General features: G+C 61.1%; 48 protein-coding genes. 26 read left to right on the top strand and 22 right to left on the bottom strand.

Features of this window, described 5'->3' with window-relative positions:
* Positions 1–253: 253 nt before the first annotated feature.
* From CXQ93_RS17795 to CXQ93_RS17780, 4 genes are all read right to left on the bottom strand, one after another.
* Positions 254–889 (bottom strand): LUD domain-containing protein, encoded by a 636-nt coding sequence (locus CXQ93_RS17795; RefSeq protein ID WP_104111744.1) that lies wholly within the window; start codon positions 887–889, stop codon positions 254–256.
* Positions 886–2,436, bottom strand: coding sequence for a LutB/LldF family L-lactate oxidation iron-sulfur protein (locus tag CXQ93_RS17790; RefSeq protein WP_104111743.1), 1,551 nt, complete (start codon positions 2,434–2,436; stop codon positions 886–888). The genes CXQ93_RS17795 and CXQ93_RS17790 overlap by 4 nt, the downstream gene beginning before the upstream one ends.
* A complete protein-coding gene (locus CXQ93_RS17785) occupies positions 2,433–3,230 on the bottom strand; it encodes a (Fe-S)-binding protein (protein ID WP_104111759.1) in 798 nt (265 codons plus the stop codon). The genes CXQ93_RS17790 and CXQ93_RS17785 overlap by 4 nt, the downstream gene beginning before the upstream one ends.
* A 68-nt stretch (positions 3,231–3,298) precedes the next feature.
* Entirely contained in the window at positions 3,299–3,754 is a 456-nt protein-coding gene (locus tag CXQ93_RS17780) for an Lrp/AsnC family transcriptional regulator (RefSeq protein ID WP_181036206.1), read from the bottom strand.
* 124 nt (positions 3,755–3,878) lie between these two features.
* Between CXQ93_RS17780 and CXQ93_RS17775 the strand changes: the two genes are divergently transcribed.
* A complete protein-coding gene (locus CXQ93_RS17775; RefSeq protein WP_104111741.1) occupies positions 3,879–4,616 on the top strand; it encodes a LysE family translocator in 738 nt (245 codons plus the stop codon).
* Between the two features lie 93 nt (positions 4,617–4,709).
* On the opposite strand, the gene CXQ93_RS17770 is transcribed toward CXQ93_RS17775, so the two are convergent.
* Together CXQ93_RS17770 and CXQ93_RS17765 are read right to left on the bottom strand one after the other, a co-directional pair.
* A complete protein-coding gene (locus tag CXQ93_RS17770) occupies positions 4,710–5,744 on the bottom strand; it encodes an adenosine deaminase (RefSeq protein WP_104111740.1) in 1,035 nt (344 codons plus the stop codon).
* Positions 5,745–5,787: 43 nt separating this feature from the next.
* Positions 5,788–6,906 carry a type I restriction enzyme HsdR N-terminal domain-containing protein gene (locus CXQ93_RS17765; RefSeq protein WP_104111739.1) on the bottom strand — a complete coding sequence of 373 codons (1,119 nt, stop codon included), beginning with the start codon at positions 6,904–6,906 and terminating at the stop codon, positions 5,788–5,790.
* A 676-nt stretch (positions 6,907–7,582) separates the two neighbouring features.
* Here CXQ93_RS17765 and CXQ93_RS17760 point away from each other — a divergent pair.
* The 14 genes from CXQ93_RS17760 (at position 7,583) to CXQ93_RS17690 (ending at position 20,719) form a co-directional block, all read left to right on the top strand.
* Positions 7,583–8,695, top strand: a complete 1,113-nt coding sequence (locus CXQ93_RS17760) for a DUF475 domain-containing protein (protein WP_104111738.1) — start codon at positions 7,583–7,585, stop codon at positions 8,693–8,695.
* Between the two features lie 48 nt (positions 8,696–8,743).
* Positions 8,744–9,337 (top strand): TerD family protein, encoded by a 594-nt coding sequence (locus tag CXQ93_RS17755; protein ID WP_104111737.1) that lies wholly within the window; start codon positions 8,744–8,746, stop codon positions 9,335–9,337.
* 70 nt (positions 9,338–9,407) lie between these two features.
* Complete coding sequence (locus tag CXQ93_RS17750; RefSeq protein WP_104111736.1) at positions 9,408–9,989, top strand: TerD family protein; 582 nt, start codon at positions 9,408–9,410, stop codon at positions 9,987–9,989.
* 99 nt (positions 9,990–10,088) lie between these two features.
* The gene (locus CXQ93_RS17745; RefSeq protein ID WP_062286221.1) at positions 10,089–10,670 is read left to right on the top strand and encodes a TerD family protein; all 582 of its coding nucleotides are present in this window, start codon (positions 10,089–10,091) and stop codon (positions 10,668–10,670) included.
* Positions 10,671–10,825: 155 nt separating this feature from the next.
* On the top strand, positions 10,826–12,019 hold the full coding sequence (locus CXQ93_RS17740) for a toxic anion resistance protein (RefSeq protein WP_104111758.1): 1,194 nt from the start codon (positions 10,826–10,828) through the stop codon (positions 12,017–12,019).
* 35 nt (positions 12,020–12,054) lie between these two features.
* Entirely contained in the window at positions 12,055–12,612 is a 558-nt protein-coding gene (locus CXQ93_RS17735) for a hypothetical protein (protein WP_104111735.1), read from the top strand.
* Positions 12,600–13,151, top strand: a complete 552-nt coding sequence (locus CXQ93_RS17730; protein ID WP_219817383.1) for a TerD family protein — start codon at positions 12,600–12,602, stop codon at positions 13,149–13,151. The genes CXQ93_RS17735 and CXQ93_RS17730 overlap by 13 nt, the downstream gene beginning before the upstream one ends.
* A gap of 9 nt (positions 13,152–13,160) precedes the next feature.
* Entirely contained in the window at positions 13,161–14,114 is a 954-nt protein-coding gene (locus CXQ93_RS20440) for a hypothetical protein (RefSeq protein WP_146073252.1), read from the top strand.
* A gap of 113 nt (positions 14,115–14,227) precedes the next feature.
* Positions 14,228–15,352 (top strand): HpcH/HpaI aldolase/citrate lyase family protein, encoded by a 1,125-nt coding sequence (locus CXQ93_RS17715; protein WP_258069096.1) that lies wholly within the window; start codon positions 14,228–14,230, stop codon positions 15,350–15,352.
* Positions 15,349–16,932 (top strand): phosphoribosyltransferase domain-containing protein, encoded by a 1,584-nt coding sequence (locus CXQ93_RS17710; RefSeq protein ID WP_104111730.1) that lies wholly within the window; start codon positions 15,349–15,351, stop codon positions 16,930–16,932. The genes CXQ93_RS17715 and CXQ93_RS17710 overlap by 4 nt, the downstream gene beginning before the upstream one ends.
* Positions 16,929–18,098 (top strand): cysteine protease StiP family protein, encoded by a 1,170-nt coding sequence (locus CXQ93_RS17705; protein ID WP_104111729.1) that lies wholly within the window; start codon positions 16,929–16,931, stop codon positions 18,096–18,098. The genes CXQ93_RS17710 and CXQ93_RS17705 overlap by 4 nt, the downstream gene beginning before the upstream one ends.
* A complete protein-coding gene (locus tag CXQ93_RS17700) occupies positions 18,095–18,910 on the top strand; it encodes an HAD family hydrolase (protein ID WP_104111728.1) in 816 nt (271 codons plus the stop codon). The genes CXQ93_RS17705 and CXQ93_RS17700 overlap by 4 nt, the downstream gene beginning before the upstream one ends.
* Positions 18,911–19,097: 187 nt before the next feature.
* Positions 19,098–20,234: a DUF1524 domain-containing protein gene (locus tag CXQ93_RS17695; protein ID WP_256939490.1), complete on the top strand. Its 1,137-nt coding sequence runs from the start codon at positions 19,098–19,100 to the stop codon at positions 20,232–20,234.
* 77 nt (positions 20,235–20,311) lie between these two features.
* Positions 20,312–20,719, top strand: a complete 408-nt coding sequence (locus CXQ93_RS17690; protein ID WP_104111726.1) for a hypothetical protein — start codon at positions 20,312–20,314, stop codon at positions 20,717–20,719.
* Here CXQ93_RS17690 and CXQ93_RS17685 read toward each other — a convergent pair.
* Positions 20,716–21,345 (bottom strand): LysE/ArgO family amino acid transporter, encoded by a 630-nt coding sequence (locus CXQ93_RS17685; RefSeq protein ID WP_374953423.1) that lies wholly within the window; start codon positions 21,343–21,345, stop codon positions 20,716–20,718. The genes CXQ93_RS17690 and CXQ93_RS17685 overlap by 4 nt on opposite strands.
* 70 nt (positions 21,346–21,415) lie before the next feature.
* Here CXQ93_RS17685 and CXQ93_RS17680 point away from each other — a divergent pair, with 70 nt between their 5' ends.
* From CXQ93_RS17680 to CXQ93_RS17670, 3 genes are read left to right on the top strand one after another with little or no spacing between them, the layout of a single operon-like run.
* On the top strand, positions 21,416–22,303 hold the full coding sequence (locus CXQ93_RS17680; protein ID WP_218711968.1) for an ArgP/LysG family DNA-binding transcriptional regulator: 888 nt from the start codon (positions 21,416–21,418) through the stop codon (positions 22,301–22,303).
* Positions 22,304–22,312: 9 nt separating this feature from the next.
* Positions 22,313–23,632 carry an MFS transporter gene (locus tag CXQ93_RS17675; RefSeq protein WP_104111725.1) on the top strand — a complete coding sequence of 440 codons (1,320 nt, stop codon included), beginning with the start codon at positions 22,313–22,315 and terminating at the stop codon, positions 23,630–23,632.
* 22 nt (positions 23,633–23,654) lie between these two features.
* On the top strand, positions 23,655–24,353 hold the full coding sequence (locus CXQ93_RS17670; protein ID WP_104111724.1) for a hypothetical protein: 699 nt from the start codon (positions 23,655–23,657) through the stop codon (positions 24,351–24,353).
* 114 nt (positions 24,354–24,467) lie between these two features.
* Here the strand turns inward: CXQ93_RS17670 and CXQ93_RS17665 are convergent, their stop codons facing one another.
* A complete protein-coding gene (locus CXQ93_RS17665) occupies positions 24,468–25,940 on the bottom strand; it encodes a TIGR01777 family oxidoreductase (RefSeq protein ID WP_104111723.1) in 1,473 nt (490 codons plus the stop codon).
* Between the two features lie 176 nt (positions 25,941–26,116).
* On the opposite strand from CXQ93_RS17665, the gene CXQ93_RS17660 reads away from it, so the two are divergent.
* Positions 26,117–29,833 (top strand): bifunctional RecB family nuclease/DEAD/DEAH box helicase, encoded by a 3,717-nt coding sequence (locus CXQ93_RS17660; RefSeq protein ID WP_104111722.1) that lies wholly within the window; start codon positions 26,117–26,119, stop codon positions 29,831–29,833.
* 22 nt (positions 29,834–29,855) lie between these two features.
* Entirely contained in the window at positions 29,856–30,506 is a 651-nt protein-coding gene (locus CXQ93_RS17655) for a DUF1345 domain-containing protein (RefSeq protein ID WP_256939491.1), read from the top strand.
* Between the two features lie 70 nt (positions 30,507–30,576).
* On the opposite strand, the gene CXQ93_RS17650 is transcribed toward CXQ93_RS17655, so the two are convergent.
* The 5 genes from CXQ93_RS17650 to CXQ93_RS17630 are packed head-to-tail and all read right to left on the bottom strand — an operon-like array spanning position 30,577 to position 35,842.
* Positions 30,577–31,851, bottom strand: coding sequence for a M18 family aminopeptidase (locus tag CXQ93_RS17650; RefSeq protein WP_104111721.1), 1,275 nt, complete (start codon positions 31,849–31,851; stop codon positions 30,577–30,579).
* Positions 31,852–31,911: 60 nt separating this feature from the next.
* Complete coding sequence (locus CXQ93_RS17645) at positions 31,912–32,631, bottom strand: response regulator transcription factor (protein WP_104111754.1); 720 nt, start codon at positions 32,629–32,631, stop codon at positions 31,912–31,914.
* A gap of 22 nt (positions 32,632–32,653) precedes the next feature.
* The gene (locus CXQ93_RS17640) at positions 32,654–33,952 is read right to left on the bottom strand and encodes a sensor histidine kinase (RefSeq protein WP_258069095.1); all 1,299 of its coding nucleotides are present in this window, start codon (positions 33,950–33,952) and stop codon (positions 32,654–32,656) included.
* A 49-nt stretch (positions 33,953–34,001) separates the two neighbouring features.
* Entirely contained in the window at positions 34,002–34,892 is an 891-nt protein-coding gene (locus CXQ93_RS17635; protein WP_104111720.1) for an ABC transporter permease, read from the bottom strand.
* Between the two features lie 2 nt (positions 34,893–34,894).
* Entirely contained in the window at positions 34,895–35,842 is a 948-nt protein-coding gene (locus tag CXQ93_RS17630; RefSeq protein WP_104111719.1) for an ABC transporter ATP-binding protein, read from the bottom strand.
* A 192-nt stretch (positions 35,843–36,034) separates the two neighbouring features.
* Here CXQ93_RS17630 and CXQ93_RS17625 point away from each other — a divergent pair, with 192 nt between their 5' ends.
* On the top strand, positions 36,035–36,721 hold the full coding sequence (locus tag CXQ93_RS17625) for a phosphatase PAP2 family protein (protein ID WP_104111718.1): 687 nt from the start codon (positions 36,035–36,037) through the stop codon (positions 36,719–36,721).
* Here the strand turns inward: CXQ93_RS17625 and CXQ93_RS17620 are convergent.
* Together CXQ93_RS17620 and CXQ93_RS17615 are read right to left on the bottom strand one after the other, a co-directional pair.
* Positions 36,718–37,917, bottom strand: a complete 1,200-nt coding sequence (locus CXQ93_RS17620; RefSeq protein ID WP_104111717.1) for an MFS transporter — start codon at positions 37,915–37,917, stop codon at positions 36,718–36,720. The two genes, CXQ93_RS17625 and CXQ93_RS17620, sit on opposite strands and share 4 nt — an antisense overlap.
* Before the next feature lie 188 nt (positions 37,918–38,105).
* Positions 38,106–39,788, bottom strand: a complete 1,683-nt coding sequence (locus tag CXQ93_RS17615) for an ABC-F family ATP-binding cassette domain-containing protein (RefSeq protein ID WP_104111716.1) — start codon at positions 39,786–39,788, stop codon at positions 38,106–38,108.
* A 144-nt stretch (positions 39,789–39,932) separates the two neighbouring features.
* On the opposite strand from CXQ93_RS17615, the gene CXQ93_RS17610 reads away from it, so the two are divergent.
* Both CXQ93_RS17610 and CXQ93_RS17605 read left to right on the top strand, forming a co-directional pair.
* The gene (locus CXQ93_RS17610; protein WP_104111715.1) at positions 39,933–41,243 is read left to right on the top strand and encodes a sensor domain-containing protein; all 1,311 of its coding nucleotides are present in this window, start codon (positions 39,933–39,935) and stop codon (positions 41,241–41,243) included.
* Positions 41,244–41,328: 85 nt separating this feature from the next.
* Complete coding sequence (locus CXQ93_RS17605) at positions 41,329–42,000, top strand: response regulator transcription factor (protein ID WP_104111752.1); 672 nt, start codon at positions 41,329–41,331, stop codon at positions 41,998–42,000.
* Between the two features lie 9 nt (positions 42,001–42,009).
* Here the strand turns inward: CXQ93_RS17605 and CXQ93_RS17600 are convergent, their stop codons facing one another.
* The 5 genes from CXQ93_RS17600 to CXQ93_RS17585 form a co-directional block, all read right to left on the bottom strand.
* Positions 42,010–42,564 (bottom strand): hypothetical protein, encoded by a 555-nt coding sequence (locus tag CXQ93_RS17600; protein WP_146073251.1) that lies wholly within the window; start codon positions 42,562–42,564, stop codon positions 42,010–42,012.
* 138 nt (positions 42,565–42,702) lie between these two features.
* Complete coding sequence (locus CXQ93_RS21370; RefSeq protein ID WP_146073255.1) at positions 42,703–42,783, bottom strand: PEP-CTERM sorting domain-containing protein; 81 nt, start codon at positions 42,781–42,783, stop codon at positions 42,703–42,705.
* A 49-nt stretch (positions 42,784–42,832) separates the two neighbouring features.
* Positions 42,833–44,014 (bottom strand): NlpC/P60 family protein, encoded by a 1,182-nt coding sequence (locus CXQ93_RS20890; protein WP_258069094.1) that lies wholly within the window; start codon positions 44,012–44,014, stop codon positions 42,833–42,835.
* Between the two features lie 302 nt (positions 44,015–44,316).
* Positions 44,317–44,967, bottom strand: coding sequence for a response regulator transcription factor (locus CXQ93_RS17590; RefSeq protein WP_104111713.1), 651 nt, complete (start codon positions 44,965–44,967; stop codon positions 44,317–44,319).
* Entirely contained in the window at positions 44,960–46,249 is a 1,290-nt protein-coding gene (locus tag CXQ93_RS17585) for a sensor histidine kinase (RefSeq protein ID WP_104111751.1), read from the bottom strand. Before CXQ93_RS17585 ends, CXQ93_RS17590 begins: the two co-directional genes overlap by 8 nt.
* A gap of 187 nt (positions 46,250–46,436) precedes the next feature.
* Here CXQ93_RS17585 and CXQ93_RS17580 point away from each other — a divergent pair, with 187 nt between their 5' ends.
* The 3 genes from CXQ93_RS17580 (at position 46,437) to CXQ93_RS17570 (ending at position 49,035) form a co-directional block, all read left to right on the top strand.
* Positions 46,437–47,573 (top strand): FtsX-like permease family protein, encoded by a 1,137-nt coding sequence (locus CXQ93_RS17580; RefSeq protein WP_104111750.1) that lies wholly within the window; start codon positions 46,437–46,439, stop codon positions 47,571–47,573.
* Between the two features lie 235 nt (positions 47,574–47,808).
* Positions 47,809–48,513 (top strand): ABC transporter ATP-binding protein, encoded by a 705-nt coding sequence (locus tag CXQ93_RS17575; RefSeq protein ID WP_104111712.1) that lies wholly within the window; start codon positions 47,809–47,811, stop codon positions 48,511–48,513.
* Positions 48,514–48,645: 132 nt separating this feature from the next.
* Complete coding sequence (locus tag CXQ93_RS17570; protein WP_104111711.1) at positions 48,646–49,035, top strand: META domain-containing protein; 390 nt, start codon at positions 48,646–48,648, stop codon at positions 49,033–49,035.
* A 69-nt stretch (positions 49,036–49,104) separates the two neighbouring features.
* Here the strand turns inward: CXQ93_RS17570 and CXQ93_RS17565 are convergent, their stop codons facing one another.
* On the bottom strand, positions 49,105–50,559 hold the full coding sequence (locus CXQ93_RS17565; protein WP_104111710.1) for an NAD(P)/FAD-dependent oxidoreductase: 1,455 nt from the start codon (positions 50,557–50,559) through the stop codon (positions 49,105–49,107).
* Positions 50,560–50,561: 2 nt separating this feature from the next.
* Positions 50,562–52,019 carry a glycosyltransferase family 87 protein gene (locus CXQ93_RS17560; RefSeq protein ID WP_104111709.1) on the bottom strand — a complete coding sequence of 486 codons (1,458 nt, stop codon included), beginning with the start codon at positions 52,017–52,019 and terminating at the stop codon, positions 50,562–50,564.
* Positions 52,020–52,034 lie beyond the last annotated feature (15 nt).

Raw genomic sequence — 52,034 nt, 5'->3', positions numbered from 1 at the left:
CGCCTGCTGAACGCGCTCCACGCCCCGGACAACACGACCACAATCGCGGCTTGACAGATATAGAAGATTCGGATCATTGGATAGACAGGGGCAAGACACCATGCCGAGATTGGTCGGCCGACAATCCCTATGATCCTCTTTCTAGGGACTATCAAAAAGATAACGGGCTTGGTCGCGGAGCGAGGATGGATTTTTCAGCGAGGTCACGAGCGAAAAATCTTACTGCGAGCGATGGAAGCCGGCCACCCGGCCGTTACGTCAGGATGATGACGTCGAGGGTTCGTGGTCCGTGAACGCCTTCGACGCGCTCTAGTTCGATGTCGCTGGTGGCGCTGGGGCCGCTGATCCAGGTTTGGGGGCGGGTTGCTTCGAGGCGGGCGATGGCTTCGGGGAGGACTTCCACGATGTCTGCTGCTTGGAGGATGCAGATGTGCCGATCCGGAACGAGGGAGATGATGCGTCGGCCTTGATCGTAGCTGCCGTCGAGCATGATGGTTCCGGTTTCGGACACGGCCGTCGCAGCAGCGGTGACCACGGCGTCCACAGCATCCAGTTCCGTCACGGTGAGGCGGTTCTCCGGCGAGTCAACATGCACAGAAAGCGTCCCGGCGTCGTCCTTCAGTCCCGCAAGCCACTCCTGGTCCAGGCCATGCGGAACCACAATCGAGGCACTGCCGGCGAGCAATTCGGCCAGCCGCGCCGCAACGTCCGCAGCGGGTGTGAGGAACACGTTTGCTTTGTAATCGATGAGCCTGTCCACGAGCTGCTCAAGGCGCTGCGCCGCGGTCATGTCCGAGGCGCGGCGGTATTCCCGCGGCACCACCGGGGTCACGGGCTGATCCCTCAGGGCTGTTGTGATGCGGTTCATGATGTCCTCGCGGGCGCTCATGCCTGCTCCCCTTCCGGGCTGTTGTCAGTGCTGTAGTTTCCTGCAAGGCCAGGTACTGCGGTGGTTTCTGGCGTGTGGTCTTTAGCCCACCATTGACGGAACGACTGGCTAGGTGGTGCGGGGATATCCCTACTTTCAGTCCATCCCGCGGCGATCCCGGGGAGTTTCTTGATGACTTTGGCACGCCCGGCAGCGAGCTTGCCTAGGGGCAATCCCTTTTCCAGTAGGGCCAGGTGTGAGCCTTTGGAGAACGCCCACTCAGCGCCCTTCATCATGAGGTCCATCTGGGTGGGGACCTTGATCTTGGCGCGCTTTGAATCAACGTCTTCGCCACGCAAATGGACCAAGATTTCCGGGATGTTGATCTTCACAGGGCAGGCGTCAAAGCAGGCGCCGCACAGTGAGGAGGCGTAGGGTAGGGAGTTATTTTCCTCGCTCTTAATACCCGTCATCAGGGGTGAAAGGATCGCACCGATCGGCCCCGGGTACGTAGAACCATAGGCGTGCCCGCCCGTGCGTTCATACACGGGACACACATTCATGCACGCGGAGCAGCGGATACAGTTCAACGCGGTCCGCCCGTATTCATCAGCCAGGGCTGCGGTACGGCCATTGTCTAGCATGACCAAGTGCACGTTTTGCGGGCCGTCGCCAGGAGTAACACCGGTCCACAGCGAGGTGTACGGGTTCATTCGCTCCCCCGTGGAAGACCTGGGCAGCAACTGCATGAACACTTCAAGATCGGACCACGACGGGAGCAACTTCTCAATACCCATGACCGTGATGAGCGTTTCCGGCAGGGTCAAACACATCCGCCCGTTACCCTCGGACTCCACCACGGTCAAGGTCCCGGTGTCGGCCAATCCAAAGTTCGCACCAGAAACCGCGACCTTCGCGGAGAGGAACTTCTTGCGCAAATGCGTGCGGGCAGCCTCAGCCAGGCGTGCCGGATCGTCCGTCAGGAGAGGGTCCACCACAGGCATCTCCCGCAGGAAGATCTCACGGACCTGACTGCGGTTCTTGTGAATCGCCGGGACCAGGATGTGGCTGGGCTTGTCATGATCCAGCTGGACGATTAGCTCGGCTAGATCGGTCTCGTAGGCAGCGATGCCCTGCTCTTCCAAGTACTCATTGAGACCAATTTCTTGCGTGGCCATGGACTTGACCTTGACCACTTCGGTTTCGCCGGTCGCTCGGATCAGGGAAGTGACAATCTCATTGGCTTCCTGAGCATCCCGGGCCCAGTGAATGATGCCGCCACGGGCGGTAAAGTTCGCCTCGAACTGCTCCAACAGGGCTGGCAGATTCGCCATGGTGGCGTCCTTGATGGCGCTGCCGGCGTTGCGCATCTCTTCCCAATCGGGAAGCTCCGCCACGACCTTCAAACGCTTGTCGCGAATGGTGTGGGTTGCGTGGCCCAGGTTGGCCCGCAATTGCTCATTACCCAGCTCGCGGTGTGCGGCCTTCGGGAAAGGCTCGGTGGCGTTGAGGTTGCCGTGACCAAAAACAGGCAGTGTGGGCATACCCAAAAACGTGTTGTTGCTCATCGCTTGCTCCCTGCCAATTTCACGTCACCCGTGACTGTTACCGGGTTTTCTAGGGTGCTCGCCAGAATCTCGGCAAAGTGCAGCGTCCCTACCTCACGACCCTGACGGGAGAGCCCACCACCAATGTGCAGCAGGCAGCTGGCGTCGCCGCCGGAGCACAGTTCGGCACCGGTGCCGCAAATATTCGCAGCCTTATCCGCGTTCATCGCGGCGGAAACATCAGCATTCTTCATCGAGAACGTGCCACCAAAACCACAGCACTGATCAGCCTGCGGCAATTCCACCATCTCAATACCACCCACACTCGCCAGCAAATTCAACTGCCGATCCTCCAACCGCAACAGCCGCATTCCGTGGCAGCTGGGGTGATAGGTGACCTTATGCGGGAAGTACGAACCCAGCTGGTCGGCCGCATTCGTGATGCCCAAAACATCCGTCAAGAGTTGCGAGAGTTCATAGGTTTTAGCCCCTACCTTGGCGGCCCTAGCCTCCAACGCCGCATCTCCGCAACGGCGCGCCACCATCTCATGCTGGTGCTTCACACTCGCCACACAAGAACCAGACGGCGCCACGGCAACGTCATAGTCATCCGTGTCAAAAGCCTGAACATGGTTGGCCACAACGGCGTGGGCTTCCTTGAAATAACCCGAATTCACATGCATCTGACCACAACACGCCTGGCCAGAAGGGAACACCACCTCATGTCCGAGCCGCTCCAGAAGGGAGACGGTGGCCTGTGCCGTGCGCGGGTACATGGCATCAACGATGCAGGTGGCGAAGAGCGCAATTTTCATGATCTCCACTGTAGGGCAAAACACATTCAATGTGGACTGACCACACCCTAACTTGCCCAAAAATCGCGTTACAGTGGCAGGCCCGAGCCGGGTTTCAGATTCTTCATGACAAGGGTAGAACTGACCCGTTGTACGCCGGCAAGCATGGTGAGCTCGTTGTCGAAGCACTGTTGATAGTCACTGAGGTCCTTGGCCATGACTTTCAAAATGTAGTCCGGATCGCCAAAAAGTCGCTGAGCCGAGGTGATGCGCGTATTGGCACAGACCTGCGCCTCAAACTCGTCAAGGGTTGACCGGTCAACACGGGCCAGGGTCACGAACACCAACGCCTCGAAGCCCAAGCCAACAGCGGCCGGGTCAATGATGGCCCGGTACCCACTAATGGCCCCCGAGGCCTCCAAATCCTTCAGCCGGCGATGGCACGGCGCAACCGTCAGGCCCACCTCGGCAGCCAAGGCCGTAGCACTCATCCGGCCATCATTTTGAAGTGTGCGCAAAATTTCTTTATCAATGGCATCAATCACATACATATCTTATCGCAACTGCCGTATTTTGTGGCAAAAAAGGTAAGCACTTATGGCTCCTTTTTCCCTAAGCTTGCCGTAGACAAACACCAACGTCACCACCAACCCCGGCAGCAGGAGAACCATGGACCCGCAGGCACTCGTAGGCTTCCTGATCGTCGCCATCACCCTGACCTGCACGCCGGGTCCGGATTGGGCATTTGCGATTGCCTCCGGGCTGGGAAAACGCAGCTTCATCCCTGCCGTCGCAGGGTTGTGTGGCGGCTACGTCCTGCACACCGCCTTGCTTGCGGCCGGAATCGCTGCCCTCATGGCAGCCATGCCTAGCCTGTTGTTGTGGCTGACAATTGCCGGGGCCCTCTACCTTTTGTGGCTCGGTTTCATGACCACCAGATCATGGCGAGGGGCCGGTTTTGTCACCGTAGGACCCAACGGCGAACTGCCCGTGAACGCTGCTGCGGGAAACGCCCTTTCTGAGGACGGACAGCGCCTTGAAGATTCCTCAGCCGGCAAACACGACTCAGCGTGGGGACCGTTCCTGCAAGGTTTTGGCACCAGCAGCATCAATCCCAAGGGGCTGCTGCTGTTCGTTGCCCTCACCCCGCAGTTCATCAGGGCAGACGCTGCGTTTTCAGTGCCGCTTCAATCCGCAATTCTCGGACTTTCCTTCGTCGCAATGACAGCCGTCATCTACTCGCTGGTGGCACTCGGCGCACGCAAGCTGCTGCGTTCACGTCCGGCAGCGGCCCGCGGGGTGACACTGACCAGCGGCATCATCATGTGCGCACTGGGTGCCATCCTGCTCATCGAGCAGGTGGGCCCAGTGACGCTGGCGGCCGGGGATCTGCTCGCCCGAGGCTAACCATTCTCTAACGCTAGGGCCGGGCCTTCCGGGCCGCCGGGTGGCGGGGTAGCTGGGCCGCCGGAAGGCTAGCCGCTCGAAGAGGGCGGAGCGTTAGTCCTGCGCGGCGCTCCACGCAGCAAGCTCCGCCAACAACTCGGCCTTCCGCTCGTCAGAGGCAAAGGATGAGCGGATGGAGTTGGCGGCCAACAGCTCAACTGTCGCCGTATCCCAAGCAAACTCGGCAACCAATGCTTCAAAGTTGGCCCCCACATACCCGCCAAAATATGCCGGATCGTCGGAGTTGACGCAGACGTTCAGCCCCGCAGCAATCATCTGCGGCAGCGGGTGGGCCGCCAGCGTGTCCACGGCGCGCAGCCGCACGTTTGAGAGTGGGCAGACCGTCAACGGGATCTGCTCAGCCACCAGCCGCTTGAGAAGAAATTTGTCCTCCACGGCCCTAATGCCATGGTCGATCCGCTCCACACCGAGCAGGTTCAACGCGTCTTCAACATAGCTGGGCGGGCCCTCTTCGCCGGCGTGAGCCACCAGTCGCAGCCCTGCTTCTGCGGCACGTTTGAACAAGCGGATGAACTTCGACGGCGGATTGCCCACCTCTGCCGAGTCCAGACCGATTCCGATGATGGGAGCATTCATGTCCAACAACTGATCCAACACGGTAGTCGCCGATTCTTCAGGCTCATCGCGCAAAAACGCGGCGATCAACCCGGTCGTGATGCCAAAGTCTCCCTCGCTTGAGGCGAGGGCCACGGCAATGCCGTTGACCGCCGTCGAAAGTTCCACGCCGCGAGCCACATGAGCCTGGGGATCGAACATAATCTCGGCATGGCGCACGCCGGCTTCCTTTGCACGTGCCAGGTATGCCCGGGTCATGTCCGTAAAGTCAGCCTCCGTGATCAACACGGCCATGTTGGCGTAGTACAGGTTCAGGAACGACTGCAGATCGGTGAACTCATACTGCTCCCGCAGCGCATCCAGCGTTGGGAACGGCAGCGTGATGCCATTGCGGGCCGCCAGAGCCAGAATCAATTCAGGCTCCAGCGTGCCCTCAATATGCAAGTGCAGCTCGGCCTTGGGAAGCACAGTCGCAGCTACAGGGACAACGTTTTCAACAGATTGGTGGTTCATGGAGCCAGTTTACGTGGGGCACCCGCCCAGCCGAACCCTCGCGTTACGGCTTGAACCGCTTGGCCAAGAGCTTTGGATCCACAATCTCGGTGCGGATCACCTCGCTCAACGCCTGTGCCGTGGTGGCGATGCCGGTCTTGCGGCGCACTTCCTTGCGGAGCTCATCCAGCATGGCACCGGAGAGGATCACATCCAGCAGCGCCCCAGGTTCGGTGGCCGCACGATGCCGCCACAATTCATCAATACGACGGCGCTTCAACGCCTCTTTATGCAGCAGGAACATCAGCTCGGTCTTCTCCGCCAAACTCGCCGGCCCCAGCAGATCTACCTCAAACACCATATCGACCACAACGGGCAGCCCGCCGGTCAGATGGTACGCCTGCCACACGGCACCGTTGGTTAGCACCATCCATTCCACGCCCTCATTCACCGCGTACATCAGCACCTGGCGGAGGTGGCGCTCATTGAGTTTCTGGCTGATCCGCTTGACCTCGATGAACGCCACCAGCTGCTTGTCGATCCGAACCCCGTAGTCAGCAAACTCCTGCTTCACCATGTATTCGGTGGTGAGGTCCTTGAACTTGTCATAGTCCAAGCCCTCACAGAGCATGTCGGTCACCACCATGCGCGTGTCGCCTTCGTTGGCATCCCGGGCCCGCAGCGCCTCCAATGGCTTGAGGTACCGCTTGATGGCCTCGTGGACCTGATCAATCGCCGTGAGCTCCCATTTGGGGATTCGGGAGGCCGGCGTCACTTTCGGCAGCGTTTGTTGGGCTGCCGGGGCGGACGCAACCGCGGCGGGCTCAGGGTCAACCGGCTCAGGAGCGGCGGGTTGTTCACTCACCTCAGCGGTCACTTCTACAAGTACGACGGCGGTCTCCACCAGTTCGCTGCCTTCCGGGAGCAGCAGCTCCTCTGGCAGGTGAAGGTACGGTTCTGTGACACCAAAAGCGGTCTGTTTGAGCATCCAACTGATGGCTGGCTCCCACATATCCACGATGGCGGCGCCTGCTCCCTCAATGGCGACAACCCTAGTGTGGGCAATGACTTCGAGGTGGCTGGCATCGGGTACCTGGCGTCCGGCCTGAGCCATCTCCGCCGCCCATCGGAGCAAAACGTTGAGCCTGATCTGGCCCTTGGCATCCAGGGAAATCTCGTTCATGTTCTCGGGGCCCTCCGCGTTATGGTTGCTGCACAGTAGTTGTGGGATTGCTGTTGTTGCTGTGTGACTCTTTTGCGAACTGGGCGCGCTGTCAGCGTTCCCACGGCCACTTCTGATTGACGGCCGCTTGCGGACCACCCGGATTCCAGGGCCCACGCATATTGTAGGGGTGAAAGGGGCTCCTGAACGGGGATGACTTGGGCCAGATAAATGGCGGACACATCCACCGCGGAGCTCTCCAAGCCAAGCCGGGTCCACGCCGTCGGGCAATTGCACTTCCTCATCTGCATTCCTCATTCCTCAGGTTCAACAGTTTCGTCATGTCACCCACCGAGTATTTGAGCGCGCGGCACCCACGCTTAGCGCAGGTATCCCGGCCACCCTCATCTTGAACCAGCAGAAACGTGAACAGGAACTGCAAACCCGCCAGGACGCCAACCCTCATGCCACCGCAGACCCAATGAACGTGGCATGGGGCAATATGTTTGTCACCAGTTTCGGTGACAAACGGGAACCTTTTGGAATGGCCAACCATTAGGAATATGTAGCGTGAATGGAGATAATTGAGTTTGAACAATCCGGGCCCGCGCCGTGAGGCTTCGTGGGACCGAATCCAGATCGACTAAATCCTGGTTCTGTTGCAGTTCTTGGGATCTCTTGAGGAGCTTGTCAGCGCGTGTTCATGAAAACATTCGGATGGTCTTTCGCGATCACCGCAGTGGCACTTGTTGTCGCCTTCCTCTACGGCGGCATCGAAGCGCTCATCCTCTGTGCCATCCTCGGCGTTCTGGAAATCAGCCTCAGCTTTGACAACGCCGTAGTCAACGCGCGCATCTTGGAAAAGATGAGCGCGTTCTGGCAAAAAATGTTCTTGACGGTCGGTATCCTAATCGCCGTCGTGGGTATGCGCGTTGCATTCCCGTTGTTGATTGTGGGCGTCACCGCCAACCTCAACCCGGTCCAAGCCATTCAACTGGCGTTGGAAAAGGGCGATATCCATACAGTAGGTAGCTACGCCTACCTGCTGCACGAGGCACACCCGCAAATCGCAGCGTTCGGCGGCGTCTTCCTGCTGATGCTCTTCTTGGACTTCATGTTCGAAGAACGCGACATCCACTGGCTCAAGTGGCTCGAAAAACCGCTTGCTTTCATTGGTCGGCTCCACGGCGCCGCCATGGTCATTGCCCTGCTCATTCTGGTGGCTTCCGCCGCCATGGTCCGCCCCGGCAAGGAAATTGACGTTCTCATCGCCGGGATCTTGGGCATGGTCACCTACATGCTCGTCAACGGCCTGGGTGATCTCTTCGACGTCGACGGGGACGGCGATTCAGACGCTGATGACATTGACGCCGAGGCGGCAAAAATTGCCAAGAAGTCCAATAAGGGCGTCGGTAAGGCAGTAGGTAAGGCCGCTTTCATGCTGTTCCTGTATCTAGAAGTCATTGACGCGTCATTCTCGTTCGACGGCGTCATCGGCGCCTTCGCCATCACCTCCGACCCCATCATCATCGCCCTTGGCCTCGGCCTGATCGGCGCCATCTTCGTCCGCTCACTGACGGTTTTCCTGGTTCGCGAAGGAACACTCGATGACTTTGAATACCTCGATCACGGTGCGCACTGGGCCATTGGCGCGCTCTCCATCATCCTGCTCTTGACCATCAGCATCGAGGTCAATGAGGTCATTACAGGAATTATCGGCGTCGTCTTCATTGGTGCCGCGTTCCTGTCATCCATTGTTCGAAACAAGCGTGCCGCGGCTGAACTCAAGGTCGGCCAGCTCACCAGCTAGCATCAAACCCCAGCTTTTCCACACCTAATTAACAAGGAGCTAAACGTTATGGGACTTAGTTTGCAAAAGGGCCAGGCCCTTTCACTGAAGAAGAACGACGGCGGAGCCCTCACCCGAGTGCGGATGGGTCTCGGCTGGGACTCGGCAGCACCGGTTAAGCGTGGCCTATTTGGCGGCATGAAGAAGGCTGCTGACGTTGACTTGGACGCCTCGGCCATCTTCTTCGACGGCACCGGCAAGGCCCTTGACACGGTGTTCTTCAACCAGCTCAAGAGCAAAGACGGCTCAACCCAGCACACCGGTGACAACCTGACAGGTGAAGGCGACGGGGACGACGAGACCATCTTGGTAGATCTGTCCAAGGTTTCCCCAGCAGTAGCGCAGATCGTGTTTGTTATTAGCAGCTACAGCCGCCAGACCTTTGACCTGGTGGAGAACGCCTTCTGCCGCCTCGTTGACGATTCAACGGCTGGCGCCCCTGAAGTTGCTCGTTTCCAGCTGACCGATTCAGGCACCCACACCGCCATGATCATGGCCAAAGTGTCCCGTGAGGGTGACGGCTGGAAGTTTACTGCCATCGGCGAGCGTGCCAACGGGCGCACCGCGATGGACCTGATCCAACCGGCAGCAAACTCACTGTAGGGTTTCGCCAAAGGCTTTTTCGTTTTAGTTTGTAAGTGACACTTTTAGTTATTAAGGGAGTTCAGTTCTCATGGCATCTTTGACACTTTCCAAGGGAAGCAACCTTTCCCTGACCAAGGCAGATCCCGGGCTGCAGATGGCCATGGTCGGTCTGGGCTGGGATCCCCGCACCACCAGCGGTCACCAGTTCGACTTGGATGCATCAGCACTGCTGGTCACTGCCAGCGGCAAGGTCCGCAACAACGATGACTTCATCTTCTACAACCAGCTCGAATCCAAGGACGGATCGGTTGTTCACCAGGGGGATAACCGCACGGGCGAAGGTGACGGCGACGATGAGCAAATCCTCATCAACCTCAACACCGTCTCGGCCGACATTGAGCGCGTTGTCATTGTTGTCTCGATCGACCAGGCAGAAGCCCGCAGCCAGAACTTCGGTCAGGTTCGCGACGCATACTGCCGCGTCATCAACCAAGAAAACGATCACGAGATTGTTCGGTACGACCTCTCCGAGGACGCCGCATCGGAAACCACAATGGTATTTGCCGAGATTTACCGCAACGGCGCAGAATGGAAGTTCCGCGCCGTCGGCCAGGGCTACGCCAGTGGCTTGCACGGCATTGCCACTGACTACGGCATTGTTCTGGACTAGTTCCACCGTGGTGCGCGGGCACTATTCGCGCACCACACCCCATCGCTTTGATAGCATCCGGCACCCTGCCGATAATTCACAACGTAAGGACGCGATTTCATGGCTGGACTTTCGCTTGCCAAGGGCAACAACCTTTCCCTGACCAAGACCGACCCGGGCCTGCAGCAGGCACTCATTGGGTTGGGTTGGGATCCCCGCACCACAACGGGTGAGGCCTTTGACCTAGATGCTTCGGCGCTCCTGGTCGCAGCATCCGGGAAGGTCCGTTCCGGCGATGACTTCATTTTCTACAACCAGCCTGCAGCCAAAGACGGCTCGGTGACGCACCTCGGTGACAACCGCACCGGAGACGGTGGAGGAGACGACGAGCAGATCCTCATCGACCTGACCAAGGTTGCCGCCGATGTGGAGCGCATTGTCATTGTGGTCTCCATCGATCAGGCTGAAGCCCGCGGCCAGAACTTCGGTCAGGTCCGCGGCGCCTACTGCCGCGTGGTCAACCAAGGTAACGAGCAGGAAATTGTCCGCTTTGACCTGAGCGAAGACGCCGCCCCCGAGACGTCCATGCTGTTCTCGGAGATCTACCGCAACGGCAGCGAATGGAAGTTCAAGGCCGTAGGCCAGGGCTACGCCAGCGGCCTGGCCGGCATCGCCACCGACTTCGGCGTTCCACTGGGCTAGTCCCCACGCCCTCCCCAACTGCAGCCGCTGGCGCGTCTGCAGTTGGGGCCCCTCGGGCGCGTGGGCCCAACGAGCCGGTATTGCCGCGTGGGCCCATTTCAGCCACACAACTGCACTTCAGCAACCTCCAACAACTTGGAAAATTGGATCTCACCATGACATCACCGTTGACCCCGCCCACAGCAGCCGAAACCGCCCTCGTCCTGAAGGCCCCCGACGCCCCGGAAATCGTTGTGGCGGAAGAAGCCCCCGGCATGGTCCCCGTTCCGGCCGAACGCCAAGTGGAGATCAGCCGTCAGGCCGCAGACTTCATTGCAGAAATTGCCACGGTGGATGCTCGCAGCCCCGAATTCACGTCCAAGGTGGATGGCATTTCAAAGCTTGGCGGCGACGAAATGTCAAACTCCTCCGATGCCTCCAGCCGCATGTTGGAACGTTCTTCCACCTCGGTTGCCGGTTCCAAGAAGAGCGGCAACGGCCCGCAGGCCCAGGTTGCCGGGACGTTGAACGATCTGCGCAGCACCGTCGAATCCTTGACGCCCAACAATGCCGATCTAGGCGTTGGCCGCAAGATCTTGGGCTTCATCCCCGGCGGCAACAAGATGGCCAAGTACTTCCAGAAGTATGAATCAGCCCAGACCCAGCTCGATGCCATCATCAAGTCACTGATGGCCGGTCAGGATGAACTCCTCAAGGACAACGCAAGCCTGGCTGGCGAAAAGGTCAAGATGTGGGAAACCATGCAGAGCCTGAGCGAGTACGCGGTCTTTGCCAAGGCCCTGGACGCGGCATGCGTTGAGAAGATCGACGCTACCCGCGCCTCAGGTCAGATCGAGCAGGCGCAAAAGCTGGAAGCTGACGTGCTGTTCCCGATCCGCCAGCGTCACCAAGATATTTTGACGCAGCTGGCGGTTTCCGTGCAGGGCTACCTGGCCATGGATCTGGTCCGCAAGAACAACCTTGAACTGATCAAGGGTGTTGACAGGGCCCGCACCACTACCATTTCGGCGCTGCGCACGGCCGTGATTGTGGCCCAGGCGCTGGCCAACCAGAAGATGGTGCTGGACCAGATCGACGCCATCAATACCACCACGAACAACATGATTCTCAAGACCAGTGAGATGCTCAAGGATCAGACAGTGCGCATTCACCAGCAGGCGGCCAGTTCCGGCGTCAGCGTGGAGACCTTGCAGAAGGCGTTCGATAACGTCTTTGAAACCATGGACGCCATTGACACGTTCCGCGCCTCGGCCGCCAAGAACATGGAAGGCACCGTGCATGCCCTCGAGGACGGATTGGCCAAGGCCAAGCCGTACTTGGAGCGTTCACGCCAGTCGGAACGCGAGTAGGCTAAAACGTACGACGACGAAGCAAGGGTAATGCGATGATTGGCCGTTTTGTGGGGGGCAGGTTTGGCGGAGGCCACACGCCCCAAGTACCTGCCCAGCCGGCAGTTGACCCGGTAGCCGCGGAGATCGCCCAAATGGGCGCCTCCGTGGATAGCTTGCGCGCCGCGGTGCGCCGATCGGGTAGCAGGCTACCCCCCTTGCTCACCTCACAGCTGCGCCATTTGGGTGATCTCATGCGTGAAGCGGTAACTGATATTGGCATCAGGGGCTGCTCCACAGAGCAGCGAGTTCTACTCAACGCCATGATCTGCAGTTACGTTCCTACCCCCTTGCAGTCGTATTTGGCGCTACCCCCGGCACACCACGACGAGGAATCCTCGGCAACGTTCATGTTTGCTGAGCAACTGGCCACCCTGCAGGAGACCTTGGCGGATCTGCTGAACCAGATCCGCATTGGCGCTGTGGAAGAACTGTCCACTCACGGACGCTTCTTGGCGGATAAGTTCTCCGCTCAGGACGCTGCCCTACAACTTCAACAACCAGCATCAGAGAGGGACCCATTGCGCTTGGAGGGCCAATCGTGGCAACACTAGTGGCAGGGGCCAATGCGGCCCTGACGGCTGAAAATCCGGGTCTGGATCAGGTCCTTGTGGCCATGGGATGGGACACCATTCCCAGCCATGGCCCCCAGGCCGAGCTGGTCCCCTTCGCCATCATGTGCGATTCCGATGGCAAGGCAGTCTCCAACGACCACCTGGTGTTTTTCAACCAGCTTGTCAGCGCAGACACCTCGGTGACGTTTGTGGGCTCCTCCGATCAGGAACAGATTGATGTGGACTTAAGCAGGATCCCTGCGGATATTTCCAAGATCATCTTCCTGGCCTATGTAGACCCAGAATTTCGCGGTCAGGGCACCTTTGGCGCCGTGCGAAACGCCCACATCCGGGTAGCCACGGCTGAGAACCGGGAATTGGTCCGTTTTGACCTTGCAGTCAGCCAGCTGGATTCGGTCACGGCCATGATTTTCGGTGAGTTGTACCGGCACCGCGAGGACTGGAAGTTCCGCGCGCTGGGTCAGGGCTACAGCACCGGTCTGGCCGGCGTGGCCAAGGACTACGGAATCAGCCTTTAGGGCCATCTCGTGAATAATCCTTCAGCTCCCCGCACCGACTTGCCGTTTCTGCGTCGCCGGATCAAACCGGGCATGGCCCAGCCAACCGCTTCCTCTGTTCCGGCTTCAGCGTCAGCGCCCGCCAGCCCGTCCTTGTCTCTACGCCAGCCAGCCCCAGCCAGCCCACCGGCCAGCCCGTCCTTGTCCCTGCGTCAACCAGCGGCAACACCCGCCAGCCCATCGTTGTCACTTCGCCAGCCATCGGCAGCACCCGCCACTCCATCGTTGTCTCTGCGTCCACCAGCGTCAGCCGCGCAACCGGCATCCAGTGCTGCAACGTCGAGCACGCGACCCCAGCGGCCCTCCGGGCTGACGCTGGGAGGTGCGGCTCCGGCGTCGTCCACGAGTCCTCGGGCCAAGAAACTGGCGGCCCAGCGGGAAAAAGCCAAGCGGGAGGACCACGAGGTCCAGCTGCTGTTCCCAGCTCCCGGAATTCGGGACATTTACGAACTGAACCTTGTGGACCGTGTGCTCAGGCTGTCACCGTTGGAATCCTCGGTGGGCACCTTGGTTGTGGGCGGCAGCACGGCTGTGGCGTGGGAGGATGTGCGCCGTGTGACCGGCGGACAAACCGTTGATGGCCATAAGGCCGGGACCCCCGTCATGACGAAAGGTAACCGCGAACTTGTGGGTTACCACGGCCGCGACGCCTTGGTTTCGCTTCGGCATGTGCGCGAACTGCGCCGCGCCGTTTTCATCAACCGCAGCAGCTCGGCCATGGGTGTGCGGCTGTTCTCCGGCGAATCCGTGGCACTGCCGCCTGCCGCCGACGGCACCCAGATGGTGCTGCTGTTGCACAGGATCGGCAATGTGCTGGAACTGCGGGCCGAGCCGGTGCCGCACGACTGGTCCGACCTGCAGATTTGGCAGGAGTTCGACTTTTCCATGACGCACAGCGCACCCACCTCTGCCTACGGCCGCTAGGAAATATACCAATAGGGCCATACGTTTTGCTCAGTAGCTCCTTGAAAGGGCCAATGCGACATTTCCGCTCCTTGACCACGTCCCAAGTATCTACACTTTTCCACCGCCTTCCTGTGGAATTGACGCCCGAAAGCTCTCCTGCCTTGCAGGCCGTTGCCCTCGGCGGAACCTTGTACACGCCCGCTAACAGGCCGAATCTAGTCAAGGACGTTTTGCGCCAGCGCGATCTCGGTTGCGTGTCCATGGTGCTGTGTTTGGAAGATTCCATCCCCGATGCGGATGTGGCCGGCGCCGAGGAAAACGTGGTTGCCACCCTTACTGCGCTTGCTGAACGCGACGACGCCTTGCCGCTGCTGTTTGTCCGGGTCAGAACGCCGGAGCAAATGCTCTGGATCGCCCGCCATGCAGCTGCCGCAACAGGGGTGTTGACAGGCTTTGTGATCCCTAAGTTCGACAACGAATCCGGTGTAGCTGCGGCCTTCCTCGACGCGCTGCACACCATTCAGTCGGAGCTGGGGCTGGACGGCAGCCAAGCAACTAACACCCGCAGGCTACGCATCATGCCCATCCTGGAGTCGCCGGCCATAATCCACGTCGAGACTCGGGCCGCCGCGCTGACCAACATTTACACTCTGCTCGCCGCGAACCGCGAGGACATCCTCTCGGTCCGAATTGGTGCCACGGACATGTCCAGCGCCTTTGGTCTTCGCCGCTCACGCGATCTGACCATCTACGACGTCAACGTGGTGGCCGGCGTCATTGGCGACATTGTGAATGTGCTGGGCCGGCCCGACGGCGGTTTCGTCATCTCCGGCCCCGTCTGGGAGCATTACGCCAACACCGAACGGGTGCTGCGCCCGCAGCTGCGCGTCACCCCCTTTGTGGGCCCGCACGAAATCAAGCTGCGGCAACGCCTCATGACGGCAAATCTAGACACGCTCATCCGGGAAATTGAGCTCGATCTGGCGAACGGTCTGCTCGGCAAGACCGTCATCCACCCCACCCATGTGGCCCTGGTCCATGCCATGAGCGTTGTCAGCCATGAAGAGTATTTGGATGCCCTGGCCATTGCCGGCAACACCAAGGGCGGCGCCGCGGCATCTCCCTACGGCAACAAAATGAACGAGATGAAGCCGCACCAGGCCTGGGCACAACGCACCCTCCTGCGCGCCGACGCCTTTGGCGTGGCCGCCGCAAACATCAGTTTCGTGGAGCTGCTGGAAGCGAGCATGGCGTGAGCGTGACGGGCGCGGGCACGTGGAGCGGTGGCTTTGTTGCCGATCAGCTCAAGGTTGCCATCCATAGCGATCCCGCGAGTGCCGTAGACATCGAAGATTTGGTGGGCCTGGCCCTGCGCCGCAACCCCAAGCGGGCCCACCTGCTGGTCTCCCGAGTCCTGGCTAAACACGTGCCCACCGAACCGGATTTGGTCATCGCAGCCGGCGAGCTGTTGGGTGCGTTTGTTGCGGACCGCTTGTCCGCCCTGAAGCACGACGCCGGGCCCCTCCCCACGCGCAGCACTGAGTCTTCCGCTGTCCCTTCAGCTGTGCACTCTGCCGGTTCCACGCGGCGTGCCGACGCTGTAGCTTTGGCCGCTTCCAGGCTCACCGCAGTCTTGCGGCAACAGCCCGGGCAGCGGCAGGGGGCCATTGCCTCCCTCACCGCCGCGGTGGCACCGTTGCGCACAGAGGTGCCGGACGCCGTCGTGATTGGCTATGCCGAAACTGCCACCGGTTTAGGGCGGTTGGTAGCCAATGCTTTGGGCGCTTATTACATCCATTCCACCAGGCATGCCACGCCTACTGTGGAGTCGGTGGCCGGGTTTGAGGAGGGGCATTCACACGCTACCTCGCACGCCATGGTCCCCACGGATCCGCAGTGGTTATCGAGGAGCGGGCCGGTGGTACTGGTCGACGACGAATTCAGCACCGGTTCCACTGTCATCAACACCATTCGCGAGCTGCACGCCCTGACGCCGCATGAGATTTACGTGGTGGCCGCGCTCATTGACCTACGAAGCACCGCGGACAGGGCACGCTTTGCAGCCTTGGCCACGGAGTTGGGCTGCCAGATCCAAGTGACCGCGTTAGGCACGGGCTGGATTGAGCTTCCCGAGGATGTGCTGCGCCGCGGCCAGGAATTGGTGGACCGCGCCCCTGAGCCAGTGGCCGCAGCGGAAGCTCCAGGGCGGGTGTCCATCCTTGACCTCTCTGACAGACTCACCAGTGACGCCGTCACCCCTGTGCGCAGCGACCGCTTTGGCAACGTCGCCGCGCCACTGCCAGCCACCATTGCGAGCATTGCGGAGCAACTGGCGGAGCATCTGAAAACGACCGGCGGCCAAGGCCCGTTGGTGGTGCTGGGCTGTGAGGAAAACATGTTCCTGCCGCTCGCCGTGGCGCAAGCTCTCAACAGCCTGCGCCCGGATGTCGATGTGCGTTTTTCCACCACCACTCGCTCCCCAATCGTTCCCCTCGACCGGGCCGATTACGCCATCGCTGGCGCCCTGAAATTTGCCAGCCACGATCTCACCAATGACGGCCCCGGTCCCCGCTTCGCCTACAACCTCACCGGTTCGGGGCAACGGCCCGGAACCATTGTGGCTTTCCCGGAGCCGGGCACTGACTCCAAGCAACTGCTGCACAGCTCCGTTCCCCCTCTACCCTCGCTGACAGCGGCACTGGCGGCGGCAAGCGAGGACGTCGTGGTGGTATTGCTGCCCGTCGATTCACCAACAGCCGCAGCTCCCCACCAGAGCGCTCCACATCAGAGCACCACTAGCACCACACTCCCGCACCAAACAGAGGATGCTCCATGAGCCTGCCAGCCCTGCCAACACCCCTGACCGGGCCGGATTTTGGATCCTACGCAGCCGATGAGGTCACTTGGCTGCTGAAGGACTTGAGCCATCTGCAGCTGGAGGCCCCTACTGCGGAGCGGGAGCGTGCCATCCAGTCCGGTGCCGCGAACTACGCCGAATCACTACCGGTGGAGTACTCACCCAGCCCCGAATACCAGGAACTGTACCAAGTGGCCGTTGAGCGCGCGGGTGAGCGCATTGCCACAGCCGTAGGTGTGGTGACGGAGCTGGCGTTGGCCGCCCGAAACAACCAGCCGGTGCTGGTTTCATTGGCCCGCGCCGGAACCCCCATAGGCATCCTCATGCGGCGCTGGGCCAAAGAGATTCACGGCCTGGATTTGCCGCACTTCACCATGAGCATTGTGCGCGGTGTTGGTCTTGACCCAACAGCGTTGCGGTATCTGGCTGCCAACTTTGACCCGGAGCGGATCCTTTTTGTGGATGGCTGGACGGGCAAGGGCGCCATTTCCCGAGAACTCACGGCTGCCCTGGATGAGTTCGCCGCCAGTTCCGGCGTACGCTTCCCCGACGATCTTGCCGTGCTGGCAGATCCCGGGCATTGTGTATCCATGTTCGGCACCCGCGAAGACTATCTAATCCCGTCGGCCTGCTTGAATTCCACGGTTTCGGGGCTGGTCTCGCGCACCGTGTACAACGTGGAGCATATTGGCCCGCACGATTTCCATGGCGCCAAGTTCTATGCGGAATTGGCTTCCAGTGATGTCTCTAATGACTTCCTGAACGCCATTGACGGGCACTTCACGCGCGTCCACCCGGAGGTGCTGGCTCTGGCCGCCGAACACCAAGCAGCTGCACCGGAACCGAGCTGGATTGGCTGGCAGGCCGTGGAGCGGATCAGCTCCGAGTACGGCATCAACAACGTCAACCTGGTCAAGCCCGGCGTCGGCGAAACCACCCGCGTGCTGCTGAGGCGAGTGCCGTGGAAGGTGCTGGTCAATCCGGAGGCGATGACCGACGTCGCACATGTCCTTTTGCTGGCGGAACAGCGCGGAACCCCTGTGGAAGAAGTGCCGGGCCTGCCTTACAGCTGCGTCGGGCTGATCCATCCGCAGTTCGACAAGAGCGCCGTGGGCGCCGACGGAAAGGCCGTGCCCAACGCATGAGCACCCCCTACGTTGTTGCCTGCGACCTTGACCGCACGCTGATTTACTCCAAAAACTCGCTCTGGCTCTCCGGGGCGGACAAGGACGCGCCCGCCATGGTGGTGATGGAGGTTTATGAGGGTGCCCCGTTGTCCTTCATGACACGCGCGGCCGAAGCATTGCTGGTTTCCGTGAAGGCGGCGGCCACTTTTGTCCCGGCCACCACTCGCACCCAAGCTCAATACGAGCGCGTTCAACTGCCCGGGCCTGTCCCCGAATATGCCATCACCTCCAACGGCGGGGTGCTGCTGCATCACGGCGTGCCGGACGCCGCGTGGAATGCGCAGCTCACGGCCCACATGGCGGCCGATTGCGCGCCGCTGGAAGTGATTGAGGCGCACCTGTCCAAGCCGGAATTTGCGCCGTGGATCCTGCGCCTGCGCCGCGCCGAGGACCTTTTTGCGTACGCCATCATCGACAGGGATGCCATGCCCGAAGCCTTCCTGGCGGACCTTGTTGAACTGTGTGCCACGGCGGGCTGGAGTGTTTCCGTGCAGGGCCGCAAGCTCTACTGCGTTCCGAACCCCATCAACAAGGCGGCGGCATTGGCGGAAGTGGCTCGCCGAACAGGCACCGAGCACGTGATTGCGGCGGGTGATTCGCTGCTGGACCAAGGCATGCTGGACTTTGCCCACCTCGCCTACCGTCCCATTCATGGAGAATTGCACGACGCCGGACACCTGGCTCCCCATCTCCGCCTCACCTCGGTGCGCGGGGTCCTCGCAGGTGAGGAAATCCTCCGCGAGATTCTGGCCGAAGTCGCGCCCGCGTAGCCACTCCGGCCACCCCCCTCTCCCTCCTTCCGGCTCGCGAAAGGTGAGCAGTTGCTAATGTTCGAGCGTGACATTAGCAACTACTCACCTTTCGCGGGTGGTGGTGGGCCCAATCCGGCACAGCAATGTCAGTACCCACCGATAGGCTGGAAGTTACCGCCATTCATACCTTGGGGAGAACTCCGCCTTGTCGCCACCACGTCCGGCCCGCTCATTTGGGACCGCCGATTTCATCATGATCCCGCTGCTTGCTTCCGTCCTGCTGGTCACCACAGCATGTGGCGGCGCAGCAACCCTCGAGGCCGCTCCGGCGTCGACCACGGCAACACAGAGCGCAACACCCAGCGCCACAAAGAGCCCAACACCGAGCCCCACCCCCACGGCGGATGATGTGGCCCCGCTGGATGGCGAAGATGTACCGGATGCAGGTGGTGCCGATCTGGCGTCGAACCAGCAGCCGCCCTTTGCTGCGAAGGCACTGGAGGTGTTGGAGACGCTGCCTATCAAGGGCCGCGCGCCCAAGACCGGATATGACCGGGCCCTTTTTGGTCAGGCGTGGGCGGATGTGGACCGGAACGGTTGCGATACCCGCAATGACATTTTGGACCGGGACCTGATCGCCAAAAACTTCAAGCCCGGCACGCGCGACTGCCTGGTTCTCACCGGCGTTCTGGCCGATCCTTACACGGCCACCACCATTGATTTTGTGCGTGGTTCTGCCACCAGCAGTGCTGTCCAAATTGACCATGTGGTGGCGCTCAACGATGCCTGGCAAAAGGGTGCGCAGCAGCTGAGCGTGGAGGAGCGAACCTCCTTGGCTAACGATCCTTTGAACCTGTTGGCTGTTGACGGCCCAACCAACCAGCAAAAGGGGGCCGGCGATGCCGCCACCTGGCTGCCGCCAAACAAGAGCTACCGCTGCGACTACGTGGCTCGGCAAATTTCCGTGAAGGCTACCTACAAGTTGTGGGTCACCCAGGCCGAGCATGACGCCATGGCAAGAGTCCTCGATGATTGCGCCACCATTGAAGTTCCCACGAACCAGACAGCCGCCCCAGTGGAACCCGTGGTGTTGCCTCCTGTGGCTCCGGTTGCCCCTGTGCCCGCCGTCGAGGCTGCTCCCGTTGCTCCTGCGGTTGAGCCCGCAGCCCCGGCCCCGGCGCCGGTTCCGTTGGTGCAGGTCCCAGCCCCGGCACCTGCGCCCGCTGCTTACTACCAGAACTGCTCAGCTGTCCGTGCAGCCGGAGCGGCCCCCATCCGCGTAGGGGATCCGGGATTCCAGTCCAAGTTTGACGGCGATGGAGATGGCGTGGGCTGTGAGTAAGCGTTACGGTGCCACGCTCGACCGCTGCGTGGTCAGAAAGCTCTAGCAACGCAGCCGGTTCGCACTAGACTTAAAGCGTGAGTTCCCCAAGCGAGCAGCCGCTGATTCCCGCCGTGTGGCAGCGCCATGACACGGTGATCCTGCCGTTGTGGCGCGAAAGGTTGAGCGCCGAGATGGGGACTGCAGTGGCGGCCCGCTACGCCGCTGGACTCTTTTTTGAAGACAGGCGCCGGCCTATCGCCCAATGGTTCAATCCAGCGCTGGGCGCTGCCTTACTCGTGGGCATCGAGACCTCCGCCGAATGGCCGGTTCAGCGTTTCGCAATGTTCTACGCGCCCGCTAGCGGAGGTGTCATCCGGGTCCATACAAATCTCCACGAATGGTATTTGCGGACACCGAACACATCTCCCACCGAGGCGGAAGCTTTCTCCGGGGCCATTCGTTCTGCCGAGTCATTCCTCCAAGTGGAAATGGACTGGCTCTAAGAAGCTACAACCCCCAAAACCATCTTCACGCCAAGGAAAAGCATGACGGCGGCAATCAGCCCGTCCAAGACACGCCACGCACCGGGCTTGGCGAAAACTGGCCGTAAGAGCTTAGCCCCATAACCCAGAGCACTGAACCAGATGATGCTGCCCAAGGCAGCTCCGGCACCGAACCACCAGCGCAATTCGCCGTGTTGGTTCGCCAAGGTGCCCAGCAGCAGCACCGTGTCCAGATAAACGTGGGGGTTCAGCCAGGTTAGTGTCAGAGCCGTGACAAGGACAGCCTTGCGGCCAAGGCTTCCCTGTTGGTCCCCTGCAGTCAGCGCCCCCTCCCGGAAAGCTCGTTTGGCAGCCAGCGCGGCGTAGGCGATCAGAAAGGCGGCTCCCGCCAAACTGATCACAGTAACAACAGCTGGCGCCGCAGCGATCACGGTTCCAATCCCAAAGATTCCCGCGCCGATCAGGACCACATCGCTGAGCATGCAAACCAAGACAACTAAACCAACGTGTTCCCCGCGGATGCCCTGCCGCAGCACAAAAGCATTTTGGGCTCCGATGGCGATAATGAGGGCCAGGCCAGCGCCGAGCCCGGTGGTCATGGTGGCAAAAATATTCAGGGTAGTCACAAGCATTGAAACTACTAGACTGACATTCAGCAGTACAGCTAATGTTTTTCATGCTACCTAAGGAAATCTAATGATCAGATTTCAGTCAGAGCAGCTCCGGACCTTTCTGACGGTGTTGGAGAACGGCACTTTTGACGCCGCTGCCCACAGTCTGCACGTGACCGCCTCGGCGGTGTCTCAGCGCATCAAGGCCATGGAGCATGTTGCCGGGCAGGTCCTGCTGCTGCGAACCACACCCATCACCACCACGCCGGCCGGCACCGTGGTGCTCAAACTCTCCCGGCAACTGCGTCAGCTTGAAGATGACGCAGCCGCGGAACTGGAGCCCAACACGGGCACCCGGGGATCCCTCACCATCGTGGTCAACGCCGATTCCTTGGCCACCTGGTTCATGGACGCCCTCGCCTTGCTTCCGAACGACGGGCGCCTGAACGTGGAACTTGTCCGCGAGGACGAACAACACTCAGTGAACCTGCTCCGCTCCGGAGCCGTCATGGCCGCAGTCACCGCTACGGCAACGCCCGTGCAGGGCTGTTCCGCAACCCCGCTGGGGACCATGAACTACCGCGCTATAGCGTCCGCCAACCTCATGGAGCAGTGGTTTCCCAAGGGCTTCACAGCCGAACAACTCACAGCAGCCCCCGTCATCCAATTCGACCGCAGCGACACCCTGCAAAACAACTTTTTGGCACAAACCACCGGCCAGCACCATTCCGGCCCGCAACATTTCATCCCGGACACCATCCAATTCGCCGAGGCAGTGAAACTGGGCCTCGGCTGGGGCATGATGCCAGAAGCCCATTGCCAGGATGGGCTGCGCTCGGGGAACCTCGTGGAGTTGCGCCCAGGAAGCCTCGCCCAAATCCCGCTATTTTGGCAGCGGTGGAAGATCCAATCGCAGGCACTTGATGTGCTCTCGGTGGCCGTGGCCCAAGCAGCCGCGGAGGCCCTCGGCTAGGATCCATTCATGAGCTCTCCCACCCACCAACGCCGCAATCAAGGCGTGCTGGTTGTTGGCCAATTGCTGTCCGGCGTAGGCGTCGCCTCGGGCGTTGCCGTAGGCGGAATCTTGGCCGCACAACTGGCAGGCACGACGGCGGCATCTGGCTTTGTGCAGACTGCGTCGGCTCTGGGCGCGGGGCTGGTTGCCGTACCGCTGGCCAACCTCGCCGTCCGAGCCGGGCGCCGCTGGGCTCTGAGCACCGGCTTTGCGCTCGGTGCCGTGGGTGCGGCCCTGGTTCTTTTGGCTGCCTCGCTGGGCCAGTTCTGGCTCATGGCTACCGGCATGTTGTTCTTCGGTTCGGCCACGGCGTCCGGGCTGCAGGCACGCTATGCCGCAGTGGACGGTGCTGCCCCGGAAAAAGCCGGCCGCGCCATGGCCATCGTTATCTGGGCCACCACCGTCGGCTCGGTGGCCGGGCCCAACTTATCCGAACCCGGCAGATTGTTCGGCACCTCGCTGGGCCTGGTGCCACTCTCTGGCCCCTTTGTCTTTTCCTTGATCGCCTTTATCACCGCGGCGCTCGTCATAGCCATCTTCTTCCTTGCGCCAGTCGCCAGCACAGCGGCAGCTGACACAGGAGCGGCGGTTGAGGGTCCGGCGTCGTCCGCTCCTCAACAAGTCAACCCAGATAGGCCAGAGAAAAAGAACAAGCGCCATGGTGCCTGGCGCGCGCTCCGGCTGGCGAGCCACAATCCACGGACTCTCTTTGCCCTTGCGGCCGTCACGGGTGGGCACGCCATCATGGTGGGCGTGATGGTGATGACCCCAGTGGCCATGGACGCGCACGGGCATTCGCTGGAGATCATTGGCATAGTCATCAGCCTCCATATTCTGGGCATGTATGCCGCTAGTCCGTTATTTGGATGGCTCGTGGACAGGCTCGGCGCGATGCGTGTGGTCATGCTGGGTTGCGGCATTTTCCTGGCCGCCATCACGCTGGGAGCCATTGTCTCGGAAGGCAGCGATCCGGCCCTGATGTCCATGGCGCTGACCATGCTGGGGCTGGGATGGTCGGCCTGCCTGATCGGCGGATCGTCCCTGCTGACTGCGTCCGCGCCAGAGGATTTGCGAGTCCCGCTGCAGGGTGCCAATGACATGACCATGAACTTCGCTGCCGCTGGCATGGCAGCTATGGCCGGACCGGTGTTGGCTATGGGTGGATTTTTCTGGGTCAATATGATGGCGCTGGCGGTGCTGATCGTGATGGTCAGCTTTGGTGTGCGGGCTTGGCGGGCCGCGCCGGATCCTGCTATTCCCCAGCACGTCACGGACGCTGCGGGGTAGCCGGGCAGGTAGTCTGGCAGGCATGCATTCGCCTATCCCGCCCAAACCCGCATCGACCACCGGGCCCAAAATTCTCACCTTCAGCGGCATTGCCGTGCTGCTGCTCGGGATAGTTGCGCTCATCGTCGGCATCACCACGATGGTGTCCAACTTGCCGCTCAATATCATCACCGCCCAAGGTCAGCCCGGCAGTGCTGCGTTGACTGCCCTGACGATGTCGGAGGAGTTTGAACTCTCCTCGGCCGGTGGCCTCAGCTACGATCTGTGGGAGGTCCAGCAAAGCCCCACCGGCCAGTTCGGACTAGAACCAGATACCGTTAGCGTCATAGGGCCGGACGGAAATTCGGTGGCTGTTGAGCCCACCGAGGTCAGCGGTAGTTCTTCGGTGGGCGGCTTCAAGGCTCAGTCTTTCGCCTCCTTCTCAGCTGCGAAGGCTGGCAGCTACACCATCGTCATCACCCCAGGTCCTGGCTATTCCGGGCCCAGCACCAACTTTTCCGGCACCGAAGGTCTAAGTGCTGACAGCCCCGCCCCGGTCGACGCCGTCATGACCGAAGGTTCTGATTTCAGCTCCTTCTTCACCGGTCTCTTCACGTCCGTCGGCGGCATCATTGTGGGGGTCTTTGCTCTCCTCGTGGGCGGTGGCCTGACCATTGGCGGAATAGCGTGGTGGATCAACGCCAATGGGCGCCGAAAAAGAGGCTTCACTGCCGGCGTTTGATGCTCGTCAGGAGTTTTTGCCAGCCGTTTTCCGCCGCATTGCCACACGGGGGTAGTTGTTACCTTTCGCGCTCGGCAGACCGTCGGCGAAAGGTAACAACTACCCCCGCACCCTTCAGCGCGACGCTTTAGCACCCAAAATATGCCGCAGGGCCGCCTCAAGGTCCGGATGGCGGAACTCATATCCCGCACCTTGGACCTTAGCGGCGGATGCGCGCTGGCTGGCCAGCGCCAATTCGGCCGCGCCCTGCGCTCCCAGCAGCAGTTTGGGACCAAAGGCAGGCACCGTCACAGCGGCGGGTCGGTGCAGCACCCGGCCCAGGATGCGCGCAAACTCGCCGGCCTTCACCGGATGCGGGGCAACGCCGTTGAACGCACCGTTCACCTCCGGCGACAGCGCGGCGTGGGCAAAGATGCCGGCAATGTCATCAATGCCTACCCAACTTTGCCACTGACTCTCACCCAACGGACCACCCACACCCGCCAGATACAGCGGAAGCAGACGCTGCAACACGCCACCACCGGCAGAAAGCACAATGCCGGTCCGGACATTGACCACCCGCACCCCGGCCTGAGCCGCGGGTTCACAGGCAGCTTCCCAGTCCCGGCAGACGGAGGCCAGGAAATCACTCCCGGCAGGATCGGACTCCACGAGCGCCGCGGGCAGCCCACCCTCCGAAGAAGCGTGCGGGTCTGCGCCGTAGTAGCCCACGGCGGAGCCGGAGACCAAGGTGCGCGCCACGCCGTCGGACGCTAGAGAGGCCAAGGTCTCGGCCAACAAGGAGGTACCGCGTACCCGGCTCTGGTGAATTGCTTCCTTGTTGGCCTCCGTGAACCGCCCACCAATGGGGTGCCCGGCCAGATGAATCACCGTGGTGCAGCCAGCCAGAGCCTCACGGTCAATGTCTCCGGTGTCCGGATTCCAGAAAATCTCATCGGCACCACGCGGCGCGTGCCGGACCAGCCTGCGCACGGTGTGCCCGCCGCCGCCCAACAAGGCACAGAGTTGGCGGCCCACCAACCCCGACGCCCCACTCACAGCAATCACCCGTGGCTCACCCGCATGCGAGGCGTGGAAGGCTAGATCTCCCTGCAGTTGCTGCTCTCGGAACGCAAACATGCGTGTCAGCTCGGCCTGCATCTGCCCGTGCGTCCAGCCGTTACGGGCCACTTTAGGCAGCTCGAACGTCATCGCATCGTGCATCACAGTGGTGCCAGGCGTTCCGTCCACAAAGGTGTGAGTGTGGCTACTGGAAGCAAGCGGCCCCTTGTCCATGACGTCAGTGAAGCTGACATCCGGCACCAATTCGGTGTGCCGTGCGTACCAGCGCAGCTCGGGCCGTGCCCACGGGACCGGCAGCACGCCCCGCACCGCGCCTGCCGCGGAACCCAGCCACATCCCCAGCCCGCCCGGGACACCCACACCAAGGACCGCCGTGGACCCTGGGTTGATGCCGTCACTGGGTTCGGCGCGGATTGTCCCAAAGAACGACGGCGTGAGCCGCACCAGGGCGCCGGGCCGGGTAAACCACCGGAATACCTCAGCGCGCGGGAAGGGAAGGATGGTTTCATAGCGGAACGTGGGCATGAGTTCTCCAAGTCGGTGTCACTCCCATCTTGCCTCACAAGCGGCCCCGCGCGCACGGCCCACCTGGCGAGTCGCGCCGCAGGCAACCATGCACCTCGAAAGCGCCAATGTGGGTGGCTCTTGCTAGATTCAAGAGCATCGACCTGCATTACTAGGTACGCCATGGAAGGCACAGAATGTTTTTGCTTGACTCCCCAGAGGGCAACAAGCCGCTGATCTTTTCGGCGTCGGATTTGGTAACGGCCAGCGAATGCCAGTACCGGACGCTGCGGATTCTGGACGAGAAGCTCGGCCGGGCCACCAAGCCGGGCTTTGCCAAGGACGACATGCTTGAACGTGCCGCGAAACTGGGCGACGTCTACGAAGAAAAGATCCTCAACGAATACGAGAAGAAATTCGGCAAGTGGGATGCTGCGACGGGCAACGGTGTGAAGTCTGTTTCCCGCGCGGAAGGTGCGCTGAGCTGGGCCGGGCTGGAAGCCAAGCGTGAGGAAACGCTGGAGGCGCTGCGGATCGGCGCGGACGTTGTTTTCCAGGCCACCTTCTTTGACGGCTCCATGGTGGGCTTTGCCGACTTCCTGATGCGCCAGGATGACAACGCGTACGCCGTTCACGACACCAAGCTGGCCCGGCACGCAAAAGTCAGCGCCCTGCTGCAGCTTGCCGCCTATGGGGATCAGCTGCAGAAGTACAAGATTCCTCTCCATGAGGTGACTACCCTGGTACTGGGCAACCGGAAGCACAGTGACCACGCCATGGCGGATTTGCTACCCGTCTTCCGTGAACACCGGGAGCGGTTCCTGAGACTGACCAGCGCCCACCGTGCCCAGCCGCTGCCTGTTGCCTGGCTGCAGGAGGGCATTAGCTATTGCGGTCGCTGCGACTACTGCTCTCAGCAAGTGGCCGAGCATCAGGACTTGCTCCTGGTCAACGGCATGACCGGGTCCCAGCGTCGCAAGCTCATGGCACAGGGCATCAGCACTGTCCAAGCACTGGCAGATATGCCAATTCCGCCAGCCAAAGGTCCGCTGGAACGCCTGCGCGACCAGGCTCGCATGCAGCTGGGACTCGAAACACCCACCGGAACGGCCACTGTGGGCGAAGGCGCCGAGGCCCGTGAAATCAGCTTCAAGGTGCTGCCGACTGTCAGCAAGCTGCCTGCGCCAAGTGACGGCGACATCTTCTTCGACTTTGAGGGCGATCCCCTGTGGCAGGACCCGGTCACGGAAAAGTGGGGCATCGAGTACCTGTTCGGCTCCATTGAGGCGCTGCCGCCCGGTGTGGACCCGGCAGCTGTGCCGGATGCGGACCTGGTGTTCAAGCCGTTCTGGGCGCATTCCCGGGACGAGGAACGAGCGGCATTCCTCAACTTTCTCGACTATGTGGAGACCCGCCGCAAAATATGGCCGGACATGCATGTTTACCACTACGCGCCGTATGAAAAGTCGGCACTACGGAACCTCTCCGTTTTCCATGGAGGGGGCGAGGACACCATCGACGACTGGCTGCGCTCGGGCCTGCTTGTCGATCTGCTGGACACCGTCCGCCAGTCGGTACGCATCTCGGAGAGCTCCTACTCCATCAAAAAGCTCGAGCCGTTTTACATGGGCAAAAACGTCCGCGCGGGCGATGTAAAAGACGCAGGCGCCTCCGTGGTGGCGTATGCCGAGTATTGCGAACAGCGCGACGCCGGACGTGCTGGTGACGCTGCCATGGCCGCCAAGGCGGAGGAGACGTTGGCCTCCATCAGCGATTACAACCGGTACGACTGCGTCTCTACGCTGCGCCTGCGTGACTGGCTGTTCACCATCGAGGCCGCGACAACGGCGGCATCCTGGGCCGAGGGTAGCGGCAAGCTCAAACTGCAGGAAGAAAAGAAGAGCAGCTATGAGCCTAGCCCCGAAGAGCTCCGCCTCGACGAGTACATCTCGGCTCTCAGGGGACAAAAGGGTTACGATCTCAGCGCCGAGGAAAACGCGGTCGAGATGGTGGCGGCCGCCGCCAGCTACCACCGGCGTGAGGACAAGCAGTTCTGGTGGGGCCACTTTGACCGGCTAGAAAAGGGCCCCGAACACTGGGCCGAGGAACGCAATATGCTCCGCATCAACGATGTCGAAGTGATGGAGGATTGGGCCAGGCCCGCCGACAAGCCCCGTGCCCGGACCGAATCCCGCACCCTCAAGGTCACCGGAACAGCCACCGAGGGCTCGGACTTCCGCACTGGAACCACTTGGTTTGGAATGTACAACGCCCCGCTTCCCGAGGGAATGGAGGACGACCCTGCCGAATCAGGCAGGGAACCCGCCACACGCGGTGGACTGTTCAACGTCGCCGTCCTCGAAGACGTGTCGGACCCGGGGACCCCGGAACTGACCGTTTTGCTTGTGACGGAAAAGTCCACCACCAAAGTGCAGCCCTACAACCAGCTGCCCATTGCCTTGGCTCCCAACAAACCTGTCCCCACGGCAAGCATCCGGGCGGCGCTCTCGGAACTGGCCACCAAAGTGGGCGGAACGCTTCCCACACTGCCTGCGCCACCCGCCTTCCCTCCCACGGCGCCCAAGCAGCCCAAGCTGCCCAAGCACCCGGGCTTGGATATTCTGCGCAAGGCCACGCCCAGGCTGAGGGACGGCGCAAGCCTGCCCTCCGCCGTCGTGCATGGAGACGGGCACAGCACGCAAACGCATGACTACATCACCGCCATTACCGACGCCGTGCTGAGCCTTGACCATTCCTACCTTGCCGTCCAAGGCCCGCCCGGCACTGGAAAGACGCATGTGGGATCGCACGTCATCGCCCGCCTCATGAAGGAGGGCTGGAAGATTGGCGTGGTGGGGCAGTCGCATGCCGTGGTGGAAAACATGCTGCGGGCGGCGATTGAAAAGGCGCACGTTGACCCCGAACGCGTGGGCAAGAAACTGGCCACGCCTCATGAGGTACCGTGGAAAACCATCGACGACAAGCAATTCGCCAAGCTCCTGAACAGTGAGGGCGGCGCGTTGATTGGCGGCACCGCATGGACCATGACCGGCACCAATGTCCCTGAAGGCTCGCTGGATTTGCTGGTCATTGACGAGGCCGGGCAGTACTCTCTGGCCAACACGCTAGCCGTATCCCGGGCGGCCAAGAACCTACTGCTGCTGGGCGATCCGCAGCAACTGCCGCAGGTCACGCAGGGCTCGCACCCGGCTCCCGTGGATGAATCCGCGCTGGGTTGGCTATCCGCCAGCCACGCCACCTTGCCGGAAGAACTGGGCTACTTCCTCGCCGATTCCTGGCGCATGCACCCTGACTTGTGCGCTGCGGTGTCCCGCCTGAGCTACGAGGGGAAGCTGACATCGGCACTGGCGGCCACCCAGCGCCACCTCGAAGGCAAAGTCCCGGGCGTGGAAACCGTGTACGTCAGCCAGGATCCTGCGAGCGAAAAGGACAATAAGCAGTCTTCTCCGGAGGAGGCCGCGGAAGTGGTGGTCCAGGTGAGGCAACATGTGGGCCTCATGTGGACGGCGGGCCCAGACAAAGCCCCGCGCGCTTTGGCGCAGGAGGACATCTTGGTGGTGGCCGCCTACAACGCCCAGGTCAATCTGGTCCGGGAGATCCTGGACCAGGCAGGCCTGCCCGACGTAAAGGTCGGAACCGTGGACAAGTTCCAGGGCCAGGAGGCTCCGGTAGTGCTGGTGACCATGGCCTGCGCAGACCCGTCGGGAGCCCCACGCGGGATGGAATTCCTGCTGAACCGCAACCGCATCAACGTCGCCGTGTCACGCGGGCAGTGGCGGGCCGTCATCATCCGCTCCCCCGAACTGAGCAACTTCATGCCGGCACGCCCCGAAGTCATGGCAGAGCTGGGCGCCTTCATCGGCCTGTGCACTGCAAATGCGAACTCCGTATGAGCCGCCATGGCATGATCACAGCATGAACCAAGAATCCTCGGCCCGGGCCCGACACCGACAACTACGCATTGCCGCAATGCTAGTGTGCGGAGCCGCCGCCACGGCCCTGACCGGATTATTGGGCGCCTGGGTCTACGCCCCCGCCGTGGGCTGGGCAATTGCAGCGCTGATTTACAACGCCACGGTGTGGCTTCAAATTGCCCCCATGGATGCACCGCAAACGGCCCGGCACGCACAAGAGGAAGATCCGGGGCTGCGCACCACCGATCTGCTGATCTTGTTGGCAGCGCTGGGTTCGTTCGCCGCCGTTGTACTGGTGATAGTGAGCAGCAAGGACGTGCAAGGGACCGGACGGTTCCTGCTGGCTCTACTTGCCCTGACCACTACTGCCATGTCCTGGCTCATGGTCCACACGCTGTTCACGTTGCACTACGCCAAGACTTACTACAGCGGCGAGCCCGGCGGAATTGGCTTCAACCAGGACGAGCCGCCGCAATATACCGATATTGCCTACATGGCCTTCAGCGTGGGCATGACGTATCAGGTCTCCGACACCAACATCACCACCCGTGCCATGAGATCGGCCGTGCTGCGGCACAGTCTGCTGGCATTTGTTTTTGGGACCGGGATTCTTGCCACCACCATCAATCTGGTGGTCAGTCTGGCAGCCTGATCCCCACGCCCTCCCTATGCTCGCAAGCTCACATCGGGCCCCTCAGGCGCGTGGGCCCAACACGCTCCAGTTAGACGGCGGCACCGAAGAACGTCTGGGCAATGCGCGCCAAGTATAACGGGTCAGCCACACCGCACAGCTCTCGCACCGAGTGCATTGACAGTAGCGGGGTACCCACGTCCAGCGTCCTGATACCTAGTCGCGTGGCCGTCAAGGGTCCAATAGTGGACCCGCACGGGACGTTGTTGTTGGACACGAACTCTTGGTACGGCGCATCCGCCGCGGCGCAAAGCGTGGCCCATACTGCCGCGCCCACGCCGTCCGTGGCATAACGCTGGTTCGCATTAATCTTCAACAACGGCCCGCCATTGAGCACCGGCAGGTTGGCGGGATCGTGCCGCTCGGAATAGTTGGGGTGGACGGCGTGACCGGCGTCAGCCGAGACACAGAATGAGCTGGCGAAAGCACGACGTCGTTCACTCACCGAGGCACCCAGACCATCCGACACTCGGGTCAGGACATCTTCCAAGATGGGCCCGCAGGCTCCCGACCGTGATCCGGAGCCGATTTCCTCATGGTCAAAGGCCGCCAGAACCGGGATCACTCCTGAAAGGGGCGTTTGAGCCGCGGAAATCAGTGCCACCAGGCCCGCATGCACGGATGTCAGGTTGTCCATTCGGCCTGCGGCGAAGAATTCATTGTTGGCACCAAATATTTGGCCCGGCTGGGTGTCGGCCACAACAATGTCGTACCCGCCAATTTCGCCAGCATCCACGCCCGCGCGCTCGGCGAGCAGCCCCAAAAGATCCTCGTCCTGCGCAGTGCCTTGGCCCCACACCGGATTCATGTGCTGTTGCTTGTCCAGCTTCAGTCCGTCATTGGCGCTGCGGTCCAAGTGAATGGCCAGCTGCGGGAAGCGCAACAGCGGTCCTGTGGCCACCAGTGTTTCGACCCCATCACGGCTCACTAACCGGCCGGCAAATTGCAGTTCCCGGTCCAGCCAGGAGTTGATGAGCGGCCCGCCATAAACCTCAACACCTGCCTGCAGCCAACCAAACCGGCCCGTGGTGGGTTTCGGTTTGAGCTTGAATGAGGGCGAATCCGTGTGTGCGCCCAGAATGTTGAATGGCGTGGTGACGGTGGCGTCCTCGGGCACAATCCAGGCCATGATGGCGCCGTCGCGGATCATGAAGAATTTTCCATGTACGGGCCAGGGCTCGGTTTCGTTCAATTGCGTGAAACCCGCTCCTGCGAGTCTTTTTCCAGCCTCAGCTGCCGCATGAAAGCTCGACGGTGAGGCGTCAATGAAGTCGCGCAGGTCCAGGATGTGTTCCACAGAAGTCATGGTTCGATTCAATCATGAAGCAGCCAGGATTCCCGCGCTTCACCTGACCCCAGGGTCCGGTTAGTAGTCCGGATTGCTGGGGACCACCATCCCGGTTTCGTAGGCGTACACCACTACTTGGACCCTGTCCCGGAGGTGCAACTTGGTCAGGATGCGCCGGACATGTGTCTTGACGGTGGCTTCGGAGAGGAACAGCGAATGGGCAATCTCGGCGTTGGACAGTCCTTGGGCAATGCATTGCGCCACCTCGAGCTCTCGGGGCGTGAGTTCCGCCAGCAGCGGGTCCGGACTCTGCGTTGGGCGAGGCGGGCTGTTGCGCACAAAGTCTTCGAGCAGTCGCTGGGTGACGCGCGGAGCCACCACGGCATCGCCGCTGGCCACGAGCCGCACGGCTTGAACAAGGTCCAGCGGCGCCACGTCCTTGAGCAGGAAGGCGCTGGCGCCGGCTTGAAGCCCGGCAAAAGCGTATTCGTCGAGGTCAAAGGTGGTCAGGATAATGATCCTGGCAACAGAAGTGGATGCGCTGATTTTGCCCGTTGCTTCAATGCCGTCCATGAGCGGCATGCGCACGTCCATGAGGACCACATCAGGCTGCAGACGCTCCACAGCACCCAGCGCTTCTATGCCGTTGGACGCTTCTCCCACCACGTGCATGTCATCTTCGCCCTCGAGAATGAGGCGAAAACCCATCCGCAACAACGGCTGGTCATCCACCAGCAGCACCCGAATGGCCTGACTGGGCTCGATGGGCTCGCTAGAAATAGTAGGACCGTCGTTCATTTCGGAATTCCCCAAATCATCCTCATAGTTGTCCATTCACCGGCGTACTTTCGCCAGGATGCAGCGCAACCGTCACGAGCCACCCACCTTGAGGCACCGGACCGGCGTCGACAGTTCCGGCGTAAATCCGCGCGCGTTCCCGCATTCCCACAATGCCACGTCCGGAACCAATCGATGCATCTAGGGTGCCGTGGCCGTCGTCCCTGATCCGGACGGTTATGGCCCCGGTGAGGCTATTGTTCGCCACCATTACCTCCACCCGGGACACCGCGGTGCCGTACCGCAGCACATTAGTCAGCGATTCCTGCACGATCCGGTACACGGTCAGTGCCAGCGCAGGATCCGCGGGCAGGGGCGGACCTGACTGGGTGAAGGAGATCGGCAGTCCAGCCTGACGGAATCCTTCGATCAGGGCACCCATGTCGGTATGGTCGGGCTGCGGGGAACGGTTGGTACCGCCGTCGGCTCGTAACACGCCCAGCACGCGGCGCATGTCCGCCAGCGCCGTGCGCCCGGTCTGCGAGAGCTGCCCCAACACATCCCCCGCTTTGGCTGGATCCCGTTTAACCACTACGGCGGCTCCGTCGCTTAGTGCCACCATGACTGTCAACGAGTGGGCCACCACATCATGCATTTCCCGGGCAATCCTGTTCCGTTCCGCCACGGAGGCCAGCTCGGCATTGCGGATAGCCCATTGGCGCAATTCGGCTTCGTGCTTACGGTTGCTGCGTACTGCAGCGCCAACGCCTGTGGCGATGATATTGGACAGGAGCATCACGATCGCTGAAATGATGCTGCTTGTAGCAGCGCTGGGGCCGTTGTCGCTCAGCAGATCGGCAGGGTATTGATAAAGGAACAGCATGAACGCCATCAACGGCACGGCGGAGATGATCCCCAGCGCAAAGCTGATCACGGTTTTGTACCGAACGGCCACCGCGTAGAGGGCAAACCAGATGCCGACCCCGATATTGCTGGCCGTTGGCACCACCACAATATTGAGAACTTCAAAGACTGAAACGATGGCGAGCACGGCCAGTGGTTTATCGCGGCGGAACATCAAAACCGTGGCCGAGGCGAGGACGATGACCACATGCTCGCTCATATTGACGTCTGGATCGCCGCTGAGGAAGATGCCTGAGCCGGCCAGCAAATAAGAAATAACCACCACCACGTCCATGACGCGGGGATGGCTATAGAAGTATGTTCGGAGTGCACCACGACGGCGGGCCGTGAATTCGTCGGCCCGCCGTGCAGCGGAAGGTAAGTCGGCGGGGGAAACGGCCGTTCGTTCCGCGGCCCCCGCCTGGTCTTTTGTGCGCATAAGTCTGAGCCTAGGTTCCCCGGCGAGATGCCGGGGACGTTAGCTGTACTTAGATGTCGCGAGTCTTGAGGGAGATGATGGCCGGGATCATGAAGAGCAGGATCCAGCCAAGGAAGATCAGGGCACCGGCCAAGGGGCTGATGAACGCGGTCTTCTCGGTGATCTCGAGCATCCGTCCACCGGCGACACTGGGCACGTACTGTACTACGTAGTTCCAGAAGTCAGCGGGAAACAGGCTCAGCAGATTGGCCCCGATTTCCATCAGGAACATCACCGCAACCAACACGATGATGCCGCCAGCCGAGCTGCGTAGCAGGGTGCCCAGGGAGAGCCCAATCAAGGAAACTCCAGCAACATAAACGCCACCCATGAGAATGGAGTACACGACACCGTCCAGACCAAAGGAAAAGTCAATGCCATAGGCCTTGAAAATCGGGATGGCCAGCAAGGCCGTGACCACGGAAGCCACGAGCGTCAGGATGTAGGACACCACGACGAGCACTACTGCCTTCGCAAAAAACGCCGGCAGTCTTTTGGGCACAGCCGTCATGGTGGAGCGGATCATGCCTGTGCCAAACTCCGAGGCGACCAGCAGTACTGCAAGGGCACCGAGGATAAGGATGCCAATCTGCAAGCCCGCATTGGGGATGGCGTAGACGTTAAAGTTCCCGAATTCTTGCGCTTGTTCAAGAGTCATGGGTTCAGGAGTGGTGCCAGGCATCCCCATTCCCGTGCCGTTCTTCATGAATAGTTCAAGTGATGAGGCCTGCGCCCAAGCGGCAATGGCTCCGACACCAACAACGGCCAAGAAGGTAAAGAGCAGTAGCAAACGCGTGGACAGCAGGGACCGGAACTTAATCCATTCACTGCGCAGCACACCGGCAAATGTCAGCGAACCGCCGGTGGCGCGCCCGGGTGAGGAAATCGTCGTCGTGCTCATCTTTAGAGTCCCTTCACAGCGGCCGGGGCCGGCAGGTTGTCGTTGAATTCCTGCGAGTGGTACTCCACCGCATCCTTGGTCAGGTTGAAGTAGGCGTCTTCCAAGGAGGTGGTCAGTGGCATCAGCTCGTAGACGAGAACCTGGTTTTGCAGCGCCACTTGGGCGATCTGGCGGGGGTCCAATCCGGTGACCTCGAGGGTTTCGTTCTCCTCGCACTGCACCTGCACACCTTGGCTGCCCAGTAGCTGACTGAGCCGGGTGACCTCAGGAGTGCGGACCCGTACCTTGGCTTGCTGGGAGCCGGCGAGGATCTGCGCAATCGGGGCATCGGCGATGATCTGGCCGCGGCCAATCACAATCAGGTGATCGGCGGTCAGCGCCATTTCACTCATGAGGTGCGATGACAAGAAGACGGTTTTTCCCTGCGCGGCAAGGTGCTTGGCGAGGTTACGCACCCACAGCACACCTTCAGGATCCAGCCCGTTGACCGGCTCATCCAGGATCAGTGTCTGCGGATCGCCCAGCAGCGCCGAAGCAATGCCGAGCCGCTGGCCCATGCCGAGGGAGAATCCGCCGGCCTTCTTCTTCGCCACAGCTGCCAGGCCGGTCATGTCAATGACCTCGTTGACGCGCTTGGTGGGGATGCTGTGCGTGGCGGCCATGGCCAGCAGGTGGTTATAGGCGCTGCGCGAGGTGTGCACGGCCTTTGCATCCAGCAAAGCACCAACCTGACGCAGCGGGTCGCGGTGCTTTGCGTAGGGTTTGCCGTTGACGGTCACAGTGCCGCGCGAGGGCGCGTCCAGTCCCACGATCATGCGCATGGTGGTTGATTTGCCGGCGCCGTTGGGGCCGAGGAAGCCCGTCACCATTCCCGGCTTGACGGTAAACGTGACACCGCCAACCGCAGTCTTGGCACCGTAGTGCTTGGCCAGGTTTACTGCCTCAATCATGTGGACATCCCCTTTTGATGAGCGCCGAATTTGTATGAGCGCGAAAGCGTCATGGCGTCTCCTTTTCGAATCTATTACAACCGTACGCAAGGAAACCGCAGATATCTTCCATCTCAGGGATGATTCAGGGTTCTCTCAGGGTAGTCCGAAGGGATGATCTTGTCCGTCAGGAGTGGCCCCTAGAATTCTCTTATGCCCGTTTTGACTTCAGAATCCACCGTACTGCGTCCACTGGCTTGGTCCCGGACCCGGCTCCTCCAGCTTTCGCTGCCTGCGCTGGCAATGCTGCTAGCCGGCGCCTGTCTGATGTGGGCCACCGGCAACCATCCGCCTTTTCAAAAGTTCGACGACGGCTGGTACCAGCTGATGCGCAGCTCCCGAACACCGTGGCTCACCGATGCCAACCGCGTGCTGGACTTTGTCGGAAATACCGGCATGGTCATCTACGCCGTGCTCTTACTCTTGGTGCTGTTGCGCCGCCACTGGCGCTTGGGACTGTTCACGGCTGCCGTCAACCTGGGTGCCCTGGGGCTAACCCATTTGATCAAATATTTAGTAGACCGCCCTCGCCCCGCCGATCATCTGGTCCCTGTTGACCACGGCTCGTACCCATCGGGGCATGTCAGCGGCACGGTGACAGCCATGGTGGTTACGGCAGTGGTTCTGGGCAGACTATGGATGTGGGTCAGCGGTGCCATTCTCAGTGTTGCCATGATGTTCAGCCGCACGTATCTGGGTGTCCACTGGGCCTCGGATACCATTGCCGGTGCTTTGCTGGGTGTCGGGGTGACGCTGTTGCTCTGGGCGCTACTGAAAGATAAATGCCTGGGCCGGAATATTCAAGCAGACCCTCTTGAGCAAGGTGCCACAAGCGCTTAGTTATTTGCCGTTTCAAACTCAGATTCGGGCAGAGGCCTGGCTGCCGGCGCAGTCAGGATGGATGCGATGATGGCAACGGCGATGGCCAGGAGTGCCCAACGAATGGTTACATGGTCGCCCAGGAAGCCCAGCAGCGGCGGGCCCGCCAAGAACGCCACATAGCCAATGGTGGAAACCACGGAGACTCGGGCGGCGGCCCGTGCGGGATCGTCGGCGGCCGCGGACATGCCCATGGGGAAGCCCATCGCGGCACCGGCGCCCCAGAAAACCGCGCCGAGTCCGGCGAGCCACATATTGGGTGCCACGACGAACAAGACAAGACCAATCAGGGCCGATCCGAGGCTGCCGTACAGCACAGGGACCCGCCCGAAGGTGTCGATGAGTCCGCCGCCAAAGAAGCGGAACAGCGTCATCGATGCCACGAAGACTGCAAACATGATGGCACCTGCGGCTTCTGAGGCACCAAGCCCATCAACAGTTGCCTTGGCGATCCAATCATTGGCCGCACCCTCGGTCAGGGCGGCGCCCAGGACCACCAGCCCCACCAGGAGCGTGCGCTTCTCAGTCCAGGCGCTACGCCCCTTGAGGACTGTGGTGGCTTGTGTCTGCTGGCTGGCACTGTTTGCCGCCTCCGGCAGGAAGTAGCGCGGCACAAACACCATCGAGATGCTGACGCCAATGACGATGACGAACAAATGGGCGGACATGCTGACATCGAGGGCCGAAAGTCCGGCGCCCACGAGCGCTCCGACGAGGGCGCCACCGCTGAAGCCTCCGTGGAATTGCGGCATGATGGTCTTGCCGCGATGCCGTTCAACGTCTGCGCCCTCAATGTTCTGCGCCACGTCCCAGAGGCCAATACCAATACCGAAGAAGAACAGGCCAATACCCGTTAAGGGGACCGAGTGCTGCGCCAAGGCGATAGCAACAATCAGGCCACCAACAGCAACAGTAAAGCCGCCAACACGAATCGTGTTCGCCGTTCCGAGACGGCCCACAACAGTTCCGGCCATCGGGAGTGCAATGACCGAACCCGCGGCGATCATCAGCAGGAGCAGGCCCATTTCACCCGATGTCAGATCGAGGATACGGGTCACTGCCGGAATCCGAGCAGCCCAACTGGCAAACACAAAACCATTGATCGCGAAGACGGCAAAAGTGGCGATGGTGGCCGCGCGGACCGCCTGCTTATTCATAGGGGATTTACTCTTTACACAAGGGTGACCAAAGAAATGTCGCCGAAGTTTTTGCGACGTTGCGTCAACTCTAGCGGCATGTCTTGCGCCGCTATGAAAAATGCCATAGTTTGACGAAAATGCCAGAGTTACAACTGTTACAACTGTGGCATTTTCGTCAAACTATGGCATTTCTCGGCTTGCTTGGCTTAGCGTGCGCGCTCGACTCGCTTTTCATCCCAAACAGGCTCGTCGGATTCGTAGACTTTGCCGTCGGAACCGAACACCAAGAACCTGTCGAAGGACCGGGCGAACCAGCGGTCATGAGTGACCGCCAGCACTGTCCCTTCAAAGGAGTCAATGGCCTTCTCCAGCGCCTCAGCTGAGTGCAGGTCAAGGTTGTCCGTGGGCTCATCGAGCAGGAGCAAGGTTGCTCCGGAGAGCTCCAGCAACAGAATTTGGAACCTGGCCTGCTGGCCACCGGAGAGCGAATCGTACTTTTGCTCGGAGCTGGAGGCGAGCCCGTAGCGATCCAGAGCCCCGGCCGCGGCTTCGCGTCCCATTCCGGAGCGATGCTCATCACCGCGGTGCAGAATATCCAGCAACGTGCGCGTCAAGAGGTCCGGACGGGCATGGGTCTGGGCGAAGAACCCAGGGCGGATGCGTGCCCCAAGTTTCACCGAACCTTCGTGCGGTACGTGAGCTATGTCGACGTCGGACACGGGCTCATGTTCCTTATCCGGATCTGAGCCGCCAGCCGCCAGAAGCCGCAAGAAGTGAGACTTACCCGAGCCATTAGAGCCCAAGACGCCAACACGGTCCCCGAACCAGACCTCGGTACTGAAAGGCTTCATGAGGCCTGTCAGCTCCAGCTTCGAGGCGATGATGGCGCGCTTGGCCGTGCGCCCACCCTTGAGGCGCATCTTCACGTTTTGCTCAATCGGCAGCGCCTCGGGCGGGCCCTGCTCCAAGAACTGGGCCAGGCGCGACTGTGCAGCCTGATACCGGTTCGCCATGTCGGAGCGGAACGCAGCCTTGGTCTTGTACATGTTGACGAGTTCCTTGAGCTTGATGTGCTCCTCGTCCCACCGCTTCCGCAGCTCTTCAAAACGGGCGTTACGGTCTTCGCGGGCCTTCACATACGATTCAAAACCGCCACCGTGGGTCCAGCTGGAGGCGCCGTTGATACCCGGTTCCAGCGTGACGATGCGGGTTGCAGCGTTGGCCAGCAATTCCCTGTCGTGGCTGACGAACAGAACAGATTTTGGTGAGGCCGCCATTTTCGCTTCGAGCCAGCGCTTGCCCGGCACGTCCAAGTAGTTATCCGGCTCATCCAACAGGAGCACCTCGTCGGGACCGGAGAACAATGCCTCCAACACCAGACGCTTTTGCTCACCACCGCTGAGGGTTGCGGCCTTCCGGTACTGGGCCGTGTAGAAGTCCATGCCCATGGCAGCCATGGTAACTTCGTCCCACGTGGTTTCCATCTCATAGCCACCCACATCGCCCCAATCGGCAATGGCTTGAGCGTAGGCCATTTGGCTAGGCTCGTCATCGCGTTCCAGCATGGCGAGCTCGGCAGTATCCACGGCCTTGCCTGCGGCGGCGATGGTGGTCGACGCCACTGAGAGCAGCAGATCACGCACGGTACTGTCATCGCGGACCTGGCCCACGAACTGACGCATCACCCCCATGCTGCCTGAGCGCGAAACGGCACCTTCATCTGCCTTGATGTCTTGGCAGATGATGCGAAGCAGCGTGGTTTTTCCGGTGCCGTTGGGGCCAATCAGCGCCGTTTTGGTGCCATCGGAGACGCGAAAGTTCACCCCGTTCAGCAGCTGCCGGCCGTCGGAGAGAAAGTAGTCAATGTTTGCAACGTCAATGTGTCCCACAGAATAATTCTCCCATCTTCGGCGGGCATCTTCTGCGGTGGCACATTTCCCTCTTCCGTGGCCATCTGGGGTGGGGTTATCCCCACCCGACTTTCACCGGCTGGCATGATGGTTTCAGGACACGCCCACGGCAAGGATTGATGTATGAATAACTCACTTGCACCCACCCGGCAAACGTCGTGGTCCATCTGGCGTTCCGCCACCTGGCGCCAGATCGGCTCCGACCTGGCCTACATCCTGCCCGGCTTCTTCGTTTCTTTGGCCTCCTTCACTGCCCTTGTCGCCTTGTTCACGCTGGGCCTCTCCACGCTTATTATCTGGGTGGGGCTGCCTGTGCTCGTGGCGTGCTTGGCCACAGCCCGCTGGTTCGCAGATATCAACCGAGCCGCGCTGCGACGCTGGGCTGGCGAGATCCCACCAGTTCATTACCGCAACCAGCACAAATATTCCGTCAGCGGCATGTTCAAAAACCTTGCCGATCCGCAATTGTGGAAGGATTTCATCCACGGCTTCTTGGTCACCTTCCCGCTGCGCACCGCAACGTTTTGTGTAGCCATCACCGTTCTGGCGGCCGCACTGGGCGGACTGACGCAATGGTTTTGGATGGGGTTCCTGCCCGAAGGCAATACATCTTTGGCGCAACTCATCGACTTGGACATCTACCTTGGCGTCAGCCCGGAGACGGCAGAGTCGTGGCTGGGACTGGCATACGGGGCTGTACTTTTGTTGCTGTTGCCCTTCATCACCCACCTCCTGGCAGTAGCCGATGCCGCCTTGACTCGCACCCTACTCACCAACGAAACCGCTGCCCTCCGCGCCCGCAGCGAGGAATTGGCTGCCAGCCGGGCCCAGGTGGTGTCCGAAGAAGCCAGCACCTTGCGCAAGATTGAGCGCGATCTCCACGACGGCCCGCAGCAACGCCTAATCCGGATGCAGATGGATGTGGAAGCCGCACAGCGGCGCATGGCTACCGATCCCGAAGCCGCCCGCAAGCTCATGGACGGTGCTTTGGAGCAAAGCCGTGAAGCCTTGGCCGAGTTGCGCCAGCTGTCCCGCGGGATCGCCCCGCCACTACTGGCGGATCGCGGCCTGCGCACTGCCGTGGAGTCCCTGGCGAGCAAATCAACGCTCCCCGTTGCCGTCACAGGCAACTTGGCGCCAAACGTCCGGATCACTGAGAGTGCCGAGAACGCCGCCTACTTTGTGGTTTCCGAGGCTCTGGCCAATGTTGCCAAGCATGCTGGCGCCAATCAGGCCGCCATCACTGTGAACACCAGCCCAACCGAGCTGCTCCTCGAAGTGAAGGACGACGGCGGTGGAGGCGCCCATGTGGGCAAGGGTCATGGACTGGCGGGCCTGGTGGACAGGCTGGCCGGCGTGGACGGCTCGCTGGAAGTCGTCAGCCCCGACGGCGGCCCCACTTCCCTGCGCGCCAGCATCCCGCTGCGTAACTGAATCACACGTGACTGAATCATGCATGGCTGCGCCCTGCATACCAGCATCCGGCCTAGCCGAAGATCCCGGCGGCTACTGTGGAACCATGCGTGTTGTCCTTGCCGAAGATTCTGTCCTGCTCCGTGAAGGGCTCGTGCGCCTCCTTGAGGAGATGGGTGCCGAGGTGTGCGCGGCCGTGGGAGACGGCGTCGAACTTGTCAAAGCCGTTGCGGAGCACGTCCCGGACCTGCTGATCACGGATGTGCGGATGCCACCCTCGCACCGGGACGAGGGCCTGAAGGCAGCCATCGAGGTCCGCGCCCGGTTCCCCTCAGTTGCCGTGCTGGTGCTCTCGCAATATGTTGAGACGAGCTACGCCGGGGAACTGCTCGCCGGTGCGTCAGCTGGCGCCGGGCTGGGCTACCTGCTCAAGGACCGTGTGGCCCGCTTCGAAGACTTCAGCGACGCTATTGCCCGGATCGCTAACGGCGCCACCGTGATTGATCCCGAGGTCATCGGCGCCTTGTTCGCCAATCGCGGCTCCGCCGACCCCATCAGCACCCTGAGCCCGCGTGAATCCGTGGTGCTCGAACTCATGGCTCAGGGCCTCACCAATGCCGGCATAGCCAGGGCAATAGTGGTTAGCGCCGGTGCCGTGGAAAAACACATCAGCGCTATCTTCAACAAGTTGGACCTACACCAGAGCCCCGACGATCACCGCCGTGTTCTGGCCGTGCTGCAGTTCCTTCAGAACCGCAGCCAGCCGGGCCCGGCCTAAATCACAGCGTCAGTACTCGTTGCCGTACTCATAAGGCGGATCCATGGTGAAGCAGGGGGAAAAGGACATGACCCTGATGGTGTTGTGCCCGGCCGAAAAATCAACGCCATGGCTGTAACCGGCATCGTTCGTAATGTCGACCACCGTCTCGCCCTGCGCCGTGGTTCGTTCGGCCACGTTCCAGTCGCCCTTGCCGCTCCACGCGTCCTTGATCTTTTGCACATATCCGAGCCCGTCGGCGCCCGGCATCAAGAACACGTTGATTTGCCCGGTCCAAGAATATTCTCCGTCGCTGCAGGCCAGCAGGTTTGAGACTTCATTTTGATTTGTTTCAACAATGTCTCCAGTGGCGATGACGGAAATCATGTCGCGTTCATTCGCCATGGTGGTGCTCTTGGCTATCTGCAGGTCCACGGCAGGCACTTCAGGTTCTTGGGTCTTGGCACAACCGGCAGCAAGGAGCATCACCAGCAGAGACAATAGCGCGAGGAAAGTCACACCGCTGCGGCCACGCCGCCGCACGCCAGGCGCCTGCTCGGCAGTCATTGTCAATCTGATTGGCATGTTGCCCTCCCTAAGTCGTGAATGCCTTGCATGGCCTGCCGGTTTCTGGGATTCTCTGCGACTGCAATCAAGGCGTGGTTCTCAATCTTTGCCCTTGGATTGGTGGTGATTGTCCACGTTGGGATCAGCCTTCGTTAGTTATGCACGACGGCGGCGGATGACCACCAGCGCGCCGGCACCTCCCAGCACCAGCAGCAGGGCGATACCCTCCGGCACCATGGCCTTCGCGCCCGTCAGCCCCTAGCGGGGAAATCCTAGCGGCGCTGCGTCACGGGGTGGAGCCAGTGACGGTCGGGGTGTTCAACCCCGAAGGTGTGGTGGTCTCCGAAGAAGTTGCCGCCGCTGGCGTATCCGAATGAGTAGCCACAGACGGCCCAGGGGTAGTCGGCGCGGTGGTGCCCGGCGTGGTCCCTGGGGCGGTCCCTGGGGCGGTGGTGCCCGGGGGCGTGGTTACAGGCGTGGTGGCCGGGGGCGTCGTCACAGGGAGGGTAACGGGAGGCGTGGTGCCCGGATCCGTTGTTCCTGGCGCGGTGGTGGGCGGTTTGGTCGACGGCCTGCTCGGCTCACCAGTGGACGGCTTCGATGTGGGTTTAGTTGAAGACGTAGCCGGCGGCTTAGACGTTGCAGGCTTGGGCGTGGCCGACGCTTTGGTAGTGCTTCCGGCCGCTGAGATCGTGTTTTTGGCCTTCTTTGCAGCCTTCTCGTCGGCAGATGCAAAACCGGGCATGGTGAAGTAGGTGGAGGAGCTGCTGACGTCAGCAGGTGCGTGAATGAACGTTCCCACCGACGGGTTCAGGGCGCTGATCATCTTGCCACCACCAATGTAAATACCAATGTGAGACCAGTGATTGGGTCCATCAGGGTTTTGCACCACAATGTCGCCGGGCTGGGGGTTATTCGTTTGAACCATGGGCAACCACTGCTCGGTCCGCGGAAGGGTCACTCCAGCCTGGGCGTAAGCCCACTGAACAAAACCCGAGCAGTCCCAGCCATACTCAAAGCTGGTGCCTCCCCAAACATAGGGGTGGCCCAAGCCTTGGAAGGCCGCGGCCAGAATGTCCTTGCGAACCTCGGAAATCAATTCCGCTGAAATCTCCGGGATATCTCCGCGCATGTCACCGACCGGGCGCGCCAGATGGGGCGTATTTCCATTGGGGTCGGTGAGGTCGAATCGCTGCGGCGCTGCTGGTTTTTTAGCAAGAATCAGGGTCTTCACGAAGGAAATATTTCCGGCAAGCGTCGGCGCATTTAGGGAGTCAAAACTCACGGGGGACACTTGGGTAGCTGAGGATTCTGAATAGTTGAGCTGCTGCGCCCCCAGAGCGGCGGCAGCATCGGCAGAGGAGGTCCCAACGTAACCGGCAGCCACAAATCCACCGGAGGCCAAGAGTGTGCAAACCACTGCCATGCTCAAGTGGTACGGCCGCGCCTTGCCCTTCGAAAACGTCACTCGGTGAACCTCCTGCTTCATTGCACGCGGTATTGAGATCTTTGCCAATCCCCCGGCGCCACCTTCCCCCTTAGTCGGAGAGTGCCGCACTCGGAATCGAACAATAATTCAGACTATTCCACAAAATTGTTATGGATATCACAGTGAAAGGAAATGTGGCTTGGAGCCCATTTTGTGGATTGCCGGCCCTTGCGTACCTGCATCTTTGCGGTCCACCCCCATCCGCCTGTGCTGCTGCTCACACTACACACAATTTAAGCCGCCCGAAATGGGCACCGGCTGCTTGTGGGCGGAAACTTCTTCTAGCCTGCGCTGCGGATAATTCGCCGTCCCACAGCAACCGAGATGGCGGCGGTGCGGTTATCCACGCCCAGCTTGTCGTAAATGTGCACCAGATGGGTTTTCACCGTCGCTTCGGAGATGAACAGTTGCTTGGCAATGGCCTTATTACTCATCCCCGTCGCCAGCAGTTCCACCAATTCCACCTCACGCGCCGACAAGGCCGGAGTGGGGTTACGAATCCTTCCCATGAGCCGCGCGGCAACCTCGGGAGCAAGTGCGCTCTGCCCCGCTGCTGCCTGTTGCACGGCGCTGCGGATTTGCTCCGGAGGCGCGTCCTTGAGCATGTAGCCGCTTGCACCGGCCTCCACTGCCGCCAAAATATCGGCATCGGTGTCGTAGGTGGTCAGGATGAGAACAGGAGGGGCAGCAGCCAGTTTCCTAATGGCTTTCGTGGCGCTAACCCCATCCATCCCGGCACCCATTTGCAGATCCATCAACACCAAATCAACCGGCACGCCCAAGGTCTGCAGCCGTTGAACCTCCTTGATCGCGGCGCCACCTTCAGGCGCCTCGGCCACCACAGTGAATCCCTCAAATTCAGTCAGCATGGCCCGCAGGCCCGCTCGCACCACCGGATGGTCATCAACCAGCAAGATCCGAATTTCACCCATTGATATCCCTTGCATTGTTGTCGTCTCCGCCAAGCGGCAGCCTGATGGCCACCACCGTCCCCTCCCCAGGGGCCGACTCAAGGGTCAGTGTCCCACCTTGCGCCACAACCCTCTCACGCAGCGATCGCAAACCGAATCCACTCCCATCCGCTCTCTGAGCCACAGTGTCGGCGAGGCTCTCCGGCTCAAAGCCGCGTCCGTCGTCGAATACGTCAAGGGTCACCTCATCCCCTAGAAACGCCAAGCTGACGACGGCGGACGTAGCTTGCGCGTGTAGCCAGACGTTGGCCAGACTCGCCTGAGTGGCGCGCAGCAGCGTCACCTTGAAGGGCTGCGGGATTTCTGTGGGCTCACCATCAAGCCGGAAACTGCAACTCAGCGAGACACCTCGGGCCCGGGCCTCCTGCGCCGTCTGCTGGCAGAGTCTGGACAGGCTCTCCGCAAGCGAGGATTGCGTCAATGCCGGAGAGGAAAGCGCCCGGACAAAGTTGCGGGCCTCAGCCAGATTCTCCGCGGCAGTTGCCTCCACCATGGCCAGGCTCTCCTCCGTGGACGCAACATCCCCGGAACTCAAACTGCGCCGGGCCGCCCGGGAGACCAGGATGATCGAGGAGAATCCCTGCGCCAGAGTGTCGTGGATTTCCCGTGCCAACCGGGCACGCTCGGCCAAAACGCCTGACTCATGCTGCGTGGCTGCCAGTTCCGCCCTGGTGCGACGCAGCTCATCGGCGGCCTGACGCTGGTTTTCACCTTCTTGGTAAAGCAGCCTGTAGGCCTTGGACGTTGCCACAGCGAACGCCATGCCGAATACCGGCCCCACCACCACAGGCAGCGGCGGAAAATCGCTCCCACTCGAGCTCCACTGGGCCATCACCACCGCCGCAGTCATGAGCAACACCATGGTGATCCCGGCCCACCGTGGTAAGAGGTGCAAATGCAGGAAGAACAAGGGGAACACGAGCCAAGAGAACTCCACCGAACCCACCATCAGGACCGCCCACATCACAGTGATCAGTCCCAGCCAGAGCCCGGCCCAGCGCCTCGGATTCGTGTCCAGTGCGCCCGTTGAAAAACGCTTCTCGGCCACGGTGCCCACCAGATAGACCGCCGCAAGCACAATAGCCAACGCTAAGAAAAAGTACCGGCCCGGCCCGTCGGGTTCTCCCGTGAGCTGCCGGATCACCCCAACGGCCAGCAGCACGGCAAAAGCAACATGCAAGGTCACGCGCAGGAACCGCAGAATCGCAGCACTGCTCACGGGCGGGGCATCCACGGCAGACATGTCACCAGCATAGGCGCACCCCCTCGTGCCCGTATCAACCAAAAGGTTGACCGGCGCATCAACCGCACGCCGCAGCAGGATCAACCAACCCCGCGATGGAAGCATGGCCGTTCCGCAGGAGAGTGGAAGTACTAGCAAAACACCCGGGCACACTCACCATGAATCCGGCCTACGAAAGAAGCTGTACATGTTCCTCGCGATCCGAGACATCCGCTTTGCCAAGGGACGATTTGCCCTCATGGGCGCCGTCGTGGCCCTCATAAGCCTGCTGCTGGTGCTGCTTTCCGGCCTCACCGCCGGGCTCGGCAACCAGTCCACGTCAGCCGTCGCCCTCTTAGGTACGGGCACCGGATCCGGCACGGCCGTCAGCCAAATGGTGTTCGGCGCCCCCGCCAATAACGATCCCAAAGTGTCCTTCACCGAAAGTCAGGTGACAGCGGAACAGGCCAAGATCTGGGCAGCGCAACCTGGCGTTACATCCGTGGCTCCCCTAGGCGTCAGCCAAAGCCGCTTCCAGGGCGCAGGCGAGAGCAAGGGTATTGCCAACGTTGCCGTCTTTGGCGTTGGGGACTCGCTGACAGAAGAGCAAGGATCACAGGCCGGGATCGCGCCGTCGGAAGTGAGCGATTCAACCGTGACCATCGGTGAAGGCATCGCCAAGGAACTCTCCCTCTCTATTGGGAATTCCGTGACCATTGCCGGTACGGAACTGTCAGTGGGCGCGATCGTGCCGGACCAGTGGTACTCGCATACTTCGGTGGTGTGGACAACGCTGAACACCTGGACCAAGCTGGCCCACCTGAGCGATCCTGACCAGCTGGCCACCGTGCTGGCAGTGACCTTTGAGAAGGGCGCCACTGTGGACCTCGACGGTGCGAACGCCGCAGCCGGCACCATCAGCACCACGCGCAGCGGATCCTTCGACGGCTTGGGCGGATACAAGAGCGAAAACGGCTCACTGATGATGATGCAAGCGTTCCTCTACGGCATTTCCGCACTCGTGATCGTGGCGTTCCTGACGGTCTGGACGATCCAACGGACCCGTGACATTGCCGTGCTGAAGGCCATGGGCGCCTCCGGCAGCTATCTGCTCCGCGATGCGCTGACACAGGCCGCCCTGGTACTGCTTGCCGGAGCAGGGCTGGGCGGACTGGTGGGGATTATTGGTGGCATCTTTGCCTCTGCCGCAGCCCCCTTCCTACTCACCCCGGCAACAACACTGCTGCCGATCGTTGGCATCGTGGCGCTGGGCCTGGCCGGCGCAGCACTGGCTGTCCGCAAGGTCACTCGCGTGGACGCCATGATCGCCCTCGGCGGGAACTAGTCCCCACTTGCCGGCCTATAAATCGCTGACGCGATTGCTAGGAACCTGGCAAGCGTGGGCCCACCCACTCACCCGCCCACCAAACGCTGACGCGATTGCTAGGAACCTGGCAAGCGTGGGCCCACCCACTCACCCGCCCACCAAACGCTGACGCGATTGCTAGGAACCTGGCAAGCGTGGGCCCACAAATCGCTGAACCAACCATTTTCGCTCCACACTTTCTAAGGACAATCTCATGACAGCTTTGAACCTCGTCAATCTGACGCTTGAGTACCCCGATGGCGAAGGCACCATGACTGCTCTGGACTCCGTGAACCTGTCCGTAAATCCGGGCCAGCTGGTCTCTCTGGTGGGGCCATCCGGATCCGGAAAGTCCAGCCTGCTCGCCGTTGCCGCGACACTCATTAAGCCGACGTCGGGCCTGGTAGTGATCGACGGCGTGGACGCCACCGGGCTCAACGAGAAGCAACTTGCCCAATTGCGTCGCGACAAAGTGGGCATCATTTTTCAGCAGCCAAATCTGCTGGCCTCACTGACGGCAGCCGAGCAACTCACCATCACCGAACACCTGCGGGGCAAATCCGTGAAGTCCGCAGCAAACCGTGCCGCAGAACTGCTGGAGCTAGTGGGCCTGGCCGACTCTGCCAAGAAGCACCCTCATCAGCTCTCCGGCGGACAACGTCAGCGTGTCAACATTGCCCGGGCACTCATGGCTCATCCCAAGGTGCTGCTGGTGGATGAGCCCACAGCGGCCTTGGACCATGCCCGCAGCGACTCGATCGTGCGCCTGCTCCGTCAGGTTACCGACGAATTCAACGTGGCCACCATCATGGTCACTCACGACACCGAGTTCGTCCCGCTCACCGATTGTGTGGCCTCGATGCGCGACGGTGTCCTGACCGCTCCCGTGCCAGCCCTCTCCGGATCAGCAGCCTACTAACCCGTTCTTCCCTGGGTTGTTTACGTTCTTTGCTGGCTCTGATTGCGGGGGCCGAAGGCCGGGAAAGCGCGGCAATGCAATAGCATAAGGGAAACGCACGTCTATACCAGCGCGATCGGAGCCATCCTCACCATGAAACGCCTCGCAGCCCTCACCGGCAGCCTCCTCCTTGCTTTGACCATCTCTTCCTGCGGTGCCGCAACAGGTCCCGTGGGCACTTGGGGCGAGGGCTACAACACCGACAAGCAGCCGTACCTGGAGTTGTCGCTAGGATCCGATAAAACCGCCGAATACGAGCAGGCCGGCTTCCTCGCCGGAAGCGACGGCTGCAACCGTATTACCGGCCAGTGGTTCTTGGTTCAGGGCAAGCTCTCCTTCTCACAGCTCAGCGGCACCCAGATGGCGTGCGAGGGCGTGGATCCCTGGCTCATGAAGGCCGCTGGCGGAGAGATCGATGGAGACGTCTTGACCGTCATGGATTCCGCGGGCCTTCCCGTGGGAACACTGGACCGCCGCAACTAGTTTTCCATGGCCCGCTGTGGTGACTGTGCATTCAACAGTCACCACAGCGGGACAGCTGTTTAACATCACTTAATCAGACAGACCCAGATCAGGTGCCGGCAGTCCAAAGGTGTTTTTGAGGGCTGATTTTGCTGCAAACCAACCGCCCATCCCGTGGACGGCCGGACCTGGCGGGGTGGATGCCGAACCCAAATATAGCCCGGGCACTGGGGTCCGCCACGGATCAAGTGAGACCACCGGACGCTTCAGTAGCTGCCTGAGGGTGACTGCGCCCGATCCAATATCTCCGCCAATGTAATTGGCATTGTAGGCGGCCACATCCGCCGCGTTCTGCACCGAGCTGGCAAGGATCAAATCCCTGAACCCAGGCGCGTGTTTCTCGACGGCAGCAATGATGTCTTCCGAGCAGTCACGTGTTGAACCCGCAGGAACATGGGTGTACGCCCAGAATGTCTGTTGTCCAACGGGGGCCCGGGTGTCGTCAACAACTCCTGGCTGCACAGCAAGCACATACGGCTCTTGCGGGTGCCGACCGTTTAACACTTCACGTTCTGCAGCGGCAATGGCTTCCCGAGAGCCACCCAAATGAACTGTTGGGGCGGCCCGCAAACTCGATGATGTCCACGGCACCGGGCCGGAAAGTGCAAAATCAACCTTGCACACACCGGATCCGTATCGAAAGGACTCCAGCTGACGTGCATAGGCCTGCGGCAGTTCCGCTCCGGCCATCCTCACCAGGGCACGCGGCGTCGTATTGCAAATAATTGCTTTGGCTCCTGTTGCGTTCCGTAGCTGCGCCAAGCTGTCAATCCGCTGGCCCACCCGTATCTGGCCGCCATGCGCTATGAAGTCATCTGCCATAGCTTGAGCAATTGCCTGCGAACCGCCCCGCGGAACAGGCCAACCCTGAGCATGCGCCAGAACTCCCAGCAGTAGCCCCGCCCCCGAGGAGGACAACGCTGGCAAGCGAGCAATTGCGTGTGCGGACACGCCTGTCAGCATGGCAGGAGCCGTGTCCTCGCGGAAGCCCAGATTCCATGCGGGTGTGCCCTGCAGAAGTGTCCTAACCCCGAAGTGCAGCACTGCCAAGGGGTCCTTGGGCATGCGGACCAAGTTCCCTTGCGTAAAGTCGATGGTTCCTTCCAGCCTGTTCAGCAGGGGGGCCATGAGCCCGCGCCATGCGCGCCCGTCGCGTCCCAGCTCTTCCACGGTGCGGTCCAGGCTGCGGTAGGCAATGCCGGCACGTCCGCCGTCGAGCGGGTGCCCGTAGGAGATCTCCGGCACCAGCAGCTCAATCCTGCGTTCCAACTCAAAGGCACGGAAGAATGGTGAGGCGAGGGCCATGGGGTGAACGGCGGCACACACATCATGGTGAAAGCCCGGCAAGGTGGTTTCGGCCGTTCGAGTACCACCCCCAATGGAATTGGCGGCTTCAAAGAGTTGCACCGACAGCCCTGCGCGCGCCATGGTCACGGCGGCGGCTAGTCCGTTAGGGCCAGACCCCACGACAGCAACATCGCTCACCGTCAGGGCACTTCGGCTTTGTTTACCGGCGGTGCGCCAACCGTGCTTGGCCCACTTGCAGCTTCTTCTCGGGGAAGCAGTAGAACCCCGCCTTGGGGATCGGACACACCCGCACGGCGCACAACGTCATACTCTGGCGCAAAAATATCCCTGACAACCAGCCCGAACATGATCCAGGTGGCCAGGGCCCCCATCACGGCTGCAATGAGGAAATAGGGAGTGTCAATGGCGTGCTGATTACTAATGTCACCCAACACCTTGCTGCGGAACAGCATCAGGGCAACAAAGTGCGCCAAAATGGCAGCCTGCCACACCAGCACCGGGCGCCAGCGCGGCATGGCCAGTGCCAACAAGGGAACCAGCCACACGGCGTGCCACGGTTCGGCACCCTTGTTCAGCACCATGAATCCCGCTGCAGCGACAAAGGCCAGTTGCGCAACACGAGGGGGGCGGGGCGCATAGAGCGCCACAGCGAGCAGTCCAGCCGCCAACAACAGCAAGAGAATTCCCGAGATGGCATTTGTTGCACCAACATCAAGCGCGGGCCAGCCCATCCGTTCGGCAATTAAGTTCAGCCCACCGTAGATGGACGATTCCGTGGGCCCGGCAGCGATTAGCTTCTTTAGATAGTCCGGGAATGCGGGCGGATTGGTGGCCATAATTGGGGCCACTACCAGTAGCCAGGCGATCGCCGCAGCAGCCACCATCTCAAGCATCTTGGCAAGGTGTCCGGTCCTGATTCCGAGGAACACCAGAGCCAACAAAATGAAGATCGGGTAGGGCGCAGCCAATGCAGCTACACCAAAGAAGGCACCGGCCCAAAGGGTCTGCTTCCGCGCAAAGAGGTACATGCCTGCGCCAACCAGTGCGGCAGCCCAGAAGTCCCAACTGACATAGGCCATCATGATCAAAACGGGGCTTGCAGCCACAATGGCCGCGTCCCAGACCCTGCGCCCGGCCGTGCGGGCAACAACCACCACAGTGACAATCCAGGCCACGGCAATGAGCGCCGCATTCAGGTCGAAGAAGGCCAGCTGACGAAACGCACCGTCACCGGCGCCTCGTGTCAGCCACGCAGTGATCCCGGCAATCCAGCCAGCCAAAACCGGATGGCTAAATGGCGACCCTTCGGAAAAGAAGGGTGTCAGTGTCCCCAAGTGCTCATCCACAAAGGAGTTGGGAAAGGCCGACCAGCACACCGTGGACTCTTGGTCAGGACTAACCCATCCAGCCGTGCGGCAGTGGGATTTAGTCATGATGGCGAGCAATGCCGAAACTGCAGCGATCAGCACCAAGACGCGTTCTACAGTGAAGAATCCGGGATTGGTGATGCCAGGCGATGTACGTTTGCCCAGCGGCCCACCCACCGGCTCAGTCAAGGTGCGCAGAAGTTCGTCACTCCGTGAGGGGACAACAATGGGATGCCGAGCTTGAGTCCCCGAAGCCTGTGATTCCGCCATGGCTACGAGCCTACC

This window comes from Arthrobacter sp. N199823 (assembly GCF_002929705.1).
Taxonomy (GTDB): Bacteria; Actinomycetota; Actinomycetes; order Actinomycetales; family Micrococcaceae; genus Specibacter.
This window is presented reverse-complemented; position numbering and strand designations above follow the sequence as displayed.

What these genes read in the sequence shown, in the direction of transcription:
- CXQ93_RS17600 (WP_146073251.1), bottom strand. Translation starts at nt 42,564, where the DNA reads ATGCCAATCAGATTGACAATGACTGCCGAGCAGGCGCCTGGCGTGCGG.
- CXQ93_RS17790 (WP_104111743.1), bottom strand. Translation starts at nt 2,436, where the DNA reads ATGAGCAACAACACGTTTTTGGGTATGCCCACACTGCCTGTTTTTGGT.
- CXQ93_RS17680 (WP_218711968.1), top strand. Translation starts at nt 21,416, where the DNA reads ATGATCAGATTTCAGTCAGAGCAGCTCCGGACCTTTCTGACGGTGTTG.
- CXQ93_RS17560 (WP_104111709.1), bottom strand. Translation starts at nt 52,019, where the DNA reads ATGGCGGAATCACAGGCTTCGGGGACTCAAGCTCGGCATCCCATTGTT.
- CXQ93_RS17740 (WP_104111758.1), top strand. Translation starts at nt 10,826, where the DNA reads ATGACATCACCGTTGACCCCGCCCACAGCAGCCGAAACCGCCCTCGTC.
- CXQ93_RS17765 (WP_104111739.1), bottom strand. Translation starts at nt 6,906, where the DNA reads ATGAACGAGATTTCCCTGGATGCCAAGGGCCAGATCAGGCTCAACGTT.
- CXQ93_RS17640 (WP_258069095.1), bottom strand. Translation starts at nt 33,952, where the DNA reads ATGCGCACAAAAGACCAGGCGGGGGCCGCGGAACGAACGGCCGTTTCC.
- CXQ93_RS17620 (WP_104111717.1), bottom strand. Translation starts at nt 37,917, where the DNA reads ATGAATAAGCAGGCGGTCCGCGCGGCCACCATCGCCACTTTTGCCGTC.
- CXQ93_RS17610 (WP_104111715.1), top strand. Translation starts at nt 39,933, where the DNA reads ATGAATAACTCACTTGCACCCACCCGGCAAACGTCGTGGTCCATCTGG.
- CXQ93_RS17785 (WP_104111759.1), bottom strand. Translation starts at nt 3,230, where the DNA reads ATGAAAATTGCGCTCTTCGCCACCTGCATCGTTGATGCCATGTACCCG.
- CXQ93_RS17675 (WP_104111725.1), top strand. Translation starts at nt 22,313, where the DNA reads ATGAGCTCTCCCACCCACCAACGCCGCAATCAAGGCGTGCTGGTTGTT.
- CXQ93_RS17670 (WP_104111724.1), top strand. Translation starts at nt 23,655, where the DNA reads ATGCATTCGCCTATCCCGCCCAAACCCGCATCGACCACCGGGCCCAAA.
- CXQ93_RS17590 (WP_104111713.1), bottom strand. Translation starts at nt 44,967, where the DNA reads ATGGGTGAAATTCGGATCTTGCTGGTTGATGACCATCCGGTGGTGCGA.
- CXQ93_RS17770 (WP_104111740.1), bottom strand. Translation starts at nt 5,744, where the DNA reads ATGAACCACCAATCTGTTGAAAACGTTGTCCCTGTAGCTGCGACTGTG.
- CXQ93_RS17660 (WP_104111722.1), top strand. Translation starts at nt 26,117, where the DNA reads ATGTTTTTGCTTGACTCCCCAGAGGGCAACAAGCCGCTGATCTTTTCG.
- CXQ93_RS17755 (WP_104111737.1), top strand. Translation starts at nt 8,744, where the DNA reads ATGGGACTTAGTTTGCAAAAGGGCCAGGCCCTTTCACTGAAGAAGAAC.
- CXQ93_RS17570 (WP_104111711.1), top strand. Translation starts at nt 48,646, where the DNA reads ATGAAACGCCTCGCAGCCCTCACCGGCAGCCTCCTCCTTGCTTTGACC.
- CXQ93_RS21370 (WP_146073255.1), bottom strand. Translation starts at nt 42,783, where the DNA reads ATGGTGCCGGAGGGTATCGCCCTGCTGCTGGTGCTGGGAGGTGCCGGC.
- CXQ93_RS17795 (WP_104111744.1), bottom strand. Translation starts at nt 889, where the DNA reads ATGAGCGCCCGCGAGGACATCATGAACCGCATCACAACAGCCCTGAGG.
- CXQ93_RS17625 (WP_104111718.1), top strand. Translation starts at nt 36,035, where the DNA reads ATGCCCGTTTTGACTTCAGAATCCACCGTACTGCGTCCACTGGCTTGG.
- CXQ93_RS17585 (WP_104111751.1), bottom strand. Translation starts at nt 46,249, where the DNA reads ATGTCTGCCGTGGATGCCCCGCCCGTGAGCAGTGCTGCGATTCTGCGG.
- CXQ93_RS17605 (WP_104111752.1), top strand. Translation starts at nt 41,329, where the DNA reads ATGCGTGTTGTCCTTGCCGAAGATTCTGTCCTGCTCCGTGAAGGGCTC.
- CXQ93_RS17665 (WP_104111723.1), bottom strand. Translation starts at nt 25,940, where the DNA reads ATGCCCACGTTCCGCTATGAAACCATCCTTCCCTTCCCGCGCGCTGAG.
- CXQ93_RS17655 (WP_256939491.1), top strand. Translation starts at nt 29,856, where the DNA reads ATGAACCAAGAATCCTCGGCCCGGGCCCGACACCGACAACTACGCATT.
- CXQ93_RS17735 (WP_104111735.1), top strand. Translation starts at nt 12,055, where the DNA reads ATGATTGGCCGTTTTGTGGGGGGCAGGTTTGGCGGAGGCCACACGCCC.
- CXQ93_RS17745 (WP_062286221.1), top strand. Translation starts at nt 10,089, where the DNA reads ATGGCTGGACTTTCGCTTGCCAAGGGCAACAACCTTTCCCTGACCAAG.
- CXQ93_RS17700 (WP_104111728.1), top strand. Translation starts at nt 18,095, where the DNA reads ATGAGCACCCCCTACGTTGTTGCCTGCGACCTTGACCGCACGCTGATT.
- CXQ93_RS17575 (WP_104111712.1), top strand. Translation starts at nt 47,809, where the DNA reads ATGACAGCTTTGAACCTCGTCAATCTGACGCTTGAGTACCCCGATGGC.
- CXQ93_RS17705 (WP_104111729.1), top strand. Translation starts at nt 16,929, where the DNA reads ATGAGCCTGCCAGCCCTGCCAACACCCCTGACCGGGCCGGATTTTGGA.
- CXQ93_RS17645 (WP_104111754.1), bottom strand. Translation starts at nt 32,631, where the DNA reads ATGAACGACGGTCCTACTATTTCTAGCGAGCCCATCGAGCCCAGTCAG.
- CXQ93_RS17630 (WP_104111719.1), bottom strand. Translation starts at nt 35,842, where the DNA reads ATGATTGAGGCAGTAAACCTGGCCAAGCACTACGGTGCCAAGACTGCG.
- CXQ93_RS17635 (WP_104111720.1), bottom strand. Translation starts at nt 34,892, where the DNA reads ATGAGCACGACGACGATTTCCTCACCCGGGCGCGCCACCGGCGGTTCG.
- CXQ93_RS17650 (WP_104111721.1), bottom strand. Translation starts at nt 31,851, where the DNA reads ATGACTTCTGTGGAACACATCCTGGACCTGCGCGACTTCATTGACGCC.
- CXQ93_RS17580 (WP_104111750.1), top strand. Translation starts at nt 46,437, where the DNA reads ATGTTCCTCGCGATCCGAGACATCCGCTTTGCCAAGGGACGATTTGCC.
- CXQ93_RS17750 (WP_104111736.1), top strand. Translation starts at nt 9,408, where the DNA reads ATGGCATCTTTGACACTTTCCAAGGGAAGCAACCTTTCCCTGACCAAG.
- CXQ93_RS17775 (WP_104111741.1), top strand. Translation starts at nt 3,879, where the DNA reads ATGGACCCGCAGGCACTCGTAGGCTTCCTGATCGTCGCCATCACCCTG.